Origin of the sequence: Nocardia colli (genome assembly GCF_008704205.1) — a bacterium.
Lineage (GTDB): Bacteria > Actinomycetota > Actinomycetes > Mycobacteriales > Mycobacteriaceae > Nocardia > Nocardia colli.
In genome coordinates this window covers 57,672-101,980 of the sequence record NZ_VXLC01000031.1, presented here as the reverse complement: position 1 = coordinate 101,980, position 44,309 = coordinate 57,672, and the positions used below count along the sequence as shown (strand labels likewise).

33 protein-coding genes (1 of these 33 only partly in view) are annotated in these 44,309 nt (G+C 67.1%); 2 read left to right on the top strand and 31 right to left on the bottom strand.

The annotated features are described in order from the left end of the window. Positions 1–2,076 (top strand): NAD-glutamate dehydrogenase domain-containing protein (locus F3087_RS40370; RefSeq protein ID WP_150407448.1); only part of this gene is annotated, 2,076 nt, incomplete at its 5' end. 161 nt (positions 2,077–2,237) lie between these two features. On the opposite strand, the gene F3087_RS40365 is transcribed toward F3087_RS40370, so the two are convergent. The 26 genes from F3087_RS40365 to F3087_RS40240 form a co-directional block, all read right to left on the bottom strand. Next, positions 2,238–2,978, bottom strand: coding sequence for a sulfite exporter TauE/SafE family protein (locus F3087_RS40365; RefSeq protein WP_150407447.1), 741 nt, complete (start codon positions 2,976–2,978; stop codon positions 2,238–2,240). Between the two features lie 4 nt (positions 2,979–2,982). Next, positions 2,983–4,011 carry an alpha/beta hydrolase gene (locus tag F3087_RS40360; protein ID WP_150407446.1) on the bottom strand — a complete coding sequence of 343 codons (1,029 nt, stop codon included), beginning with the start codon at positions 4,009–4,011 and terminating at the stop codon, positions 2,983–2,985. A gap of 277 nt (positions 4,012–4,288) precedes the next feature. After that, entirely contained in the window at positions 4,289–4,624 is a 336-nt protein-coding gene (locus F3087_RS40355) for a helix-turn-helix domain-containing protein (protein ID WP_150407445.1), read from the bottom strand. After that, a complete protein-coding gene (gene eccE, locus F3087_RS40350) occupies positions 4,624–6,327 on the bottom strand; it encodes a type VII secretion protein EccE (protein WP_223885716.1) in 1,704 nt (567 codons plus the stop codon). The genes F3087_RS40355 and eccE overlap by 1 nt, the downstream gene beginning before the upstream one ends. Continuing rightward, positions 6,324–7,685 carry a type VII secretion-associated serine protease mycosin gene (gene mycP, locus F3087_RS40345; RefSeq protein ID WP_150407444.1) on the bottom strand — a complete coding sequence of 454 codons (1,362 nt, stop codon included), beginning with the start codon at positions 7,683–7,685 and terminating at the stop codon, positions 6,324–6,326. The genes eccE and mycP overlap by 4 nt, the downstream gene beginning before the upstream one ends. Continuing rightward, on the bottom strand, positions 7,685–9,202 hold the full coding sequence (gene eccD / locus F3087_RS40340) for a type VII secretion integral membrane protein EccD (protein WP_150407443.1): 1,518 nt from the start codon (positions 9,200–9,202) through the stop codon (positions 7,685–7,687). The genes mycP and eccD overlap by 1 nt, the downstream gene beginning before the upstream one ends. Further along, complete coding sequence (locus F3087_RS40335; protein ID WP_150407442.1) at positions 9,199–10,686, bottom strand: MinD/ParA family ATP-binding protein; 1,488 nt, start codon at positions 10,684–10,686, stop codon at positions 9,199–9,201. The genes eccD and F3087_RS40335 overlap by 4 nt, the downstream gene beginning before the upstream one ends. Positions 10,687–10,720: 34 nt before the next feature. Next, the gene (locus F3087_RS40330; protein WP_150407441.1) at positions 10,721–11,548 is read right to left on the bottom strand and encodes an ESX secretion-associated protein EspG; all 828 of its coding nucleotides are present in this window, start codon (positions 11,546–11,548) and stop codon (positions 10,721–10,723) included. A gap of 65 nt (positions 11,549–11,613) precedes the next feature. Beyond that, entirely contained in the window at positions 11,614–11,904 is a 291-nt protein-coding gene (locus F3087_RS40325) for a WXG100 family type VII secretion target (RefSeq protein WP_150407440.1), read from the bottom strand. 24 nt (positions 11,905–11,928) lie between these two features. Beyond that, positions 11,929–12,312 (bottom strand): hypothetical protein, encoded by a 384-nt coding sequence (locus tag F3087_RS40320; protein ID WP_150407439.1) that lies wholly within the window; start codon positions 12,310–12,312, stop codon positions 11,929–11,931. Positions 12,313–12,377: 65 nt separating this feature from the next. After that, complete coding sequence (locus tag F3087_RS47250; protein WP_150407438.1) at positions 12,378–13,658, bottom strand: PPE family protein; 1,281 nt, start codon at positions 13,656–13,658, stop codon at positions 12,378–12,380. Between the two features lie 20 nt (positions 13,659–13,678). Next, on the bottom strand, positions 13,679–13,996 hold the full coding sequence (locus tag F3087_RS40310; RefSeq protein WP_150407437.1) for a PE domain-containing protein: 318 nt from the start codon (positions 13,994–13,996) through the stop codon (positions 13,679–13,681). Positions 13,997–14,117: 121 nt separating this feature from the next. Next, a complete protein-coding gene (eccCa, locus tag F3087_RS40305; RefSeq protein WP_150407436.1) occupies positions 14,118–18,128 on the bottom strand; it encodes a type VII secretion protein EccCa in 4,011 nt (1,336 codons plus the stop codon). Next, the gene (gene eccB / locus F3087_RS40300; RefSeq protein ID WP_150407435.1) at positions 18,125–19,681 is read right to left on the bottom strand and encodes a type VII secretion protein EccB; all 1,557 of its coding nucleotides are present in this window, start codon (positions 19,679–19,681) and stop codon (positions 18,125–18,127) included. Before eccB ends, eccCa begins: the two co-directional genes overlap by 4 nt. A gap of 4 nt (positions 19,682–19,685) precedes the next feature. After that, entirely contained in the window at positions 19,686–21,407 is a 1,722-nt protein-coding gene (eccA, locus tag F3087_RS40295; protein ID WP_223885715.1) for a type VII secretion AAA-ATPase EccA, read from the bottom strand. A 180-nt stretch (positions 21,408–21,587) separates the two neighbouring features. Then, positions 21,588–22,520 (bottom strand): C40 family peptidase, encoded by a 933-nt coding sequence (locus F3087_RS47355; protein WP_317983958.1) that lies wholly within the window; start codon positions 22,518–22,520, stop codon positions 21,588–21,590. A gap of 437 nt (positions 22,521–22,957) precedes the next feature. Further along, entirely contained in the window at positions 22,958–24,886 is a 1,929-nt protein-coding gene (locus tag F3087_RS40285) for a hypothetical protein (RefSeq protein WP_150407432.1), read from the bottom strand. Positions 24,887–24,905: 19 nt separating this feature from the next. After that, positions 24,906–26,717: a type VII secretion target gene (locus F3087_RS40280; protein ID WP_150407431.1), complete on the bottom strand. Its 1,812-nt coding sequence runs from the start codon at positions 26,715–26,717 to the stop codon at positions 24,906–24,908. A gap of 67 nt (positions 26,718–26,784) precedes the next feature. Next, a complete protein-coding gene (locus F3087_RS40275; RefSeq protein ID WP_150407430.1) occupies positions 26,785–29,118 on the bottom strand; it encodes a hypothetical protein in 2,334 nt (777 codons plus the stop codon). A 7-nt stretch (positions 29,119–29,125) separates the two neighbouring features. Then, positions 29,126–29,434: a hypothetical protein gene (locus F3087_RS40270; protein WP_150407429.1), complete on the bottom strand. Its 309-nt coding sequence runs from the start codon at positions 29,432–29,434 to the stop codon at positions 29,126–29,128. Positions 29,435–29,451: 17 nt separating this feature from the next. Continuing rightward, entirely contained in the window at positions 29,452–29,802 is a 351-nt protein-coding gene (locus F3087_RS40265; RefSeq protein WP_150407428.1) for a hypothetical protein, read from the bottom strand. Further along, on the bottom strand, positions 29,802–30,524 hold the full coding sequence (locus tag F3087_RS40260) for a hypothetical protein (RefSeq protein WP_191094384.1): 723 nt from the start codon (positions 30,522–30,524) through the stop codon (positions 29,802–29,804). The genes F3087_RS40265 and F3087_RS40260 overlap by 1 nt, the downstream gene beginning before the upstream one ends. Next, positions 30,521–30,871 (bottom strand): hypothetical protein, encoded by a 351-nt coding sequence (locus F3087_RS40255; RefSeq protein WP_150407427.1) that lies wholly within the window; start codon positions 30,869–30,871, stop codon positions 30,521–30,523. The genes F3087_RS40260 and F3087_RS40255 overlap by 4 nt, the downstream gene beginning before the upstream one ends. After that, entirely contained in the window at positions 30,868–32,364 is a 1,497-nt protein-coding gene (locus F3087_RS40250; RefSeq protein WP_150407426.1) for a PPE domain-containing protein, read from the bottom strand. Before F3087_RS40250 ends, F3087_RS40255 begins: the two co-directional genes overlap by 4 nt. A gap of 30 nt (positions 32,365–32,394) precedes the next feature. Next, entirely contained in the window at positions 32,395–33,840 is a 1,446-nt protein-coding gene (locus F3087_RS40245; protein ID WP_150407425.1) for a hypothetical protein, read from the bottom strand. A gap of 889 nt (positions 33,841–34,729) precedes the next feature. After that, positions 34,730–36,481 (bottom strand): hypothetical protein, encoded by a 1,752-nt coding sequence (locus F3087_RS40240; protein WP_150407424.1) that lies wholly within the window; start codon positions 36,479–36,481, stop codon positions 34,730–34,732. A 668-nt stretch (positions 36,482–37,149) separates the two neighbouring features. On the opposite strand from F3087_RS40240, the gene F3087_RS47245 reads away from it, so the two are divergent. Further along, complete coding sequence (locus F3087_RS47245) at positions 37,150–37,275, top strand: hypothetical protein (protein ID WP_263407275.1); 126 nt, start codon at positions 37,150–37,152, stop codon at positions 37,273–37,275. Between the two features lies 1 nt (position 37,276). Here the strand turns inward: F3087_RS47245 and F3087_RS40235 are convergent, their stop codons facing one another. The 5 genes from F3087_RS40235 to F3087_RS46310 all read right to left on the bottom strand — a co-directional run. Then, positions 37,277–39,094 (bottom strand): aminotransferase class I/II-fold pyridoxal phosphate-dependent enzyme, encoded by a 1,818-nt coding sequence (locus tag F3087_RS40235; RefSeq protein WP_191094383.1) that lies wholly within the window; start codon positions 39,092–39,094, stop codon positions 37,277–37,279. Positions 39,095–39,132: 38 nt separating this feature from the next. Beyond that, positions 39,133–40,350, bottom strand: coding sequence for a hypothetical protein (locus tag F3087_RS40230; RefSeq protein ID WP_150407422.1), 1,218 nt, complete (start codon positions 40,348–40,350; stop codon positions 39,133–39,135). 156 nt (positions 40,351–40,506) lie between these two features. Further along, complete coding sequence (locus F3087_RS40225) at positions 40,507–41,850, bottom strand: C40 family peptidase (protein ID WP_150407421.1); 1,344 nt, start codon at positions 41,848–41,850, stop codon at positions 40,507–40,509. Further along, the gene (locus F3087_RS40220; protein WP_150407420.1) at positions 41,850–42,740 is read right to left on the bottom strand and encodes a hypothetical protein; all 891 of its coding nucleotides are present in this window, start codon (positions 42,738–42,740) and stop codon (positions 41,850–41,852) included. The genes F3087_RS40225 and F3087_RS40220 overlap by 1 nt, the downstream gene beginning before the upstream one ends. 72 nt (positions 42,741–42,812) lie before the next feature. Further along, positions 42,813–44,309, bottom strand: partial view of a hypothetical protein gene (locus F3087_RS46310; protein ID WP_191094382.1) — the 3' portion only. 846 nt of this gene lie beyond the right edge of the window; only the last 1,497 of its 2,343 coding nucleotides appear in the window; its start codon lies off the right edge, out of view — the gene reads right to left on this strand; its stop codon occupies positions 42,813–42,815.

Genomic DNA, 44,309 nt, shown 5'->3' with positions numbered 1-44,309 from the left:
CACTTCTGGCTCGGTGACGCGTTCGCCTCCGGCGGGTCGCTCGGCTACGACCACAAGGCGATGGGCATCACCGCGAAGGGCGCGTGGAAGAGCGTCGAACGCCACTTCGCGGAGATGGACATCGACACGCGGAGTGTGGATTTCACGGTCGTCGGCATCGGCGACATGAGCGGTGACGTCTTCGGCAACGGCATGCTGCTGTCCGAGCACATTCGCCTGCTCGCCGCCTTCGACCACCGGCACATCTTCCTCGATCCGAATCCGGACACGGTGCGCTCGTTCGCGGAGCGCCGGCGAATGTTCGGCCTGCCGCGATCGTCCTGGCTCGACTACGACCCCACCCTGATCAGCACCGGCGGTGGCGTGTACGAGCGATCCGCGAAGGCGATTCCGGTTTCTCCCGAGGTTCGGGCCGCCCTCGGCATCGACGACGGAGCAGCCACGCTGTCACCGCCCGAGATGATCGCGGCGATTCTCACCGCACCGGCAGACCTGCTCTGGAACGGCGGCATCGGGACCTACGTCAAGGCGTCGTCGGAGTCGCATGCCGACGTCGGCGACAAGTCCAATGACGCGGTACGGGTGGACGCGAACCGCATGCGCGCGAAAGTGATCGGCGAAGGCGGCAATCTCGGCGTCACCGCGCTCGGGCGGGTCGAATTCAGCAGGCACGGCGGGCGGATCAATACCGACGCACTGGACAACTCGGCCGGCGTCGACTGCTCCGACCACGAGGTCAATCTCAAGATTCTGCTCGACGCGATGCCATCCGGCGAAGCACTGGAACCGGCCGAGCGTGACCGGTTACTCGCCGAGATGACCGACGAGGTCGCCGAACTGGTACTGGCCAAGAACATTTCGCAGAATCTCCGCCTCGGCCTGAGCCGTGCCGAGGCACCCGTCATGTTGGGCATGCACCGCAGGCAGATCGCCGATCTCGCCGCGCGCTACGGCGTGGATCGGGACCTGGAGGGGCTGCCGTCCGACGCCGAGCTGATCCGGCGCGCCGCGGACGGAATCGGCCTCACCTCACCGGAATTGGCGAACGTGATGGCCCACGTGAAGCTGTCGCTGGAGACCGACCTGCGAACCAATGGCCTCCCGGATCGACCGGAATTCGAATCGGTGCTGCCCGAATACTTTCCCTCGGTGCTGCGCACCAGATTCGGCGCGGCGATACGCCGGCATCCGTTGCGCCGCGAGATCGTGACCACGATGGTGGTCAACGATGTGATCGACAATGCCGGGATCAGTTACGTATTCCGGCTTTCCGAGGAACTCGGCAGCAGCACCGGCGAAGCGGTCCTCGCCTTCTACGCCGCCGTCGAGATCTTCGATCTACGCGGCCTGTGGCGGGATATCAGAACGTGCCCGGCTCCGGTCACCACGCGGGATGCCTTCGAGTTCGAAGTGGGCCGGACCGTGGATCGGGCCGGGCGCCGGTTGCTGTTGAGTCGGCAGTGGCCTGCGGACTCCGCAGCGGAGGTCGCGCGCTACCGGCAAGGTCTGCGGGCGCTCGCGGAGCAGAGTCCGCGCTGGCTGCCCGGCTATGCCGCGGACGAAATCCGTAATCGGGCCGCGAAGTGGGTCGGCCATGGCGCGCCGAAAGAATTGGCGGAGAGGGTGTTTCGGCTCATCTACCTGTTTCCGCTGCTGGACGTGCTCGACACAGCTCAGCGTTGTGAACGTGACCCGGAACCGGTCGCCACGCTCTATTGCGCGGTCATGCAACACTTCAAGATAGACCGGCTGCTGTCCGCCCTCGACCGGCTCGAGCATGGCGACCGGTGGCGTGGGCTCGCCCGGTTGGCGGTTCGCGACGATCTGTACGACGCGGTGCGCTTGCTGACCCACGATGTGCTGACGGTGGCCGACCCGTCCGACAGCCCCGCGGCGGCGATCGGCAACTGGGAGTTGAACAACCGGACCCGGGTTGTCCGCGCGGCCGGCGCGCTCGGTGACATATTCGCCTCCGGCAACTACGGCCTGGAGGCACTGTCGGTCGCCGCACGCCAGCTGCGCAAGGTCGCGAATGGTGGCGACTCCAGAACCGGCACAACGCTATTGAGCGAATAGTCGATGGCGAGACTGGCAGAGAGCCGATGGGGGGAAGCTCTCTGCCAGTCGTGATCGCCGACGGTCAACCGACGATGCGAGCGTTGAACTGTGCAGGGCATCAACGCTTGCATGAAATACGATAAACGCTTACCGCCCTTGGGAATTGCGGCGCCGATGGCCTATCGGATCTGCAGGGATGCGGCAATCGCCGCACTGGTTGCCACCGCGGCGCGCAGCAGCGAGTCGGGCATCCGTCGTGCGGTACGCGCCCCGACATAACCGCCGGCCACGCCGGCCACCCCGAGTGCTGCGACAGCAAGCCAATCCACCGGCCCGAACAGCGCGAAAAGCATTGTCGCGGTGATGTTTACCGCTAGTACGACCAGGACCTTCAGCGCGTTGGACCGTTGGATGCCGCCGGTGAACGTGATGACGTAGCTCGAAACCAGCAGCGGGCCGACACCGGCTCCGAAGTATCCGCCGTAGATCCCGAGCACAAAGGTCACGACGACAGCGATACGCGGGCGATCCACCGATTCCGCGCTCCGCGCCGCGCGCCGGACTATCCACGGTCCCACCAGGACCAGTACCGCCGCCCCGATCAGCAGGGACGGGATAACGGCCTCGAACACCCGCTCGCCGAGCAGCAGCAGCAATCCACCGCCGAGGCCGCCGCCGAGACCGCCGGCCAAGGCCAGTTCCCAAGCGCTGCGGCCCTCCTCCCGTAGTCTGTCGCGATATCCGAGACTCCCGCCGAGAGTCGTCGGCATCACCATCCCGACGGTATTGGTGACATTCGCCGCCACCGCCGGGTATCCGGCTGCCAGCAGCAGCGGAAACGAGAACAGCGATGGCGACCCCGCCGTGGAGGCCACCACGCCGCACACGAAGCCGAGCGGTACGAGTAACAGCACGCCCATCGATTCACAGCCCTAACGGCGCTGCCAGGATCGGCCACGAATCCTTCAACGCCTCTTGCCAATAACCCCACGAATGCGTGCCCTGCGGGGTGAAGTTGTAGCGCGCGGGGATGGCGAGCTGGGCCAATCGTGCTTGCATGTTGTGCGCGCAGTAGTTCGCCGCGGACTCGATCACTCCACCGACGAGGACCTGATTGGCGAAACCGATCGGACCGGGGAGTGTGTACTGCCCGCCGAGCTGATCGAAATCCCCGGGCAGCCCGCTGCCGTTCGAGATGTAGATCGATTTTCCGCGCAGCCCCTCGGCCTGCACATATGGATCGTTCTCCGCCCAGCGGGGACCACCGACCGGGCCGTACATCTCTTCGATATCGGCCATTCGCTGCTGCTCGACCGACAGGGTGAGGCGGAGGAACTCTTGCCCGATCGGATCACTGATCTGCGCACATCCGCTGTAGGCGGCCACGCTGGAATAGCGGCCGTGCGTCGTCGCGGCCAGCGACAGCGCCGATGTCGCCGACATCGAATACCCGGCTATCGCGTTGCGGCCGTTGGTTTTCAGGAAATTGTCCAGCAGTGGCGGCAATTCCTCGGTCAGGAACGTCTTCCAGCGTTGCCTGCCGAAACGGCTGTCGTCGACCTCCCAATCCGCGTAATAGCTGGCGCGCCCACCCAGCGGGGTCACGACGTTGACGTTTTTGTCGGCCAGGAACTCGAGCGCATCGGTCCTGCTCGACCACGTGGCCCCATCGGTACCGGCGGCCGCGCCGAGCAGTAAGTAGAGGGCCGGCCGCGGCACACTGGCGTCGGCGGCAAGCTGAACATCGACCGGTATGTCCATGTTCATGGATCCGGAATGTACGGCTAAGGTGAGGTGCTGCGCATCGTGATTGCGCACAGAGACTATGGAAGACGCCGGAAAGTCCGCCAAGAGCGGGCCGGGCAACGCGGTATATACCGCCACCAGGGCAAGCGCAGCAGGCCGGAAGAACACAGCGAACAATAGACTGCGCAATCCTGTTTTCGGACGCATATCAGCTCGAATTCCTTGACCGAGTAGAGAATCAGCCCCACTCCCCCTTGCCGGAGAAGGTTACAAGTCGCACAGCAGGCTATCGAGGACAACTGCCCGCCGCTGGGAAGACCGCCTGCGCCGGTCCGCATATATTGGTGTGGGAATTCTCGACAGCTCGAGCAGCCGGCGAACGTGCGTCGGCAGCGCCCCGCCACGCAGGGATGATCCGGCTAGTAGCCCAGCAAAGTCCGGCCGCTCGAGCTGAATTCCGGTGCCGTCCGAGCGGCCGGTAGGCCTAGTCGGTGACGAAGTATTCCGTCGGAACGTCGAATACCCGAGCCAGCGCGATGATCAAGTCGAGCCGCGGAATCGCATCACCGTGAATGAGCCGGTACAGTCCGGACTGGGATACCGGCACGTCCGGATACGCCAATTCCAGATGTCGCGCGAGCGAGTAGAGCGTCAGTGATCGCGTCGCCCCTTCTCCGGTGGAGACGATCGACTCGGCGATCAGGGCCGACAGTTTTCTGGAGAAGGTCGCCGCCGCGGCCTGCTTGGGGCTCAGGCCTTCCGCAGTGTCCTGTTCAATAACCTCGTTACTCTGAGATTCCGCTACCACACCAATAGACATTACCGCTCCACCTGGGTGTTGAAGGACCGACCATTACGGTGCGGCGTCGTCGCGTAGACATTGATCGGGGCAGGTACGACCGGCGGATCGGCCGGCGCGTCGAAATAACGGCTCTCCCCACGCGGCTCGATCAGGTCCACCCGCACCGTACGCATGGGCATATTGATATCGACCGCCGTCGCGCTCACCTGATCGATCACCAGGTCTACCGAACCGCTGTGCGGCCCGCCCGGGTCGCTGATGATGACGGTGGTCTGGGCGGTCGAGACCTGCGGCGAGACATGGTCGAACACGGCGACCGTGGCCACCGACGGATCGATCGATGGATGATCGGACACCAGCCGCAACGAGCGCGTGTCGCCGACCGCGGCGACCAGCGTTCGCCAGCTGTTCGGCCGTATCGTATGGATTTCCACCTCCGCGCCGACCGCCATCGCCCGCAACAGGATCTGTTGTGCGACGGGCAACTTCGCACATACCTCGACGGTCCGCCGGCGCGGGTTGTAGCGGGCCGGGTCGAACAGCGGCAGCGCGAGCGCATGCCGGGGCTGACTGGCCAGCGAGCCGAGGATCTGGCCGTTCGGGCCGATCGGGATCAGCAGATCGGCGAGCAGTCGATCGGTGCCCGCCCGGCCACGCGGCCGGTGCCCGGCGAACACCGAGACCGGTTCTCCCGCGCTCAGCGAGGTCAGCAGCGCCGCCGACTGCCGCCCGTTCAACGGCCGCAGATACCGGGGTCGCGGCTGCCCGGCCGGACCGACGTAACGGACCAGGGCGCTGGGTCCGCGCCGGCTCAAGCTCACCACCAGGGTGGTGTGACCGCGGCTCGACGCCCAGCAGTCGGCGAGCCCGTTGTCCCCGATCAGCGACCAGTCCACCGCATAGGTGGTCACGCACCGTCCCGGCGCCGAGGATTCGAGACACTCCCACTTCTCCGCGAGATCGGCCAGCTCGACGCCCTCGTGCAGCAGCCGGACCGCGTCACGCATCGCGGCGGGCGGCAACGGGTAGGCGAGGATCCCTCGTTCGCGGAGCCGACCGGCGATCCGATGCGCTGCCGTCGCCAACGCGGCAGGCGCCGAGACCGCGCACGGCCCGCGGCGCGCCAACGCGGCCAGGTTGCGCTCTTGATCCAGCCGCACCACCAACCAGGTCACCCGGCTGCCGACGATCGCGTGCCGGCCCACGATCTGGTCGTAGAGCATGCTGTAGTTGCCGCTCGGGCGGGTTCGCTGGCCGGTGGTGACGATGTCGATATCGACCGCGATGCCGTAGTGGTCGAGCAGCGGAAGCAATGCGGCCACCGACACCGTGTCCTCGGTATAGATGACGTTGTCGGCGATCACCGTCGGCAGGTCCAGGTTGGGAGTCAGCTGGATCATCGCGACCAGTGTCGATCCGATCGCCCGAACACCGCACTCACCTGCGGGGACCCGGATCTCCGCGGCCTCGGGTAGCGCTTCGGCTCGCGCGCCGGCGCGGGCCGCGTGCCCGGATCGGTAGCGGGTCCAGTCGAGGGTCCAGCGCCATGCGGTCCGCCCGTTCACCTCGACGGTCACCGCGACGATCAGTGCGGCGGAAACCAGCGGGCCGACCCACCACGGCAGTCGTGCCGATGTTCCGGCCGAGATCAGGCTGCCGACTAGCACCACCGCGGCCAGTGGACCGCGGTCGAAGCCGAGCCGAATGTCCGGCTTCTTCACCGGCGCTCCCGGAATACGCGGCCCATCGACATCGCGCCGAGGCCGAGCAGCACCGCGCCGAGGCCGACGCCGATGGCCGCTGTAGCCGGCCTGGAATCGCGCGCACGCGACGGTGATGGCATCCGCAGAACTTCCGGGCGGTCGGCGCGCGTACCGGCCGTTGGCGCGGGCGGCGTGCGATAGCTCAGTGCGTTCATCGGATCGATCAGACCCGCGCCCACTGTGTTATCGATGCCGCGGGCCGGAGCGTGCGCACCTGCTTGCAGGCGCGCGGTGATCTCGGCCGGCGTCTCGTTCGGGAAACGCGAACGCAGCAGCGCGGCAACGCCACTCGCGTAGGCGGCGGCGAACGAGGCGCCGCCGACCGGGACGAGCTTGTCCGGCTCGCCGACACCGTTGATCAGGCCGCCGCCGCCCGGCCCGAGCGATTCGATGCCGGTGCCGGGAGCGGCGATCGACACCCATGGTCCGGCCAGCGAATCCGGCATCGGCACTCCGGTGGCGGTGGTCGATCCGACGGCCAGCACCGCGGGTGCGAACCAAGCGGGTGCCGAGATCGTCTTGACGTTGGTCCAATTCCGGTCGTCGAGCGGTTGCGTCGGATCGGCGCCCGGATTCTGTGCGCATCCTCGGCCGTTGCTATTTCCGGCGCCGGCGACGACCAGCGCGCCCCGGCCATACACCGCGTAGCCGAGTGCCGCGGCGAGCGGCGCCTGGTCGATGCCGAGTTCGGCGGGCACGCAGATCGGCAAGGCGATCGTAATGATCCCCGCGCCGAGCTCGGCGGCATGCGTGATCGCGCGCGCCAGTATCCTGACGTCGGCCGAAAGCTGTTGGGCGGCATCGGCTATCGGTTGATCGGCGGTGAACGCGCCCGACTGCACCCGGATGGAGATCAGCTGTGCGTCCGGGGCGACTCCGCTGAAACCATCCGCCGGATCCGCGCTACCGCCGATGATTCCGGCGATCAGCGTGCCGTGCGCGTCGCAATCGGACAGGCCGTCTCCCCCGGCGACCACATAATCGCCACCGGCACGAAGATTCGGCAGCCGGGAATTGGGGGCCACCCCCGTGTCCAGCACCGCCACGGTCACCCCGGCGCCGCGACTGAGCGAACGGGCCTGCGGCAGATCCAGCGCGATCTCGGCAGGTGGTGTCCGGGCCAGGTCGGAGCCGGGCAGCACGCCGGAGGCCAGGCACCCCTTGTTCTGTTTGGTCGGCGTCTCCGGGCCCGGCGGGCTATCCGCCGGGGCGGGACCGGCGACGATCCGGGGTGGCTCGACCGCGCCCGCCGGCACCGCACCGATGCCGAGAACCGTTGCGGCGCACACCACCGCGACGATGCGGGCGCGCACCATCACATGCTCCGCATGGCGGTGTAGATCCCGGCGATCCAGCAGGCGAGCACCGGAACGACCAGAATCAGCGCGTACTCGACCAGATCGATCAGCCGTCGCGTCACCGGCGACAGCCGCCTGCCGACCAGACGCGTCGCGGCAAGGCAGCCGACGCAGGCCGCGCCCACTACGGCGGCCACGACGATCAATCGGACGGGCGCACTGTCATACGCGCCGATCAGCACACCGCCGAGCCCGGCGACGATCACGCCCGCCGCGCCGATGAGGGCCAGTGATTGAACCCGATCCGGATACCACCGCGCCCGCATGACCAGGACGGCCGCCACCGCCACCGCCACCAGGATCTCGCGCACGCCGCCGGGCGCGGTCGCCGCCGCGATCACCGACCCACCCGCGAGCAGGACGGCGGTCGCCGAGATCAACCCGCGCAACGAGGCCACCGCGCGCCGGGCGCGGCTCTCGATACCGGTGTCGCCGAGCCTCGCGCGCCGGTCCGCGGCGCCGGGTTGGTCGCGATCCTGTTCCGCGGCAACGGATTCCGCGTCGAAGATGTCGGTGAGCGTCGGCGGGGTGACCTCGCTGCCCGGATCCGGCAGGTCGGGTGGCTGGATCCGGGCCATGATCACCGCGAGCCGAGGCGCGGCCGTCAGCAGCACCAGGCCGGCGAGCAACACGCCGCCACATACCTGGTGCAGCGACACATCGGTATAGCTCAACGGAATCGCCGCCAGCGCAAGGGCGATACCGCCCGTGGTGATCGCGACCAGCACCGCGATACCGTTCCCGGTCAGCCGCATGATGACGGCCGCGGCCGTGGCGGCCACCACTGCTCCGGCCGCGAAGTTGGCCGCGGCGAACGAGCCGGGTACGCCATCGGCAGGCGGCACCAGCATCGCACCGCCGGCGAAGAGCAGAGGCACTGAGCACAGTGCCAAGCCGAGGTGCAGTCGCGGCGCGGATGCCCGGCGCCAGGCCGACACCGCGCCACCCCAGCAGATCGCGCCGAGCAGCAGTGCGGGCACCCCGCAGTACAGCAGCGATCCGGAATCGGTCCAGGACCAGGCCAGCAGTGTCGCGGCGACGACGGCGCCGGCGAACAGCGCCACCAAACCGGTGATCGCCGAGGTGGGCGCGTCGTACTCGGCGAACTCGCGTTCGTTGATCAAGGCCAACGCGTCGGTGACGTCTTCGACTATCGGATTGAACACCTCCGCCGACTCGACGACCGACAGCATGAGCACGGTTCCGTCGACGATGTGGTGATCGGCCAGCGACTGCCAACGGGGCAGCGGCGCCGAGCCGGGACGGGCCAGGCTCCACTGACCGACCGGAGGCGCGTAATCGACCTCGGCGTCATCGATCGCCTCGGCCAGTACCACCAGCAAGTCGTCGATGAAGGTCTCGATCGTGAATTTCGTCGGCACCACCACGTCCACCTGGTAGCCGGCGATCAGGACCCCGATCCTGGCCCGCGCCACCTCCGCCGACTGTCCCGGCGACGCGACCGCGGTGCTCATCGCCACCCACCGCGGTCAGCCGAGCCCTCGGCGCCGAGCAGATAGCTCGGGAACGCGTCGGACAGCTCCGCGGCGATGTCTTCGAAGGCCAGACCCGTCGCGCTGTCCAGCAGTCGAAGATCGATCTCGCCGCCCTCCGCGAGATGCGGGTCGTAGGGAACGACGCAGGTGGGCCGCTGCACGGTGGCGAACAGATTCTCGATCGTCTCCACCTCGACCAGCGGTTTGTCCGGGCGCTGGTGCACGATCGCGATGATCGACCGTGCGGCCAGGTGGTACAGGCCGTGCGCGTTGAGCCAGTTGAGGGTGGCCACCGCGCCGGTCACCCCGCCGACCGTGGCCGGGGTGACGATGAGCACGGAATCGCTGGTACGCAACACGGTTCCGGTCACCGAGTCGAGCACACCGGTACCGCAGTCGACGAGCAGCAAGTTGTAGTGGCGGCGCAGGATCTCGGCCGCGGCCATATACTCCCCGCCGGAGAGCGCCTCGTTGGATTCGGTGGTCCACGGCGAAGCCAGCACGGCCAGATCGGAGTCGTTGATCGAGGCGTAGGACTGCACCGCCGAGAACGCGTCGACATCCGACGAGCGCGCCAGATCGCGAAGGGTCAGACCATAGGGATGCCGGCAGGTGCGAGTGGCGAGATCACCGAAGTCCGGATTGGCATCGATGGCGGCCACCCGGTCCGGCCGGAGCTCGGCGAAGGTCGACCCGAGTGCGGCGGCGGTGGTGGTCCGGCCGACGCCGCCCTTTACGCTCAGCACGGCGATCTGGTAGGTCGTGGTGAGCTGCCGCCGGATTCGGGCGCGTCGCTGTTCGGCGCGCTGTTCGGCGGGTGAGAGACCGAGATTGAAGCCGACCTTGTTCAACGCGCCGCGCACTCCGGTGGTCGAGCGCAGTTGTACGCGCCGGGTCGCGGCCAGGTCGGCCAGCAGGTCCATCGAGTTGAGCGTCGCGGGCAGGACTTCGATCCTGGGTACCGGTCCCTGGTCCGCGGGCCGGTAGCGATCGGGTACGGCAGCCTGATGGTCGGCGGGCGCCGGGCCCCATGCTCCGTTGCGGGTAGCGATCACCGCGTTGGCGTCGTATCCGGTCTGCTCGTAGTACCCGGCCGGTTGTTCGGAATATCCTGCCTGCTGCTCGAATTGCGGCGGCCGGACATCCGCCGCTCGCGCTGCCACATAGGGCTGCTGCGAATTCGCCTGCGGCGGTGTTTGTGGCGGCAGCACTGTTTCGGGCCGGATCGCGGGCTCCGGCGGCTGCGGTGCCGCGGGTCGTTGCGGTGCTTCCGGCGGCGATCCGATCACCGTGACTTCGGCATCGGTGAGGCGGAAATAGTCGGGGCTCTCCGCACTTGGGCTCGGCGAGGTGCTCGGCGTCTCGGCGGCCGCGGCTGGTTCGGCCTGGTCCGCGAAATACGCGTCGTAGCCGCTGCGGCCCGTATCCGGGGGCCGGCCGTTGACAAGCGGGGTTCGCTCCATTTTCGTTGTCCTCTCGGAAATTACGCCGCAGCGCTCACTCGGTGCGGGTGGTGTCGAACCAGCTGCCGCCCGGCAGCAGTTCCACCAGCGCCGCGACACCCGCGCGCAATACCGCGTCGTCGCCCGGTGCGTAGGTAGACCACACAGCTCCGTCCATCGCCACCCGTGGCGTCACGATGACCCGGCCCTCCCGGGTGTCCAGCACGCTGAGGCACAACTCCGGCACATCGAGACTGCCGTCCCGGTGTTCGATCATCAGCACCTCGGCCCGGCGATCGATCTCGTCGAGCACCCGGCTGAGCACACCCGCGGTATACGCGGTCGCGCCGAGCCCGAGCAGTGCCTGCCGCCGCTCCTCGCGTTCGGCCGGAACCTGCGCGAATCGGCTGAGCAGCGCGGTCATCGGCTCGAATTCCAGTGCGGGCCATGGACCGAGCGCGGCGGCCAGCGCGGCCGTCACGGTGTCCAGCGCACCCGGTGGCTGGAAGATCGACTCGATGACGATGTGGTCGTCGCACCGAACGGCCATGACATGCGACTCGCCGCACCGGACGAGAGAAAGCCGTAGCATCGCGAGCGGCTCCGCCTCGCGGCCGGGCGCGACTATCCGGGCAACCAGCTCGACGTCCGGACGATAAAGGCAATGCAGCCACCGCTCGACCGTCGGGTGCACGCGGTCGTCTTCGACGATGCCCGCTGTCGCGAGCTCATCCAGGACGACAGCGCGTACCCGATCCCGATCCGCCAACTGATAGATGTTGGGCAGCACCGCCAATACCGCAGGGTATGCATCGATTCCGACCATATCCTGCAGTACCAGCGCAGCATCTACGTTGAGGTCGATGGCTACGGGATCGGTCATCGCGCCGTCGCCCGACAGGTGGTCGTTCGATGCGCTTGTCCCGCACGGGATTCCGCATACACGTGTCACACCCTGATACTGTTGAACTTTCCGTGCTGGGCGTTATCGGTGTGCGACATATGTTTCGCGGCTTCGTCGATCGCAAGTCGCAGCTTGTTCAACGTGTCATTGTATATCTGCGACTTGTTGTCCAGAGCCGCCATGATCTGTTCATAACCTGCGGCACCCGCACCGGTAAGATCCGTGAGCAGTTTTTGTTTCAGGGCGTTGACGTTTGTGACATCCGACTGCATACCGTTCACGACGGAGTGGAGTTCCGCGACGTGCAAATCAATGGTGTTGAAATCGTATTTCATTACCGTGGTCCTTTCTGGTGTGGGCTAAGCCCACGAGCTGGTATCAATTGCGGGCGTCCCACTGGGGGCGACGCTTCCGGTGTCACCCAGGATTCCGGCCGAGCCCGCGGCCGCGTGGACCCGGCTTGCCGCGTCCGTGTCCTGGACGTCGACGGTGACGCCGAATTGGCTCAGCGTGTCGATGATCTCTTGCAGCGAGCCGCTGAGTGCCTTGCCCGCGACATACGCGTTACCCAGTGCGGTATTGACGGCCTGACCGGCACCTGGACTGACGAGAGCCACCTGCATCCCGTCCTGGACACCGGTCAGTGCCCTCAAATGGCCTTCGAGTTCGGCGTGGCAAGCCGCAGTGCTGTTCGCGGATGCCTGCATTACATGCGGGTCTCCGGTGAACGTTATGTTCGCCATCTCGCGTTCCTTTCGCGGGTCGGACTTATCTTCGGCCTCGGCGACAGTTCACCGGGACGCTGTGATCAGACGAGCCCCGGATCGCCAGGGTCGCCTTCGATGACTCCGTGCCCGATCCATCCGGAATCGGGTGCGTCGTCGGGTTCGGTGCCGTCGTACTCGATCACGCCGATCGCCGGAGGCTGAGCCAGCGTCGGCACCTCCGACGACGTTCCAGGCGTGAAAACCTTGGCCGGCTTGTCACTGTCGTCGCGGCGGCGCCGCAACATTCGCTCGACCGGTGCGCTCGCGCCCTTGGGCGCCGCGCCTCGACCTATCGGAGCGCCGGTTGCCGCGCTGCTGGGTGTCGCACCGAACGCCGACCCCGGCCCAGCCACCCAGTTGGCGGGTATCCGGAATCGGGTGGCGGCCGTGGCGATCCCGCCGGCGCCATCCCGGAACATGCCGAGGGTGACCATGCTGCCCATGCCGCCGTTCAAACCCGCCAGCGTCGGTGAGGTCGGTGACGTGCCCTGAAAGCCGTAACCGTCTGCCGTGCCGGATAGTTCAGTGCCGTTGGCCGCCATCGGGTCGGCCGGCAACTGATCGACCGGGTTTGCCGTGGACGACATCTCCGTCGGCAAGTCCGTGCCCGGCGCACCCGAGCCGAACGGGTCCGCCGAGGATCCGCCCGGATCCGGTATGGGAGCGCCGCCCCCGCCCGGGGCGCCCGGCGCCGACGGCGCACCGGACGGCATACCGCCCGCACCAGGACCACCGAGCGCACTCGAGATCGTCCCGGCGGTCGCCGTATCACCGGCACCCCCGGCGATCGGCGGTGGTGTCGGAGTCTGTGGCGGTAACGCGGACAACGCCGAAATCGCTCTTCCGGCATACCTATACATCACCGCCTGGGCCTGGACCCACATCTGGTAGTAGGCGGCCTCGTTCGCCGCGATCGCCGCGGTGTTCTGCCCCATCCCGTTGGTGAGGGTCAAACCCACGGCGGCGACCCGGTTGCCGGCCACCACCGGATACGGCGGCATCGCCGACAATGCCTCCATATAGGCCACGGCGAGATCCGCCGACACATTCGCTACTCGGGTCGCGACCGTCGATTGCTGCTTCGGCCAATCCGCTATATCACCGAGTGCCCGTTGTGCGGTGTCCGACGAGGGACTGGGCCACGCCGCGATCATCGCGGCTTTGGACCCATCGGCTGCGCCGCCCGCTGCCGTCAACGCTTCGGCGACATCGGAATACGCCATGGCGGCCGCAAGTAGTGGGCCGGATCCCTGTGTCGGCAGAATTCGCAAAGAGTTCTCCTCGGGCGTCAGCGCGTTGAAATCGACAAAAGGCAACAGCATGGCAACGACTCCTGAGCTACCTACGTAGGCAAACTGGCGGCCTGACGGTCGATTTCGCTACCGCCGGCCAGATCCGCGCTCTGATAATTGGCATCCACCACGGGGAGCTGGTCTGCCAGGACCCGATGCAGTGCGCCCCAGTCGCTGATGACGCCGAGGAAAGCCGGCGAGTATTGCGACATCTGCTCGGCGACCCAGGTGCTGATGGAATCGGTCGCCGCAGCACCGGGGGACATAGCACCCCGCGCGGGTTCTACGACGGCCTCCAACCCGGCTCGGCCCGCGTGCAACTGCGCGGCGACGACCGGGAGCTGACCCGGCGTGATTTCGAGGGCCATGGAAGTCTCCTTGCAACTACTAAGACTCGAAACGAGATACTGCAAGAAACGTAACTCAGACCATGGCGGTAGACTGATTAACTATTCCCACTAATGGGAAGGTTATGAATGGCGTCCCCGGTTAGTCACGCAGCGTCGACGCCGATTGCACCAGGTCTCGGCGCGAATACAATGGCTCGACAAAAATCCCGCGCCCGGTCGGCTGTTTCGCTGGTTTCACGTCGCCGACGAGCATGCCGTCCAGCTTCGAACCGTCCATAATGAAACCCGACGAGTTCAGATTCTTGATCTGGCCGAGCACGTTGTCGTACATGGCGGTATCGGCCTGCGCGATACTGCGCGCGACGATGACGTGCAGTCCGGTATCCCGGCCGTCGACCACGACGTCGCGCAGCGCGTCCAGCGGATTGAGCATGCCGCGCTGGGCGACCATGTGGTAATCGTCGATGACCACGAAGATCTCCGGGCCGGTCCACCACGAGCGCTGCCTGAGCTGCTGCGCGGTGACGCCGTCGGGTGGCCGGCGCTCGCGCATCTTCATCGCGAACGCGGGCAACGCGTCGGCCACGTCCCGCTCGCTGGTGAGATAGCCGATCAACTGATCATCAGGTATGGCGTCGATGTGCCTGCGCCGGTAGTCGATCAACAGCACCCGGGCCTGATCCTTGTCGAATTGCAGCCGGATCGACTCCAGCAGCGCCGAGAGCACCGTGGACTTGCCACAGCCCGAGGAGCCGAGCACGATCAGATGTGTCGAAACGCCGAAGTCGATGGCGGCCGGACGAAGGTCGGATTCACGGACACCGAACGGCACCACGAGGCGCGTGGCGAGGCTGCTCGGATCCGGCCAGTCCGCCCGGATCTCGGCCAGGGAGACGTGTGCGGGCAGCAGTTTCACCTCGGGCACCGGGTGGGCCGGCTGCGACCGGTTGATCTCCTCGATCGCGGCCGCGAGCCCCTCGCCGGCCGACTCGGCATCGGTGACCCCGTCGGTGCGCGGCAACGCCGTCAGCATGTGCAAGGCCTCGGTTGAGACGCACCGTCCCGGACGATCGGGTGGTATTGCGCCCACCACCCCTCGATGTCCGGTGAAAACCGTGTCGGTCAGGTCGCCGAGGCGCAGCTCCAATTTCGTCTGCAACAGATCCTTCACGGCCGGGCGAATCGTCGCCCAGCGCGAGCTGCCGATGATCAGATGGACGCCATAGTTCAGGCCCTGCACCGCGATCGACTCCATCACCGGCAGATACTCGTCGAAGTACGGTCCGTTGACCGCGAAGCCGATATCCCATCCGTCTACGACGAGGAAAACATCGCCATGCGCGTCCCCCCGGGCGATGAGTTCCGCCGATTCCGCGGCCGAGTTGCGTCGCCGGCGGAACTCCCGCATGCCGTCGATGCCGAGCTCGGCGAACAGCGCCTGCCTGCTGGCGATCAGATTGGTGATCAGCGCGAACGTGCGCCGAACCCGGTCCACCTCACGGGCCGCGGCGATGGACCCGACATGCGGCAACCCGCGCAACGCGGACAGGCCGCCGGCGAAGTCCAGACAATAGAACTGCACTTGCTCGGTGCTGTGGGTGAGCGCGGCGGACAGGATAAGTGTTTGCAGCGCAGTTGATTTGCCGGATTGCGGGCCGCCGACGATGGCCACGTGCCCGCCCGCCGCGGACAGGTCGACCGACCAGACGTCCTGGCGTTGCTGCCGGGGTTTGTCGATGACCGCCATCGGGATGCGCAGCGCTCCCGGCGTCACGGATTGGCTCAGCTGATCAAGCGTCGCCGGCACATTCAGCGGCGGCAGCCACATCTTGTGCGCAGGCCTGCCGTGCCCGGCGAGCTGCTGCAATACCCATTCCATGATGGTCGGCTGTTCGCCGTCGTCCGGCACCGGCAGCGGCGTGCTCGGCACGGGCTCTACGACCGGCGCCGAACGAACATCGTTGATGCGCGCCGCGGTGAACAGTTGCGGTGCGCGATACGCGCCACCCGCGCGGCGCACCCGCTGCGCGGTCACCGAGGCGGCCTGCACCGGCGCGATGTAGGGCTCACCGACATACGCGGCCTGGAATCGTTGCAGGTCGCCGGAGCCGACGCGCAGATAACCCGACCCGGGCTTCTTCGGCAGATGGTACGCGTCGGCGGTGCCGATGGCATCGCGCGAATCGCTGGTTTGGTTGGTGCGCAAGGCAACTCGATATGACAGGTGCGCCTCGAGCTCGCCCATCCGGTTCGCGGGCACCTTCTGCGAGGCGAGTAACAGGTGGATGCGCAACGATCGCCCGAGGCGGCCGATGGCGACGAACAGTTTCGCGAAACTCGGATACTGCTCGAGCAACTCGGCGAACTCGTCGAGCACGATCAGCAAGGTCGGCAGCGGTGGCAGGTCGGCGCCCTGCTCCCTGGCTCGTTCATAGTCGGCCACGCTGGCGAAATTTCCCGCGTCCCGCAGAATCCGTTGGCGCCGGGCCATTTCGCCGTTGATCACGTCCTCCATGCGGGTGACCAGGTCGGCCTCTTCCTCCATGTTCGTGACCACGGCGGTCACGTGCGACAGCCGATCGAAGCCGAGAAACGTCGCACCGCCCTTGAAGTCGACGAGCAACAGATTCAACGTGTCGGGCGAGTGCGTGGCCACCGCCGAAAGGACAAGGGTGCGCAGGAATTCCGACTTACCCGAGCCGGTGGCGCCGATACACATGCCGTGCGGGCCCATGCCCTCCTCGGCGGATTCCTTGATGTCGAGATGCACGACGCCACCGGTCGGATCGTGGCCGAACGGGATGTTCAGCCTGGTCCGATCGTTGTCCCGGCGCCGCGGCCACAGTCGTTCGACGCGCAGCGCGCCGGGGTCGACGCCGACCATCTCCTCCCACGAGGACCCGCCGCCCGCCTGCTCGGCGGCCACCGCCTCGACCACCGTCGAAAGGCGGTACGCCGACAGGCTTCTGGCCAGCGCGCGGACCGCGGACGCGGACATCGCGTCCGCGACGCCGACCCGGCGGATGCCCCGCGCGGTCACCTCGTTCAGCGACCGGTCACCGGACAGCGTGAAGCGCAGCGCCCGGGGCAGACTCTGCTCCGCGGCGCCGAGGCGCAGCCAGGTACAACCGTCGATCCCGGAGATATCGCGGTCGGTGGCCGGTCCGCCGACATCGACGATCAGCAGATAGTGGGTGCGGTCCAGGGTCGGCTCGTTGTTGGCCGAGAAGGGGCCGCGGTTGAGCCCGGCGAGCACCTTGGCCCGCAGCTCGGCGACCGTGCGATAGACCATTCGGCTGGAGCCGATCGCATCGGTGTCGATGGGGTGCTGGGTGTGCGGAATCCACTTGAGCCAGGACCATTCCGGCGAATCGGGATCGGACAACACCGCGGCGACCGCGACCTGATCCGGGCCGTGCAGCACGACCACCTCCGCGATCATCGCCCGGACCAGATCCGCCAATGCCGTTGCCGTACCGTCGATCTCCACCTCGGGCACGGAGAGCAGGTTGATCGCGACCGGCATGCCGCCCACGGTCGAATACGCCTTCGCGAAGCGCGTCAGTTCCACCACGCCGACCGGGTCCAGATCCGAGGTGGGCGCCGCTTCGGGCACGATCACCCGTACCTGATTCGCGATCCGGCCACGGCCGACCCTGACCCGAAGGAACTGCGGGCTCCCGACCTGCACCTCCCACATGCGTTTGCCGCCGATCAAACGGCCGATCTCGAGCGGCCCCGGATGGACGTAGCGCAAGTAGGCGTGCAGTTCCGTCTCCGCCTGATGCACGGTCTTGCGATTGTCGGTGATGCTGCGCAGATAGTCCTTGCGCTCCTCGTTGAGGCCCGCCGCGCCGCCCGCACCGCCGCCACCCAATGCCGAGCCGCCCATCATGCCGAACATCGAGACGACCATCATCACCGGGAAGAACAGCGACATCGGCGACATGCCGCCGCCGCCGCGGAACATCAGCACCATCATTCCGGCCATAGCCGCGAACATGACCACCGGCATGATCATCCGCAGCCGCGACATGGGCACAGGTTTGGGCAGTTCGGTAGGTGGCTCCAGGCGTAACTCGGTGACCGCGGGCGCCTTCGGGCCGCGCACCGCCCTGGCCGGTCGCACGAACCGTCGGGTACTCGTCATCGGGCTCCTGCCAATCCGGCGACGACCGCGTTCGGCGGCATGCCGTCGTGCTGAATACGCGCGTCCCGCTGCGACAGGGTCGGGCCGGTCGCGAAGAGGGACACGACGCTCCACGGTGCGAGCACCGGTGTGCGTAAGGCCAAGGCGGACAAGGTCGGATCGATGCCGGAATTGGCCGAGCGATCGATGTCGATGCCGTACCGGACGCCGCTGTCGGAGATCCAGAACAGCGATTCGCGCAGCGGTGAATTCGGGTCCGAGCCGGTGACCTGGACAAACCTTCCGGTGGTGCGCGGCAGGTAGGCCGCGTCGGCGATCTCGCCGCCCGAGGACGGCGCGGTGACCAGCGCGACCGCGCTCGCCTGTTCGCCGGTGGTCAGCGGCAATTGCCTGCCGACCAGAAGCGATGTGGTCGCACTCGCCGCGCCACCGGGACGCGACCAGTGATAGCAGGTCACCGCGAAGGCCGCCGGATCGAGGAGCCGAATCGGCTGGCTCGGAAAGGTCGCGACGCCGGGCCAGGTCCCGGGGCGCAGGTTGGCCGCGATCACGTCGGGGCCGACCGTTCTGGCTGAGACGGCGCCGTGCGAGTCGGCATTGCGCAGCATCGACGCGAGCACCTGGCTGACCCGGACCACACCGGTCTGCGAGACCAGGTAATACGTCACGCTCTGATCGCCGGCGGGCACCGTCAGCACCGAGCCGATGGCGACGGTGAGACCGGAGGCGAGGGTGATCGATTGGCCTGCGCCGGGGACGTCCGGAACCTGTAGCCGAGCGACCTCGGTGATCGCGCTGAGCAATCCCGGCGAGGCGGCGGACACCGGAGCGGCCGAGTCGATGCCGAGGGCCAGGGTCACGGATGAATCGGACAGATCGATCGCGGCCCGTACCACTCCCTGTACGGGATCTCGGTAAACCAGCCAGCTACCGCCGCCGCCGCGCAACAACCGGGCCTCGCCGAGCGCCAATTCCCGCACCGCAGTGCCGTCGACGGTCAGCGGGCCGCCGATCGCGGTGGTCCGCACCGCGGAGCGGGCGGCCGCGGGCAGGCCGGTCGACGGGTCGACCGGAGCGTTCGCTCCCGTACGCGCCGAATCGCAGACCGCCCACGAGGAATCCCGGTCACCCGAATCGGCGATGGCGCCCGGCGCTCCCGGGATGCCGACCCACGGGCCACGCGGAAACTTCGCCAGTTCATCGCGCGAGACAGCGACCGGATTGTCCGGCGTGCCGATGATCAACCGGGCCGAGGTCAGATTGAGCGCCGGATGCATGCGGTCACCGACCCGGACGAACAACGCACCGGTCTCCTTCTCCGCCACGATTTTCGCGTCGCCGACCTTCTTGTCCGGCTTGAAGAACGACAGCACGGCGGCGCCGGCGATTACCACGCAGGCGAGTGCGATGCCGATCGCCAAGGCGGTCGACCGGCCGCGTTGCGGATCGTCGATCATCGATGCGTCGCGGCGCACCAGCGCGTGCTCGATGCGGTGCAGCAGGAATCGCCACCCCGAGACCTGATGTTTGGTCACCACCCGGAAGCGCGGCATCGGCTCACCCGCCCGCCGGCGCCAGGCTGGTCAGCGCGGCGGCGATGTCGAAGGCATCGATCGTCATCAGTTCCTCGTCGGACATGGCGGCGACATCGATGTGGTCTCTGGTGAATCGGTAATCCCGCTCCGCTTCGGCGGCCTCGATCACGTTGCGCACGAACCGCCCGTTGCCGACCAGGTCGATCCGGCGCCTGCCGTCCCTGCTCTGCGTGGACAGTTCGGCGCAGCGCTCCTGCAAGATCTCGCGCGCCTGCTCGGACAGGATCGAATCCTTCTTGCGGGCAATGTGTTCGGCGATCAGCACGAGTTCGTCGGCGGCGTAGCTCGGGAACCGGATCCGCTTGGTGAACCGGGAGCGGAGTCCGTCGTTGGACGCCAGGAACCGATCGATCTCGTCCTCGTAGCCCGCGATGATCACGACCAGCTTGTCCCGATCGTTCTCCATCCGGGCCAGCAGGGTGTCGACGGCTTCCTTGCCGAAGGCGTCACCGCCCGAAAGGCCCTCCTGAATCAGCGTGTACGCCTCATCGATGAACAGCACGCCGCCCACCGCGGAGTCGATCAGCGCGTTCGTCTTGGGCGCCGTCTGTCCGAGATGGGTGCCAACCAGGTCGGTCCTGGACACCTCGACCACGTCGGCGTTCTCCACGACGCCGAGGCCGGCGAAGATTTTCGCGATCACCCGGGCGATGGTCGTCTTGCCGGTGCCGGGCGGCCCGGAAAAGATCAGGTGCTGGGAACGGAAGTCGACGGCGAGGCCGCGTTTGGCCCGGACCTGATCCATCAGCACACCCGACTTCAGCCGGTTGACCTGGTCCTTGACCGAATCCATGCCGATCTGCGCCTGCAAGAGTTCCGAGGCCTCCGCCAGCAGCGATTCGCGTTCGGCGCGTGCGGTCGAGGCGGCTACCTCGACCGGATCGTCGCCGGATTTGGGATCCCACGGGTCGGCCCGCGACGCGATTACCGCGGCGGTGGTCGTTTCGAGTCGATAGGTCTTGTCCGCGACGGCGCGCTGCCACACCGCACGCTGCGGCCACAACCCCGAACCTTGCAGTCCGGCAAGGACTTTGTCGGCCGCGTCGTGGTCGCCGTTCTGCCGCAGCAGCATTCCGAGCAGGAAATGCGCGTCCGCCCAGAGGTAGGAAAGGCTCCCGGACGCACTGTCTTCCACGATCCGGCGGGTACGTGGCATCGCCTCACCGAATCGGCCGACGCTGGCCAGCGACTGCGCCATCATCAATTCCGCGGCGATGTCGAGCACGTTGTCTTCGAGCACCGGCGAGCGATTGCGCGCGTCGATGACATCCGGCCAGCGTTCGGTCCGGAACCACAGCGACATACGGACGAACCCCGCCAGTTCGTCGCCCGGTATTTCGCCGAGAATATCGGCGGCCTCCTGCCATTCGCCGCCCTCGGCATACGAGCAGGCTTGGGCGATGGCGATCTGGTCACGATTTGCCATGGTCATCCGCAATCCGTAGATGCCCACCTCGACCTGACACCACACAGCGCCGCCGACCAGCCCCGCACGTTGCTGATCGCGATACAGATTATGGACCGAACGATAGGCACCATAAATAACTTCTGCGGTCACCTCACCGGCCATGGCCCGGCCGAGCCAGGCGTCGCACATGTCCGGATCGAAGTCGGTTGCTGCTCTGAATGCCGCGGCCGCGTGCTCTTTTCGCACACCGCCCGGCAACAGCCCCAGACTTTGCACACCCGTATAAAACGCGTCTTCGGCCGCTGACAAGTCTGACTTCCCTTCAGAGAATCTCGCCTCATCGAACGATAGCCACTCACCATCAGGCCCGATCCGCGATCGTTCCCAGCACCGGGAAGAATGAAAGCGCGGCACGCGAAAAAGAAAACCCCCGAAAATACGGCCGTCGATATCGGCTCAGAGCACCCGGACGACCACGGCATTACCCGGCATCCGGGACCAGGTGACGGACGACCCGGGCGACGGTGCCTCGATCACCCAGCCGTTGCCCGCGGCCAGCTGGACATGCTCGGGTCCGCGGCTGCTGAACGAGTCCGCCGGAAAGACCAGGTCGCCCGGGCGCACGTCCTGGGGGTGCACCCGCTCGCCACTGTAAATCTGGTCATATGTCGTCCGGGGCAGGACCACCTCGTTGTGCGTGGCCTGCGCTATGGCGTACTGAGTGAGCCCGGAGCAGTCGAAACCGCCACCGCTCGGTCCGCCCACACCGCCGCCGCCCCAGATGTACGGCAGGCCGACCTGTGCGCTGGCGATGCTGACCGCATTGCCGCCCGCACTGCCATCCGAGGGCACCTGCCTGCCGAGATGCCGCGGCTGTGACCGCGCGCGGGCAACCGCCTGCGAGCGCAATGCCCGCCGCCGGCGACGGCGAGGCGGGGCGGCACGCCGGCGCAGCTTCGGCGGTGCGGCCGGTGGGACGATCTGCGCGGCGAGCTGCTGTGCCGACGCGGTGTCGGCGTTGACCTGCCTGGTGGCGTTCGCCAATGCCAGCTGCGCGCTGTGCAGCAACGCGGGGCCCGCGAAGCGGGTATCACCAACGGACGCGATAGCCCGGGTCCGGGCCTCGAAGTCCGCGATCTGATTCGCTACCTGGTTGCGGCCGTTCATCGTGCCCGCGCCAGAGGTATTGACCGCCTGGTGGACGACGCCGTCTTTGCCCGCATGCGATTCCGCGACCGCCGCCTGCATGTGGCGGGCGTCCGCGTACCCGATCGCGCCCGGCCCGGCCGACGAGCCGCGATCCGCCATCAGCGCCTGCGGCGCCGAATTCGGCGCGTCGGGCCGGCCTTCGCCGTATAGCCCGAGCAACGAGTGCAATACCCCGCTCATGCCGATACTCAGCCCGGGCAGCATTCGACTGGCTCGCTGTCACTCATCCGACCGCCTCCTAGCCTCGGTTGACCAATATGTGACATCGGCTGTATTCCGCGCATCCCGACCCGGCGTCCGTCTTATTCGACTATGCGCCGACTGCGGGCAGTTTGCCGATAATTCGACTTCCCACCGGCGAGAAGATCGGATAGTGGGACGAAAGAACACGAAGAAGTGGGGGCTAAACCATAATGTAATCTATTGCAGGTGACGATATTTCGATCATGACTCCATCATGGTGTGCGTGAAATAGATAAACTCCGGTCGGTACAATTCGGTGACAGGCGGTGTTTGCCGGCCGGATTTCGCCGCATCCACGCGACCGGAGCGGATGCGATCGCCGCCGAATGCCGGCGCACGTCCGCAGGCGTGCCGAGCCGTACCCGGAGCACGACTCACTGCCGCTGGGCCGCGACCACCGGCGGCGGTGCGGGCGCGTCTGGTGGCCTGATCGACCCCGGCGGCCCTACCTGCGCGGAAATCTTGGGCGGCGCATCGACGCCGCTCGGATGGAAGAACCCGGCGAAGTCTCCATAGGCACCGTGCCTGCCATCCGGCGGGTTGTGCGGATCGAGCTCGACAACGGCCCCATTGACGATCATGTGCAGTTTTCCGTTGATCATCACCACGACGCCCGTGTGGTACTGCCACTTCGCCACATCGCCGGTGTGCACCTGCGACTCGCTGACCGGGGCCCACGAACTCTGCTCACCGGCGGTACCGGCATACGCGGCGACAGCGTCACTGCCGTTCGGATTGCTCATTTCCTTGTTCACGGCCTGCGCGACGACCGAGGACACCTGCTGCTGTACACCCCCGAGCCTCATGTCGACCACCGTCGGTGGCGCGGAAACCGGCGGCGGCAGTGGCGGATCCACGCTCGCAGGCGGCGTCGGTGGCGTGGTCGTCGGTGCCGGCACGGGGGCGGCCGGCTCTGCGGCCGGCGGCACCGTCTCAGGTTGCGGCTGCTTCTGGCTGTTCTGCAGGTCCAACTCGCGCTGCCGGTCCTGCTGGCGTTCGAACAGCCCGCTCGCCGTCTGCGCCAAAGTGGACACGAGCTGGGTCAGCATCACCGGAATCATCATCGATGCCATCGGATTCACGTTCGCGGCGTTGGCGTTCGTAGCTGCGCCGCGGCCGCCCTCGGCTTTCCGGTGCAGCGCATCGATCAACGCGGGGATGTCGGCTTCGGTGGCCTTTGCGCCACGTACCGCGCCGTCCAAGCCGTTCGCCCCGTCCAGGCCTGTTGCCTCGTCGAGGCCGGTCGGCTCGGTTCCGGTCGTCGGAAGGCCGAGACTCTGGCTCCCGTCGGCCGTTGTCCCGATGCTTTGCCCCGCGGCGTGCGCCGGTGCGGTTTTGTCGATCCGCTGACCGACGGCCTCCATCTTTGCTTTGACCTCGCCCACTCTCGTTTGCACATCGCCGATGGTGTCGTAGATCGATTGCAGCAGACCGTCCGTCACATAGGCCGGAATTTTGTTGTCCGCCGTGTACGTGTCGCTGAATGGCCCATTCACCCCCGGTCGATGGATGCCGATGATCGCCGCGGCGTCGATCCGCTTGTTCAGGTCGTCGACCTTGTGCCTGATGTCGTCCAGCGCCCGGGTCACGGAGTCGGGAACCTTCGCGATATCCGCGACGACCGTGGTGTCGCCTTCGTTGAGCGTCGCCCTGACCTTGTTTATCTCGGTCACTCGTTGTTCGTACGCGTCGGTCATGATGGAGTGCGACTTGGCATCGATCAGCTTCGCGTCCACCAGCAGCTTCCTGACGTCCGGCGCGGTCGCCGGGTGCCCGCGCCGCAACGGATCCGCCAATCGGTCGATCGATCGCTCGCCGAGCCGAATCGCCGCGCGCAGTTCCGCCGACTCACCCAGCGGGTGGTGCAGCGGGAGTTCGATGAGCCGGCCGTCTTGATTGTCGAAGACCATGCGCACGTCGGATCCGCCGCTCGTCGCGACGACCGTCCCGTCCTCGCGCAGCACCAGGTCGAGCGGCGCGCCATCGCGCGCCACGATCATCGGCCCGTCGTTGACGAGGTACAGCGCGCCGTTGCCGAGCAGGCGCAGATCCGCGTGGCTCAGGTCGCCCTTGAAGTCACCGTACAACGGCACAGTCCGCTCGACACCGCTGGCCGTGTTCGACAGCACCACCGTGGCCGAACTCCCGCCCGGCGATGACGCGGGGCCGGGGCGCAGGGTCAGCGTGTAATCGCCGTTGCGCAGCGCATGTCCTACCGAAAGCCCTTGCCCGGCAGGCAGACTCGAGGTATTCACCGAGCCGGCATCGGCCTGCGGTCGTTCCTCGGACGTTGACGGCGACATCGAAACTCCTCAGCCGCCCTCAGGACGATTCGGGCGTGACGCGCGGCGGCGCCACATCCGACGGCGGGGTCACCTTGCCGCCGACCGCGGATCCGGCGACGCGTGCGGCGTCCTGCGCAACCCGTCCGGCGTCCGCGGCCACCACCGCGGCAGGCGCCTCGACGAACTGCGGATGACCGACGATCTGCTCGTGCGCGTACACGGCATCGCGCAAACACTGACGCGTCGGTTCGCCCGCCAGCAGCAGTACCAGCTCATTGCACCGGCGTTCGAAGACGAGCGCGCGCAGGATCGAACTCCGATCGTCGACCCGCAGGGCACCGAGCTCGATCAGGTGCGCGTCGACCCGCAACGGCAGCATCTCCGCCACCAGCAGGTCGTTCGCGTCGGCCAGCTCGTCGAACGATTCCGTAGATATCTCCTGGCCGACCTCGGCCAGTGCCAGTATCCGTTCCCGCAGCCGCCGCGAATCCGCCGCAGCGGCAGCCGATCCGGCACGGCCCATCAGGTTGTGCGCGTCGGCGGCCAGCTGCACACACCGCGCACGCACCCCGGAATCCGGAACCGTCGCAGTGGATTCCACCGCGGCCGGCGAACCGGCCAACCCGAGCCGATCCGTGGTGTCCGGCGTGAAGACTCGCAGGTCGAGCTCGTAGACCGGACCGACGTTCGCCGCCATGGCGACATCGCTCAGTTGGGTTCGCAGGTCGGCGGCCAGCGGAGCGGAGGAAGCCAGCGCGGACAGCCGCGAGTCGGTCTTGCCGCCCCACACGAGCCCGAACTCGGCGAGCACCCGAGCCGGGTCCGCCACACCTTCCCACGGTGACCCGCCGTCGCCGATGTCGGCACCGAGCAAGCCGTCCGGTCCATCCCACATCCATGGCGTCGAAACCTCATTGGGCAAGAACAAGCCGGCGGGCAACCAGCCGCGACCTTCGTTGGAGGTGACGAAGATGCCCGCGCCCGCGGCGCCGCGCACCACCGCGACGGCCCAGTCGAGCCCGACCGCGGTGGTCTCGGTCGCCGCCAGAATGCCGCCGAGCAAGGTCTGAGCAATGATCAGGTCCTCATTGTCCGCCTCGTTCACCACATGGGCGGGTTCGGCGGCACGGTCGCGCGCGGCCCGCGCCGCCGCGAGGAACGGCGGCAGCACCGGTATCAGTGTCGCGTCGACATGCGGTGCCGGGCCTGCGGGCCCGGGCGGTTCCGCCCGATCGGCACCGGTGCCGTAGCTGGGCATCGGGCCCGCGTCCACGCCGACCGGCGGGCCGGGCGGAGCGCCGGCCGAGATGGGCGCCGAAACCGGGCCCGCCGTCGGGGTACCGGCGGAGTCGGTCTTCGCCGCCGCACCGTCTATCGGGTGCTCGGCCGCAGGCTGTTGTGCCGCAGACAGCGGATTACCCACGGGCGCGGCACCATTCGGCGCCGAGGCCGCCCGTGATCCGTTCGCCTCGGCGGCGGGCACGCTCGGCGCCGCGCCGTTGGCCGGGAACGGCGCGGCCGGACTCGGTTCGACGAACGGCTCCGCGGTGCGGCTGACGAACGATCCGATCTCGGCGTCGGCGTGCTCATAGGCGTCGGCCGAGGACCGCAGCGCGGCCGCGGTGTCGTCGTGTTCCTTCGCCAAGGCATTTCCGGCACGCTGCCGGGCTTCGTAGTATCTGATGAGCGCCTGGTGGACGGGATCCGCGATCTTCCCGTAGGTCGACTCGAACGTGTCGAGCCAGTGCGTCGGCGGCTTTGCCCATTCCCGGGTATCCCTGGCTACCTGGTCATGTTGGAGAGCCAGCTCGCGCAGTACCGAGGGTTCGATCTCCATGCTGTCCGGCATGTTCTGTCAATCCTCTCGGGTGCTGATTTCATTCATTGTCGATGCTTCCCAACCATGGGAACCGGCGTCAGCCTGGGCGTTCGTGTCCGGGGCCGGGTCTGATGGAGGCCGTGAACAGTGGATGCTCGGTGATCTGCGCGTAGGCGTAGATCGAGTCACGCAGATCCTGCCGCTCCCCCGGGCCGGCCGCGAGCAGGACCAATTCATCGCAGCGTCGCTCGAATACCATGCGGCGCAACGCCGTGGCTTCCGGATCGGCGCGACCGCGCGGTTGCAATCGGCCGAGTTCGGTGTTCGACGCGTCCACCCGCCATGCCCGCATGGACGCCGCGATCAGGTCATCGGCGTCCGCCAATTCGCGCAACCAGTGCTCGGCGATCCCGCGACCCCGCTGTCTCGCTGCGAGGATCCGCTCGCGCAGCGCCCGGACACCGAAGTCGGCCGCCAGATCGGCGGCCGCGGTACCCAGTCTGGCGTGCGCGTCCTCGGCCAGGCGCAAGCATCGACCGGCGATCTCGTTCGCCGGCACGGCGGCGATCCGGTCGTTCACCTCCGGCGAACCGACCAGGGCCAGCCGATCCACCAGGCCTGGACCCGGAGCGCTCAGATCCAGCTCCGACCTCGCCACCACCGAACCTGCCATCGGGAGCTCCGGCAGCGCGTGGGCCAGCCGAGGGGCGATCGGTGACGAGGAGGCCAGCGCCGTCATGGTTGCCCCTGACCGTGCGGCCCACACCGCGCCGAATTCGGCCAAGACCCGGGCCGGATCGTCGATGTCCTCCCATGCCTCGTCACCGGGCAGGTTCCCATCCCATGGCGTCGACAGCTCGCGCGGCAGAAACAATCCGGCGGGCAGGTATCCGCGTCCCTCGTTCGAGGTGATGAACACGGTGAGGCCGCCCGCGTGCCGCATCGCCGCCACCGCCCACGCCGCGACCGGCAACGCGGCGTTCGTGGCGGCCAGGGTGCCGCTCAACAGGGACTGAACCAGCACCAGGTCGGCGTCGACGTGTTCGCCGACCATGAACGCCGGCGCGGCGACCGCGGCCAGCGCGGCGCCGACCACCGCGCCGAGCAATTCGTCGGTGCCGGTTCGCCGGTCATCCGGCCGCGCTTGCGCGGAGACGGGCGTCTTGACGTGCTCCGGCACCGCGATACTCGCGGCGGGCTCGGCGCCGGCAGCCGCTCGGACGTTGTCCGCGCGCGACGCCGGTTGTGGTCCGGACACCTGCGGGACGGTGGCGGGCTGAGCAGCATGCGGTGCGGCGAATCCGGCGGCGACTACCGCACCGGGCGGTGGCACCGACATGGTCGGCGGCAGGATCATCGCACCTGCCGTCACCGGATTCGCGGTCACCAGACCGGCCGTCGTCGGACCCGTCGTCACCGAATCCATCGTTGCCGAATCCGTCGTTGCCGCCAGCTCTGTCGTCGCCGAATCCGTTACCGCCGAGGGTCGTTCGGCGAGAACGTCCGGGCTCGGGTCGGGCTGATGGAGTTGCGCCGGCGCCACCCGCGCCACGGCCCCAGCGTGCACTGGGACATCGGGCGCCGGTTCGGTCTCGTCGGACGCGACGACCGCCCGGCCCGGCGCCCCGGGATCCGTTGTCCCGCCATCCCCCGCCGAATGCTGCGTGCCCGCCGCCACATCGGCGGTGTCCGGCATCGAGAAGCGCGCCCCGGCAACAGTCTCCGACGCCATATCCGGCGTCGCGCGCATCGACGACGCGTCTCGCGCGGACAGGTCTGCCGAGTCGCCGACCGGTATCACCCGCGCGGCGCCCGGCTGATTCACCGGCGCACGCGGCGCTGATTCAACCGGCCCATCCGGGGCGACGGATCCGTGTTTGCTTATGCGCCAAGGACTTTGCGCACCGAGTAGCTCGGCGACCCGGGCCAGCGACGGCAGACCGGACGGATCGATCGAGTTCATCGCGCTGCTCGTCACGTCCTCGACAGCCGCCCTCGCCTCGGCGACCAGGCAGTCGATCCGCTCCCGTACCGCGGTAGCGTCGGTGGTCTCCCGGTCGTCCTCGTCCGATGGCCGCTCGGCGATCCGGATACCGGCCGTCGCATGATCGACGATGTCGAGGATCTTGTTGCGGGTCCGGTACACCAGCTCCGCGATGTCACGAAACGTGTCGGCGGCGGCGCCGAGCGCGTCCGTGAACGCTGCCGAAGTCACTGACTGAGCACGCATTTCGGCATCGGCCGCCGACAAACCGGCGCTGGCCCGTGCGGCGTTCTCGAAGGCGCGCCGCGCCTGCGCGATCTCGTCTGCCGGACCGGCGGCCACTCCGGCTCGCACGATCGTTTCCAGCTCACGCCACAGCGCCGGATCGACCGCGGGCCAGTGCTCACCGACGATACGGTGCCAATACGGGCTCTCGACGGCGACCATCCGACAGTCACGTCGATCCAGATCGGCAGATGAGTGCGCCGTTGTCCGCGTCGGCGGCGACGAGGTCGTCCATCAGCCGCCGCACGCGCAGGTAGGTCGCGTCCGCTCGGTTCGCGCTGTCCGCCAAGGCATTTCCCAGAACATCCTTGATCCAGTCGAGCCTGCGGACGAGTTCGGCGTCCAGGGGCGACCGGGGCCGGGCCGGCACGACGAGCTGCGCGACGATCGCGGCGACACGCTGATCCGCCGCGGCGATCGCGCCGGAGAACTTCCCGGCTGCCGCGACCACCTCGCTCGGCTCGTCGATGTCCAGCATCCAGGGTTCCTCTCCACTCATCGATGCGTGCCGAATTCCGCTTCCTCCATCGCGCGGTACGCGGCGCTGGTCGGCAGGTCGAAGGAGTCGACGGTGTATGGCCGGGTGCCTTTTCGCTCCATCTCGACGCGCAGACCCACCCGGGACTTCACGTGCGCGAGGCGAGCGAGCCGGACGATCTCGGCGGACAGCCAGGAATCTCCGTTGTCCCGGGCCTCGTCGGTGACGTACAGGCCGATGACCGAGCCCTCGCGATCGCAAGCGACACCCACCGTGTTCTCGGGATTGAATACCTCGTATGTCGCGGCTTGCCAGTCCGGTGCGCCAGGCTCGGATCCGTCGCGGTCGATCGGGTGATCTTCGGTCATCAGCTTTGCTCCCCGGTTGTTTCGGACGCGCCCGGCGCGTCCACAGCGGTGCCCTCGATGTCCGACAGCTGGGCGGCCTGCGCCGCCCAGGCCGCCCAAGCGGTCTCGTCCAGCATGAGGCAGTGGCTCAGCTGCCAATATCGGGCACCGAGATACATCTCGCCGGTACCGTCGGCCGCGACATCGAGATGGTCCGGGCCGTCGTTGCTCGCGTTGAGCGTGATCGTGGTGATCGGCGGCCGCTTGTCGTCCACCGTGATCAGCGTCGCCCCCGCGCCGGGGATGAAGATATGCCTGCATCTGGGGGTGTCGTCGATGGTCACCGTGGCGCTGTTGGTCGTGATGGTGACCTCCGGGTTCAGCAGCAACTGCATCACCCAGGACCGCGCCGCCTCCTCCGGCCGCTCGGCGTTGATGGCGACGGCCTCGACCTCCGCGAGATCGACGACGAGCACCGATGCCGCGGTGGTGACGCCGACGACCAGCAGCCGCTTTGCCGTGTGCATCGGAAAGGGCAGGTCGTCGGCGGCCAGCGACATCGCGTCCGAACCGAGCCCGACTCCGGTAGCCGGATGCGCGACAACGGTTCCCGAGGCGACCTCGACGGTGTAAGCGGAGATGGGAGCGGCGAGCCGGCCGGCCACACCGGCCAGCCGCGCCAATCCCTCGGAGTACAGCCAGCGGATGGTGTCGCCGGTACTGACCTGGGCGGGGCCGGTCACCGTCGCTCCGCGGGCTCGGTGCCGGCCAAGGCCGCATCGGCCGCGTCCAGCCAATCGCCCGTGTCCATCAGGCTTTGATACCGGCGGGCCGCGTCGTCGGTGCTTTCCCGGATCGCTGCCATGATCTCGGCGACCAGCTCGTCGTTGCTGAGCCGGTCCGCGGTTCCGGGGGCGAGATAGAGGTCGACGAGCCGGCCCATTGCGTCCACCTCGGGGATCACCGCGCCGCTCGGCGACGGTCTGCGCGATCGGATGGCGTCGATCTTCTCGCGCAGATCCGCGATCCGGTGCCGCAGTTCGCGGGCGGCGTCCAGTGCCGCTTGCACATCGGGGTGTATTCCAGTCATACGCTGCCTCCAGAAGACGTCGTCCCGGGGTCGGTCCGGGCGGGGGTGGCCGGTGTCACGGTGGGGGCGATCGTCGGACGTTCGCCGATCACCTGCTCGGTGTGCGGGGTGTCGTCGACGAACATGAGGCGGTTGGGATTCCACTCCACATTGCGCGGGCGTACGCCAGCGGCACCACCGGCTCCCGGCGCCATAGGCATCATCGGCATGTACGGCATGCCGCCGCGTGCGTTCGCCGCTGCTGCCGACGAGGCGGAGGACAGCTGGTCGATCACGGGGGCCCGCTGCTGCCCCGGCGGGGGCTGGACAGCGGGGGTGGGTGCGCCCGCCGTCGGCATCGGTCCCACGGTGAACACCGGTGTGTTCGAGACCGGCGAGTCTTCGGCATAGCTGGGCAACGGCGGCGCACCGGACGACCCGGACACGGACGCGGTCTCGGCCGGATATCCGGTATCCGGGAACGCGTAGTCGCCGTAATCCGCGTAGTCGCCGTACTCACCGGAACCGTAGTCTTCGGGGTAATTGGACAGGGCTGAATCGACTGCGGGCGCCGCCGCCGATATCGCGCTGAGCAGGGTGGGCAGCATCGTCATCACGGTGTTCATGTCGATGCCGGAGCTCTCGCCCGTGCTGTCCGAATCCGCGGCCGTGTCGGCAAACGGGTCGGCGGCGGAATATCCGGTGATCGTTTCGGCCGACCGCGCGTTCTGCTCCTCGAACTCGGCCATCGCCTGCTCGAGCGCGACCGGGTTCTTCGAACGCATAGCGGTGAGCAGCTCCTTGCGCGTCGCTTTGATCTCTGCCGGCGTCGGATGTTTGTCGCGCGCCGTGACGAAGGCCGCGCTGTCGGTGTCGACATCGTGGGCCAGCCGGCGCAATCCGGCGCCGAATTGCTCCAGCAGGCGCCGCTGGTGGTCGAGGTCGGCGGCGGCCGCCGCGCCGACCGGAGTCCAATGCCGCAAGGTTCGCGCCTCGTTCGCCATTCCTTCGGTCAGCTCGTGGAACGCGCCGTCGAGGAATCCGCGGAGACCGTCGGTGAACTTGGTCGCCGGGTCTATGCCGGGACCGGCACGCAGCTGCTCCGCCAGTTTCAGCGTGTCCACCGTCGCCGCGTCGGGTGTCGCGGGAGCGGGCGGCGGGCTGCGCAGGGTCGGCGGCGCCGGTTCCGGCACCGGATTGGCGAGTATATCGGCGCCACCGCCGCCGACTGTGCGTCCGCCCGCGTCGTCGGCCGAGCTGTAATCCACTGCAGAGGCCCCGATTTCGTGCGCGGTGTGTTGCAGCTCGTACGTGACCGCGGTCACCCCGTTGAGCAGCGGCGCGGCCTGATTCTCGTTGTGCTGCAAGGCTTTGTGCCGCGATATCGCATCGGCGGCGGGCGCCCGCACCCAGCCCTCCGGCAACGCGGCCAGCGCCGCGTCGGCGCGCTGGGCCAGGCCGGCGAGTCGCGACGCGACACCGGTGAGTTCCACCGGATCGACGTTCAGCTCCATCGCGCACTCCTTTCCACTCAGCGCACTCGATCAGCCGGTCAGCGGCCCGGCGGTGACGGGTACGAGGGTTCCCGCGGGGTGGTCGGCCGGGCCGGGCAGACCGGTTGTCCCGTCGTCGGTCCGGCCGGCCAGCTCGATCCCCTGGGGGTGCAAGAAGCCGGCGAAGTCGCCGAGTTTCCCGGACTCGTCGGACATTTCCGCGGCGAAGGACTGCTTCTTCCCGTTGACGATGACCTCCAGGGTGTTGCCCTGATCCGGTCCCCATACGACCACGACCGCGGTAACCACCGACTTGTCCTTGTCCCAGGTCGCTATGTCGCCGGTCATCAACTGGTACGGATCCACCGGCGTGCCGATCTTCTTGGGGTCGGTCCACTTCGCCCGGGTCTTCTGGTACGCGATTTGCGCATCCGTGCCCGTGTCCGCGAAAGCCGCGTCCAAGGCCTGCGCGACCATGACCGATACCTTCTGGGTCCGGCCGTCCGGCGGCGGGAACATGTAGTCGACGCTTCCGTCCGCGCCCGGCGTCCGGATCGGCGGGGTGCCGCCCGGCGGCGGCGTGCCGTTGGCGGTGCCGGGTTGCACTGCCCCTGGCTGGTTTTGGCTGGACCACGGTGTCGGGCCCGGCGCCGTGGCGGGCGGCACGACCGGAGGCGGCGCCGGCGCGGGTGCGATCGGCATCACCGGCGGTGGCATGCGGTCGTAGTTGATCGGCTCGAGCCGATCGAGTCGGTTGTAGTCGTCGCCGGGGTAGCCGCGCTGGAGGCCCTGCTGGGCGAGAGTCGACATCAGTTGTCCCAGCATCGGATCGAAGCCCGCACCCAAGCCGGAGTTCAGTGGAGACTGCGACGGTTGGGCGAGCACGTTGTCGATGGCCCGTTGAATGGCATCCGACGGGTTGCGCCCGAATTCGCTGGCCGCCGAATCGGCCCCTGCCGTATCCGGAGTGTCGAAGCTCGTATTGTGCCACGGCGAGTTCAGCACATCATCGGAGATCTTCCTGTCGTAGTCCGTCGATCCCTTGCCGGTACCGGTGCCGAGTTGGGCAGTCGAATCATCGATCCGTTTCACGGCCAGGTCATTATCCCTGGCCGCCAGTTCCAGGCCGGTGGCGATCTCGGCGAACGCCTTGTCCAGCATGTCCACGAAACCCGGGTCCACGTGATACGCGTCCGAACCCTTGAGCGTGCTCACCCACCGGTTCGTCGCGGAAATCAATGACCGAATATTGTCCTGCCCAGTCTTGGTCGTCACAGCGACAGCTGCCACCGTCGTCATCACTTTGTTCTGTATGACATCGAAACGCGCCGACGCGGAAGCCAAGGCCTGCACGGCTTTCTGATATTCCCGCACCACCGCACTGCCCGGCGCCGCCCCGACCGTGGCAGGCAGGTTCGGTGGGACCTTCGGCGTGAGCGGCAAGTGCAGATCCTTCTTGTTGGCCAGATTGCCGAACAGGGCGTAACTGTCCGACAACGAAGTCGCGAGACTGCCCGACGCCGGCGTCCCGAGCGGGACGCCGGGGGCCGCATACCAATCTTTGATCGGAGGGGCCAAGCTGGTGGGCTGCAGTAAGAAGCCTGTTCCTCCGGATGCCGAGTACGCCCACATCGGGTCCTCGTTGAAGGGTGTAGTGCCGTACTGCGGGACGTACGCCCCAACCCACTCCAACTCCACAGCCGGTCCCGTAGCAGCTGGACCCACGGCACCCGGACTTGCGCCGGGATGCGGGGCCACTGCGGATGTGGTGGTCGAATCCGACAGATAGCTGTCCGACGATGCGACCGATATCGCGGAGCCCAACGCTCGAAAGCCGGTCACACCCCAGCCTTCGAGTTTCCGATTCTCGGATTCACGCGCAGGATCACGTCCTCTCGCGAACCAACCCTGGACACGGTTTCCTGCTCGTACTCTCGCTTCCGCGTCGGCAACCGAAACCGAGGTGGTGCCGCCCGCCTGACGTGCAGTTTCTCTCGCGGTGGCCAGCGCGTCAGCCGCGTCAGTCGCGTCTCCTGGGACGGCGCTGTTTACACGATTCTCTGCCCTCCGCACGGCCTCGGTCGCGCCCGCTCGATTCAGCAACTTATCTGCGCGACCCACGTACAACCCGACCCCGGAGTGCACCACGTTGGCGGCTCCATGGCCGATCAGACCACCGACTGCGCCCTCGAAACCACCCGTAAGCCACGATTCGACGGTCGGCGCACCATTGCCCGTTACTGCGTCAGCGGCTCGGTTGGCGAACCCCCCCGCCCCGCCGGCAACCGCCGCACCCCACGGACCCGCCTTGCCTTTCATAACTCTGCTGACGAATACCGAAACCCCCACATCGGCCACGAAACCTATGAAGCTCATCGCGATCTCCTCACACCGATACCGCTACCGGCGAGTCCGCCGCCGTCGGAACACCCGTATCCGGCGCGCCGATTCCGACATTCGGTGGACGGATGAATCCGCCGAACTCACCGAATGGCCCCTGCACACCATTCATGTCGTCGGTGATCGTCCGGAGTTCGCCGTCGACAACCACCTGTAGGGCGCCGTTGCCGACGACCACCACAATCGCCGCTGCGCTCTGCCACGTCGCGACATCACCCGTCGCGAGTTGGTTCGGATCGATCCGATCCTTGTCGGACCACCGCGCCCCGGCCGCTGTGTACGCGGTCTTGGCGTCAGTCGCGGCCTTGTTCGCGAACGCGATGGTCAGTGCATGGGCCACAGCGGGCGGAACATCCTGCGTCGGCCCGTCCGGGGGCGGTATCGGGAACGGCATCTTGCCGTTCTCGCCGACCGGCCGACCTGCGGGCGTCGCCCCGGCACCGGTAGGTGTGGCCGCACTGTGTGCAGCCGTGCCCGGCGTGACCGGTGCATTGCCCGGCGGCGACACCGGCGGCGGAGCCGCCGCCGTGCTCGGCGAAACGGGTGCCGCAGGAGCGTTGGGCGGGGCCGGCGGCCGGACGATCGGCGGCACCAGAGGCGGGCGAATTGCAGGATATCTGCGCGGGCCGATCCTGCCCTCATCGGTCCCACGAGGAACACCGTTCAGACCGCCGAGACCTGACAACGCGTCGAGCATCGGCCCCATGGAGGCAGGTGATGCCCCGAGACCGGGCGATGCCAGCGAGGGGTTCGCCGCGTCGGTGCTGAGCCCGGCGCGGACGTTCCGGCTCGGCGCAGGCGTGCGCGTGGGCTGGGCTGCGCTTCGAGTCGAATTGGCTTCCGGCGCATCCCAATTCCAGGCCGCGGGTGCGGTCGACAGGTCATCGGCCGTCGCGGTGGATTGAGCGACCCGCGTGACCTGGGGATCAACCGGCTGGGCCGACAGCTGTCCGGCGGGCTCATCGGTGGCCGGCGACGTATGTGTCGGCGGTGTCTGTGCAGCACCCGGATTTGCCGACACCAACGCCGCCTTCTGCCGCAACCTTTCCGCGTATTCGTTCATCACCGCCTCGGTATTGGCGACCATGGTGTCGATCAGGCTCATGACGTAGCTGTCCTCGCTTATCGCGCCGTCCGGCCCTGGTTGCAGGTGATCCGTCACCAGCGTGCCCGTACCCACAAGTTTTGCCAGTTCCGACTCTCCGGACACGTCTGCCGGATTGACTTTGGCCAGTTTCGCCAGAGTATTGACAAGCGCACCGATCTCCTGCTGCCCGGCGGCGGTGGTTTCAGCCGCTTCTACAACCACTGCCATGACCTCCCGCTGCTGTTTGAGCAGCCGAGCGTAGGTCTTGTTGACTGATTCGACCCATTGCTCGTAGTTGCCAATGTTGGCCTTGACTGCCGCAGCGGTGCTGACATTCTGGACGTCACGCGGTATCCATGCGGTCGGAAGCTGCATGTGCGATTTGTCCGACCCGAAGCATTTCCAGCTGTCGAAGAACATCGTTGCCAGCGGCGGGTTGTAGCGGGCCTGAACCGCAGGCGAGAGGGTCAGGCCGTCCGGTAGCCGAGCCGGGTCGGGCATTGTCACTTTCGCCATTCCGGGCGGAGTTTCGCCAGGCAGGATATCAATGACCGGCACCGCACCGTAGGTGCGCAATTGCCGGTTGTAGCTGTCGGTCACATTGTCCACAAACGACTGCAACCCAACCGGCCCGAGGAACGCTCCCGTCATGCCACGAAGCCGAGCGGGCGCCCCAAGTGCTTCTGATGACTCCGTGGCCCAGCGGAACCCGCTACCGAAGACAGCCTTCCCCGCACCGGCGATACCGCTCTTCGCGAATCGGAGTACCGCCTTCGTCCCCCACCCGCCGACCGCACCGCCGATCAGACCGCCGCCGAATCCGTACGCGGCCCCCTCGGCCCAGTTCTCGCCCTGCACCGCTGCCGTCACCCCACCAGCCAGCCCGCCGAGCACCGCAGCACCGAGCAGTGGATTCCCGACCACGAGGCCGAGGCCGAACCCCGCGGAACTCGCCGAGGCGACGACGATATCGTCCCAGTGATCGGCGAAGAAACCGCCGATATCATCACCCCACGAGACCATAGCGTCACCTACTCCAAAAATCCGGGGCGGCGGGATCCGCGCATCGTCCGATGCCGCCGATTTCGGTTACCCGCTCATGCGTTCCGGAGAAGTCGCGAACGAATGGGCGTACCGGAATTGACGGACCGATGACGATTCGGCCGCTGATCCTTTTTCCCACGCACCTATTGTCGAACATTCCCAGCAATGGGAACCAAGGTCGGCGAGCCGAGTACCAGGGCCGATGCCGCCGCGCCCTTCCCGCAATTGGGGACTCATCCCGATAACGCGTTGCAGAATTGCGGTTCACTCGAGGCATGGAAGTTTCGCTATTCGGGGGCATCGTCATCGGCATCGCGCTGGCGACACCACTGGTATGGGGGCTGCGCGGCGACTGGGACCACCGGCACCGGCCGCACACCGATGGCGAGCCGGACGACTGAATCAGTCGGTGCGGCCGCCGCGCACAGCCGCGCGGCAGACCGCCATGGCATGCACCGCCTCCTCCCAGCTCCCGAGGGTCATCCGGAACATTCCGTCCAGCACCGGGCCGTGCAGCGGCCGCACCAGGATCTTCTCCTTCCGGAGCAACTCGACCAGATCGGCACAGCCGGCGGGCCGCACCAGCACGAAATTGGCACGCCCAGGCAGCACCTCCAGCCCGAGCTCGCGAAGTTCGGCGACCACCATGGGTTTCACCACGGTCATCGTCTCTGCCCAGTCAGCCCGGACCGAGTCCAGGTCGGCCAGGTTCGCTCGGGCCGCCACCACCGCGAGATCGCTGATGTCGAACGGATTTCGCAATTTGGCGAGTTGCCGGACAGCCAGCGGACTCGCGACCACATAGCCGAGACGCAGCCCGGCCATGGCGAAGGCATGCGAAAACGACCGGACCACAATCAGATTCTCCTGCGCTGCGGTCAGCTCGACGACGGTCTCGCCGGTGAATTCGTGGTACGTCTCATCGACGAGTACCGGTACATCCTGATGATCTTGCACCAGCTCGGCGATGAATTCTCGATCTACTCCGGCCCCGGTCAGGGTATTCGGATTGGTCAGCACGATCAGGTCCGGCCGCCCCTCCGCCGCTGCCGCCCGGAACTGCGCACAAGGGAAGCGAAGTTCCTGATCGTGGGGAATGCCGAGAATTTCCGCCCCCGCCAACGCGGCGACGTGGCCATAGACCGGATATTCAGGCTGGGCGACCAACATTCGACGCCCCGCCCGCAGAAAACTGCGGAGCGTCAAGTCTATGGCCTGGTCCGCGCCGCTGGTCGGTAGGATGAAATCTTCTGCGACACCGCAGTATTCGGCGAGGGACGCGACCAGTCGATCCAGATCGGCAGCGTCGCGCTCGCCACGCCCCAGCACATGTTCGGTCAGCGCGGCGGCCACCGATTCCGGTATCGGGTAGGTGCTTTCGTTACGGTCCAGCCGCAGACCACCCGGCCGGTCCGAGTCGGACCGCTCAGACGGATAAGGCTGCGCAGCCAGGATCCACGGCGGGATCCGCACCCGGGTCATCGGCGCGCGCTGGGACAGGTCCGGCAGATCATCAGCGGTGAACAGTGATTCGGCGAGTTCGTCGAAGCTGTTGCCGCCCGTGGCGATCCCGACCGGGTAGCAACCCGCCCGCGCCGCGGCCTCGGCGCCGAGCAGCGAGTCGACCAGTGCCACACAGTTGGCCGGGCGCGCCTCGAGCCGACGAGCGGCTTCGAGGTACCGGTCCGGCGCGGGCGGGTCCGTCATTCCGGCGATGTCGTTGCCCACGATCTCGTCGACTCGATCGCGCAGACCCACCTTGGCCAGCAGCAACGAGATGTTCCCCGCCGACATGGCCGACACCACCGCGATGTTCACGAAGTGATACTCGGCATCGGTGAGGACCTCCACGATCCCCCGGTGCACCCGCGGCGGCGCCGACAACCTGAGTTCGTCGTAGCGGTGGATGATCTCCCAGGTCTGCGTCTGGTTCAGCGTTATGCCGGCCGCGGCCAGGATCCGCCGCCAGAACTCGGCGGCGCTCTGCCCGGAATTGGCCTGAACCACCTCCCGCGGAATATCGATGTCACCCGCGTACCGATCGTGCAGTGCCTGATTGACGATCTGGTGATCGTGCGAGCGAAGGTCGAGCAGGACACCGTCCAGTTCGATGATGAGTGCCTCGGTCTCGTCCGGCACGGACAGGCGCCCGGCCAACGTCAGCCTGCCGAGCGGCGGCGCGGCGGCCACCGGAAATTCCCAGTGCTCGGGACTGATCATGGACAAACCTTCCGCAATATCGAACGACTGCCGAGCCATCACTCGGCGAAGGCGAATTCTTGCTCGTCGTCGCCGTTACCCAGCTGCACCGCGAGCGCCAGGCCGAGCCAGGTCAACTTGGGCGGGAATACGATTCGATCGGTCAAATTCCGGGCAAGCAGCGGGCAGCACATCAGCGCGAGCTCCAGCGGTCGTGCGTCCTGTGCCGACAAGCCTTCGTCACGCAGCCATTCGACCACCGGGTCGATCAGCACCTTTCGCTTCGTTTCCCAGTACGCCCGGCGCAGCGCGGAGAACGCATTGCCGTAGTTCACTGCGATCGTGGTGCCCGCGCAATCGACATCGACCGAAAGCGCCCGTATCCGCTCGTTCGGAAAGTAAATCCACTGCGCGAATACGTCGAAGAACAGCGGTCGCGCCACGTCGAGCAGCACCGAATGTCGGCCGGCGAACGCGGCATCAATATAGAGGTAATGCTCGTCCGTGTCCAGCAGTAAGTTGCCGAGATGCGCATCACCGTGACCGATAACGGTCAGCGCATCCCGTGCCGGATTCAATACATTGACCGCCTCGGTGACCAGGTCCCGCAATTTACGTTTCTGCGTAACGCCGTTGATGATCCATTTGGCGTCGAATACATGTCCGATATCGACCTCCCGGCCGCCGGGGGTGCGAACCGTCCGGACACCGTAGAAATTGGAGAAGCGACGACCGGTGAGCCGATGCCAGAACAGTTGATGAATCGGCGCGCACGCGTGCTCGGTATCACTGCTCCAGGCGGCCGAGCCCAGATATACATCCAGCATCCGGGCGGATTCCCGTGCTTCGATCGTCAGTAACCGATCTCGATCGAAGGTCGTGGGCTCGCCTCGCTCCGACCAGCGCGCCAGATCGAACATCATCGGATGATCGACGATCGGGTACAGGGCGATCTGCTGCTCCGGCCGACGGAAGACATTCATCGGCAAGAGCGTGTTGTAGCCGGCGATCTGCAATACTCGGGAGTTGTAATGCTCTTTGATCGGATTACCCGACTCGATCTGCGAACTGAAGTAGAAATCCTCGCCATGGACGGTGACAACCCCGCTCAGCGAGTCCAACGCGGACCTATGCGGACGGAGACAGACGGCATCGGCGGCTATTCCGAATGTCTCGTTCATCCATTCCTGGGCACGTCGTTCGGCTTCGTCTCGATCGAGGTGCTGCAATGCCCTGAGCATGCGCAGCATATAGGTTCCGCCCGCGTCACCGGCCACTTAATAATTCCCCGCCGGGTTGACTGTCCGCTCGAGTCGGCTGATCATGAGCATCAATAGAAATAAGATGTGGTCGACAGCATGTAGCAAGTGTAATGAGCACGAGCAATGCGGACTTCCCACAGCTGGCGAACCCCCGCGTGCGAAGTGGTTCGGCTACGCCCATCGAGTCGCGCGAAAACTGCTGGGCAGACTTCGCTGATGCACGACCGAGCCCGACTGCGGAGCCTCGATGCATTTCCCGTTGCCGACATACATCATCACGTGCGACGCGCCGTCGCCATCGAAGCTGTCGGTCGGGAAGACCAGATCACCCGGCCGGATCTGCGTGGGATTGACCTTCGGCAGCGTACGGTACTGGTCCGCCGCCACCCGGGGGATCGTGCCGCCGGCCGCGGCCACGCAGTACTGCATGAGCCCGGAACAGTCGAATTCGCCCGGCCCTTCGGCGCCGTAGACATACGGCTTGCCTATTTGCGCCAGCGCGGTGGCGATCGCCTGCCGCGCGGCCGGCGTCGCGCCCCGGCCGGCGAGCGTATGTCCGGTGATGTTGTGCAGATACTGGTTGGTGAGCTGGTTGATGGCGGCGGCGGTCTCCGTGGCATCGGCGGTGGTCGCGGTGATGACCGTCTGCGCTTTGTGCAGTGCGGCGGTGAGGATCGCGTGGACTTGCTGCTGGCCCGCGGTGGTGTAGGCGCGCGGCCCGAGTGCGATGAGAGCGGCGTTGGTTTCCCGGACGAGCGTGGTCACCGCGTTGCGATCGACCGCCGAGGTGCCTGCGAGGTGTTGCAGATAGGCGGCGAGTTGGTTGTCGAGATCGTTGAAGGCGTTGGCGGCGTTGGCTTGGAACAGTCGCCGGGCTCTGATGGCGGCGTTGGTGGATCCACCGGCGGTCGGTAGGTGGAGGCGGTGCCGGAGCGCGGCGATATCAGGATCGGTGGTCGTGTCGTCGCCATAGACCTGGGCCAGCTTCTCCAGCACGCCCAGTGCGTGAAGTTGCTGAGGGGTAAGGGTATTGCCGTTTCGACCGCCCAGCGCCGAACCGAAACCCGGACTGTAGCCGGAACCGAGGCCGTTCCCCAGACCGCCGAGACCGGCGCCGTTTCCGGTGAGACCGGTGAGTGCCATCGCGATGAACGGCAGCGCGCTCGCGACCGCTGTCGCCGCCGGGGCGAAGGCCGCGATGGTTTCCGGATCGATCGGTGGCAACAGCGACGGCGGAGCCGAATTGTTCGGTGCGAGTGGCAGTGTCGGGGCCGGTGGGCAATCCACGCGCGGCGCATCGCCCCGGGGTGCCGCCGCCGGAGGGGGCACCTGAGGAGCGGGATGTCCGGGCTGAACCGGCGCCTGCACCCGCAACCCCGCCGACAGTCCAGTGGGACCGACGGCTACCCCGGCCGCCAGCGCCCCCGTTTCGGGTCCACCCACCCGCACGCTCGCGATGTCGTCTTCCCCTTCGCCGCGGGCAGACCACGGCGTCACCGGCGGCTCCTCGCTCATCACAGCACACTCCTGAGCATCCGTTTCACCCGAACGTCACCGGCGTCCGCGATCGGCCGCAGCACAAAACGTCCCGTTCGATCGCTGGTCACCATGTCCGTCGCGTCGACCGCGATACCGACCTCGGTCGGTGCGTTGTCGCGGAATCCGCCGAAGACCAGGTCCCCGGCCGAAACCGCCGAAAGATCCACCCGCAGGCCACATTTGCCCTGATCCGCGATCGTCGCGGGCAACACGGTCGGCGCCGGGCTCCGGCTCGCGACGGACCCCGCCGCGGTCCCGCAACCGTTGCGTGTCACCGCGGTATCCGGAACAGCCCAGGCGTTCGGTGCCGGGACGCTTACCTCGGTGCTGTCGGCGCGCGCCTCGACCGCACAGCGTCCCGTCAACGCGGCGGCCGATGCCTGGTAGACCACGAAGCGGGAAACCACGGCCCCGGCCGCCTGAACGCTCGCCTCGGTCGCACCCGCCGGCGCCGCGGAATTCAGCTGTGCCAGGGCCAGCACCCGCGCGCAGTCGACCGCCGGACCGCTGTTTGTGTCGTACAGCGAACCTTGTTGATAGGGCGCGATTTTCATCGCCTCCGCACACTTGCGATACCAGTCGGGCACAGTCGTGTCGTCGGGCGCGAAGGTCAGTCCCGCATACGGATTAGCCGTCGGCTCAGCAGTGCCGCCGCCGGACCGCTCCCGTGCGCCGCCGGTCTGCACCGGCGTGCCGACCGGACGCGGCGACGTCATACCGGCGCCGGACGGACCGATCGCGCTATCACATTGATCGTTCAGGCCCGTGACCACATTCGATCCGATGCCACCGGCAATCACCGCGACGATCGCGAACGTGAGCCCTATCCCGCCCATGATCATGACGATCAGCAGTCGTTTCTTCACGTGGCCTCTCTAGCTGGCAAACCCCGATACCGGGCTGCCCGTTCAGTGCGCGGCACAGCGGTGCCGGAATCATCAGGGTGGTGGCGCAGGCGCCGAGTTGTATCCGGTTCTACGCACACCGGTCATGGACAGGTCGTCCGACGCGCCCTCGGAGATGGCTCGCTGGAGCCGGGTGATATGCCGGTCGGCGGCCACCGAGTCGAGCGTTCCTTCCGGCATGCTCAACAGATTCGCCATCGCCTCGACCGCGTCCTGCGCGCGCTCGTTGCCGATCCAACTCATCACCCGTTGTGCTTGCTCTCGATCCAGCGTGACGCCGCCGACTACCCCGGTACCACGGCCTCCGGCAATATTGCGCAGATTCTCCAGCATCGCGTCTGTCGGGTTGGCCATGTACGTCCGTGCGAGCCGTTGATGTGCCGTACTGATCGGCCACGCTTGGACATTGCTTGCCCAGTCGGCCACCGTGCTCTCGACCATCGCCAGACGATACGGATCGCGACCAGGACCCTTGATGAAGTAGTCCATCGCACTGACCGCGTTCGACACCGGACCGAACCGGAGCTGCTCATCCTCGGCTCTACCCATCACCTGGCTGTACGCGGCGTAAGCGCGCTGGTTGACCTCGGGCGAGAAGCCGTTCATATGCAGTCCTGCCCATAGCTTTTCGATCGGGATATTGCCGTCCTTCCGCATGCCGTCCAGTACCCCTATCGCGCCTCTGGCCGTATCGAGGCCGCCGCCGCCGATGATCGACATTCGGCGGCGGTTGCCGACAATGGAATTGCCCACCTGGAACTTGGTCGGATCGGCGAACGCGCGGCGCGCCGAATCGACTATCTGTTCATGGACCCAGTAGGAGACCTCGTATTGTGGGCCGATCTTCGACCACGCGGTCATCTGGGCATCCCACCCCGCCTGCCCGAGCCGCGACTTGTACTTGAGCGGGTCGCGGATACCGAGGAGGCGCTCGACCGGCGTCGAACCGCCGACCGCCTGACTCGCGGCGAGCAGGGTCAACAGCCCGAGACCCGAACTATGGCCGCCCCCACTCGATCCCATGCCGAGCGCGCGCCCACCGCCGCCACTTCCGCCACCTCCGCCGCCACCTCCACCCCCGCCGCTGCGGGTATTCGGTCCCTGCGCCTGCTGCGAAATCCGGTTCGCTATCCATTCCGAGGCACCTTTGAAGCGCTTTCCGAGTTCGCGTAACTGGAAGATCGCGACCAGCTCGACGAACGCACCGATCAGCAGCACCTTCATGACGCCGTCGTCGCCCGCCTGAGTGAATACATTGCCGATCAATATCAGGTAGCCGCCCGTGGCGATGGTATAGCCCCCCACCTTCGCGCCCGCCATGAAGACGTCGACCACACTGCGTATCAAGAAGGTCTGGGTCGGCCCGTAGATGTACCCGCCAGCGACGAATCCGAGAATCGCCAAGAAGGAGTGATACACCGCATCCAGCACGGCCTTCATCAGCTTGAGGCACAGGTACACGGCGAACAGCAGCAGAATTCCGCCGCCGAACAACAGCGCGAAGCCCGAACCGAGCTGTCCGACCGTGGC

Excerpts from the sequence above, each read along its gene's own strand:
- F3087_RS40365 (WP_150407447.1), bottom strand. The coding sequence starts at position 2,978 with ATGGGCGTGCTGTTACTCGTACCGCTCGGCTTCGTGTGCGGCGTGGTG.
- F3087_RS40360 (WP_150407446.1), bottom strand. The coding sequence starts at position 4,011 with ATGCGTCCGAAAACAGGATTGCGCAGTCTATTGTTCGCTGTGTTCTTC.
- F3087_RS40355 (WP_150407445.1), bottom strand. The coding sequence starts at position 4,624 with ATGTCTATTGGTGTGGTAGCGGAATCTCAGAGTAACGAGGTTATTGAA.
- mycP (WP_150407444.1), bottom strand. The coding sequence starts at position 7,685 with ATGGTGCGCGCCCGCATCGTCGCGGTGGTGTGCGCCGCAACGGTTCTC.
- eccD (WP_150407443.1), bottom strand. The coding sequence starts at position 9,202 with ATGAGCACCGCGGTCGCGTCGCCGGGACAGTCGGCGGAGGTGGCGCGG.
- F3087_RS40335 (WP_150407442.1), bottom strand. The coding sequence starts at position 10,686 with ATGGAGCGAACCCCGCTTGTCAACGGCCGGCCCCCGGATACGGGCCGC.
- F3087_RS40330 (WP_150407441.1), bottom strand. The coding sequence starts at position 11,548 with ATGACCGATCCCGTAGCCATCGACCTCAACGTAGATGCTGCGCTGGTA.
- F3087_RS40325 (WP_150407440.1), bottom strand. The coding sequence starts at position 11,904 with ATGAAATACGATTTCAACACCATTGATTTGCACGTCGCGGAACTCCAC.
- F3087_RS40320 (WP_150407439.1), bottom strand. The coding sequence starts at position 12,312 with ATGGCGAACATAACGTTCACCGGAGACCCGCATGTAATGCAGGCATCC.
- F3087_RS47250 (WP_150407438.1), bottom strand. The coding sequence starts at position 13,658 with ATGCTGTTGCCTTTTGTCGATTTCAACGCGCTGACGCCCGAGGAGAAC.
- F3087_RS40310 (WP_150407437.1), bottom strand. The coding sequence starts at position 13,996 with ATGGCCCTCGAAATCACGCCGGGTCAGCTCCCGGTCGTCGCCGCGCAG.
- eccCa (WP_150407436.1), bottom strand. The coding sequence starts at position 18,128 with ATGACGAGTACCCGACGGTTCGTGCGACCGGCCAGGGCGGTGCGCGGC.
- eccB (WP_150407435.1), bottom strand. The coding sequence starts at position 19,681 with ATGCCGCGCTTCCGGGTGGTGACCAAACATCAGGTCTCGGGGTGGCGA.
- F3087_RS47355 (WP_317983958.1), bottom strand. The coding sequence starts at position 22,520 with ATGAGCGGGGTATTGCACTCGTTGCTCGGGCTATACGGCGAAGGCCGG.
- F3087_RS40285 (WP_150407432.1), bottom strand. The coding sequence starts at position 24,886 with ATGTCGCCGTCAACGTCCGAGGAACGACCGCAGGCCGATGCCGGCTCG.
- F3087_RS40280 (WP_150407431.1), bottom strand. The coding sequence starts at position 26,717 with ATGCCGGACAGCATGGAGATCGAACCCTCGGTACTGCGCGAGCTGGCT.
- F3087_RS40275 (WP_150407430.1), bottom strand. The coding sequence starts at position 29,118 with ATGGTCGCCGTCGAGAGCCCGTATTGGCACCGTATCGTCGGTGAGCAC.
- F3087_RS40270 (WP_150407429.1), bottom strand. The coding sequence starts at position 29,434 with ATGCTGGACATCGACGAGCCGAGCGAGGTGGTCGCGGCAGCCGGGAAG.
- F3087_RS40265 (WP_150407428.1), bottom strand. The coding sequence starts at position 29,802 with ATGACCGAAGATCACCCGATCGACCGCGACGGATCCGAGCCTGGCGCA.
- F3087_RS40255 (WP_150407427.1), bottom strand. The coding sequence starts at position 30,871 with ATGACTGGAATACACCCCGATGTGCAAGCGGCACTGGACGCCGCCCGC.
- F3087_RS40250 (WP_150407426.1), bottom strand. The coding sequence starts at position 32,364 with ATGGAGCTGAACGTCGATCCGGTGGAACTCACCGGTGTCGCGTCGCGA.
- F3087_RS40240 (WP_150407424.1), bottom strand. The coding sequence starts at position 36,481 with ATGACGGGAGCGTTCCTCGGGCCGGTTGGGTTGCAGTCGTTTGTGGAC.
- F3087_RS47245 (WP_263407275.1), top strand. The coding sequence starts at position 37,150 with ATGGAAGTTTCGCTATTCGGGGGCATCGTCATCGGCATCGCGCTGGCG.
- F3087_RS40235 (WP_191094383.1), bottom strand. The coding sequence starts at position 39,094 with ATGATCAGTCCCGAGCACTGGGAATTTCCGGTGGCCGCCGCGCCGCCG.
- F3087_RS40225 (WP_150407421.1), bottom strand. The coding sequence starts at position 41,850 with ATGAGCGAGGAGCCGCCGGTGACGCCGTGGTCTGCCCGCGGCGAAGGG.